A 57,391-nucleotide genomic window follows, 5' to 3' on the forward strand; every position below is an offset into this window, starting at 1 on the left:
TCCGGTCAGACACATACGAAGGAGCCGCGCCCCACCGGAGGAATAGTCCGATGTGCGCTTGCGTCCTTGCTGTGACCCCCGGCCGCTGACCAGCCGGAGGATTTTTCAAAGGAATCCCTGCGAACACTTCACCGACCCAGATAGGGCCGCTTCCGCGAACGCCGGGGATATTCTTTGGCGTTGACTTTTGGCACGCTGTTGAGTTCTCAAGGAACGGACGCTTCCTTTGAGACCCTTTCACCGGTCTCTCCGGGCGTTTCGCTTCTTCGTTTTTGCTGTGTTTCTTTGTTTCTGCGCTTCCAGCGTATCACACCGTTTCCGGCCCGATTTTCGCTTTCCGCCGGCCTTCCGAGCGGCCTTTCGGCTTTTCTTCCGGCCTTTCTTTCTGCTCTCCGAGCCTACCAGATCCGTTTTCTCGTTCTCAACTCGCCGGGCTTTCGCTCTGCGGGTCGGAACAAGCCGCGCATCCGGCGTTCTCGATGCTTCAACCTTAGCAGGTGTCCGCGGGGCTCCGAACCACTTCCCGGAATTCCCGAAAAACGGGCGGAAAGCAAATACGGACAACACAAAGATAGACGCCCGGAAATCTTTGATCGATTCCGTTCGCTGGTTCGTTGTGAGGATCGCTGCGGGACCGGCCAGGGCGCCGACGTGCACGCACCAACCAGGCGCACGAACTTGCGTGCGGCACTTGGAGAGGGTTCACGGAGGGCGCGTCTGTCCGGATCTCCCGAACGAGCGACTCGGACGACATTAGACGACCCCCCGGTACGAGTCAAGTCCCGGGGGGTCGGAAGTTCACATGGTGCTCGGCCGGCCCGCGGCAGGGGTTCCGAAGCGGGCCGGCCGACTCTCAACTCAGTTCGAGGGCACCGAGGTTGCGCTTGCCGCGGCGGAGCAGCACCCAGCGTCCGTGCAGCAGGTCGGCGGACGTAAGGAGCGCGTCCTCGGTCACGACCTTCGTGTTGTTCACGTACGCGCCGCCTTCCTTGATCGTGCGCCGGGCCGCGCCCTTGCTGGGCGCCAGCTCGGTGGCGACCAGCGCGTCGACGACCGTCGGCAGCTCCGCCACCTGCGCGGAGGGCAGCTCGGCGACCGCGGCGGCGAGCGTCGCGGCGTCCAGCGCCGCCAGGTCGCCCTGGCCGAACAGCGCCCGGCTCGCCTCGACGGCGGCGGCGCACTGGTCGGCGCCGTGCACCATCGTGGTCAGCTCTTCGGCCAGGGCGCGTTGCGCGGCGCGAGCGGCGGGGCGCTCGGCAGCCTCACGCTCCAGCTCCTCGATCTCCTCGTGCGAGCGGAAGCTGAAGGTGCGCAGGTACCGGGAGACGTCGCGGTCGTCGGCGTTCAGCCAGAACTGGTAGAAGGCGTACGGGGTGGTCAGCTCGGGGTCGAGCCAGACCGCGCCGCCTTCGGTCTTGCCGAACTTGGTGCCGTCGGCCTTGGTCAGCAGGTTGGTGGTCATCGCGTGTGCCTGGCCGTGCGGCTGGTTGCCGGTGACGCGGCGGATCAGGTCGAGGCCCGCGGTGATGTTGCCCCACTGGTCGCTGCCGCCGATCTGCAGCGTGCAGCCGTGCCGCCGGTACAGCTCGAGGTAGTCGAAGCTCTGCAGGATGACGTAGCTGAACTCGGTGTACGACATGCCTTCGCCGCCGAGCCGGGACTTCACGGTGTCGCGGGCCAGCATCTGGTTGATGCTGAAGTGCTTGCCGAGGTCGCGCAGCAGGTCGATGGCGCTGAGGTTCTCGGTCCAGTCGTAGTTGTTGGCCATCAGCGCGGCGTTGGGCGCGTCGGTGTCGTCGCCGGCCGCGAAGTCGAGGAACGCGGAGAGCTGCCCGCGGATGCGGCCGACCCACTCGCGGACCGTGGAGGCCTCGTTGAGCTGGCGTTCGGCGGACGGCTTGGGGTCGCCGATCAGACCTGTCGCGCCGCCGACCAGGGCGATCGGACGGTGGCCGGCCAGTTGGAGGCGGCGCAGCGTGAGGACCTGGGTGAGGTGGCCGACGTGGAGGCTGGCGGCGGTGGGGTCGAAGCCGCAATAGGCCGTGACGGGACCGTCCGCGAACGCCTTGCGCAGTGCGTCCTCGTCGGTGGTCTGGGCGATGAGCCCGCGCCACTTCAGGTCCTCGACGATGTCCGTCACGGTCGTTCGTCTCCTCGGTCGGTGCTGCGGGGGGTCGATACTGCGGCGGCGTGTGGGCCGCGGCCTACAGATTGCCCGACGGGCCGGTCGCGGCGCGAACCCGATTATGGCGAGTGTGGGGCACGGCGGGTGCGGGGCACGTGGGCCCGGTAGGGGCTGACGGTGGGGTCGTCGGCGATGTGGAAGCGCCAGGGGTGTCCGGCGCCGTCGCCGCCGACGCCGGTGCGCGGCCCGGTGCGGACGGTGTCGGCGGCGGCGGGGGTGCCGCGGAGGAGGCGGAAGCCGGTGCCGGCGGTGCAGGCGTCGACGCCGTCGTCGGCGCGGCCGATGCCGAGGGCGACGGTGAGGCGGGCGGGGCCTTGTGCGAGTTCGGTGTCGCGGCGGGCGTTGGGGCGGCGGTCGCGGGCGAGCGGGAGGCCTTCGACGATTTCGCCGGCGCGGACGAGGACGGCGGAGGCTTTGCCGGGCGGGCTGCAGACGACGTTGACGCAGTGGTGCATGCCGTAGGTGAAGTACACGTACAGGTGTCCCGCGGCGCCGAACATGGTGCTGTTCCGCGGGGTCTGTCCGCGGAAGGCGTGCGATCCGGGGTCGTTCGTGCCGTCGTAGGCCTCGACCTCGGTGATGCGCAGGACGGTGCGTCCGGCGTCGGTGTCGCGGACCAGGAGGCGCCCGAGCAGGTCGGGAGCGACGGTGAGGACGGGGCGGACGAAGAAGGAGCGCGGCAGAGGGCGGCGTACGTCGGCGGCCATACGCGAGACTCTACGGCGACGGGGAAGGGCGACGGCCGGGGAGGCTGCATGGTGTTCAAGAAGTTGATGGCGAGCATGGGGGCGGGCGGGGCTTCCGTGGAGACGGACCTGTTCCGGGCGGATGTGACGCCGGGCGGGGTCGCCGAGGGGCGGATCCGGATTCAGGGCGGGAAGGTCGACCAGGTCATCGAGGGGCTCTATGTGGAGCTGCGTGCGGTGGTGGAGGTCGAGACCGAGGACGGCGAGTACAAGGTCAACCAGGATTTCGCCCGTCTTCAGGTAGGCGGAACGTTCCAGCTGCGCGAGGGTGCGGTGCACGATGTGCCGTTCGCGCTGGGGATTCCGTGGGAGACGCCGGTGACGGTGTTCCGCGGGGTGCAGTTGCGCGGCACCAGCATCGGCGTGCGGACCGAGTTGGAGATCGACCGCGCGGTGGACAAGGGCGACCTGGACCCGATCCAGGTGCACCCGATCCCGGCGCAGGCGGCGATCCTCGATGCGTTCGGTGCGCTCGGGTTCCACTTCAAGGGAGCGGACCTGGAGAAGGGGCACATCCGCAATACGCGGCAGCGGCTGCCGTTCTACCAGGAGATCGAGTTCGCGCCGTCGGCGCAGTACGCGCGCGGGATCAACGAGGTGGAGCTGACGTTCGTGTCGGACGAGCACGCCACCGAGGTGATCCTGGAGATCGACAAGAAGGGCGGGATGCTGTCGGACGGCAGCGACGCCTACCGGCACTTCACGATCGACCGTGCGGCGATCGGCCAGACCGACTGGGCGGCGTACCTGCACGGGTGGCTGCACGAGGTCGGGTCGCGGCGCGGCTGGTTCTGAGCATGCCGCGGGAGCGCGCACGGTAGGACGGTGCTCCCACCCTCGTGGATGAGCCCTCCTGGGCCGCGGTCACCCGTGGTCGAGGAGGGCTCTCACGTACCGCGCCCAGTCGGCTTCGAAGGCGGCGCGGTCGAGGCCGGTGGCGTCGCGGAGTGCGCGGTCGACGGCCGCGGCGGAGGGGTCGGCGTAGACGGCGGCGGCGAAGCGGAAGACGGCCGAGGTGCCGTGGGTCTCTTCGATGCGCAGCATCGCCAGGTGGGCGAGTTGGTAGGACGCGGCGTTGCCGACGGGGTCGGCCTGGTAGAGGTCGGCGTCGGTGGGGAGGGTGCCGGTGAAGCGTCCGGTGCGGAGGTAGGTGCGGGCTTCGCCGAATTGCGCGGACAGGCGGTCGCGGTCGGAGCGGAAGGCCAGCCAGTCGGCGAAGCCTTCGACGACCCAGACGGGTTGGTTCTGTCCGGCGAGGTCGCTGCGCAGGGGGGTGACGAGGGCGTGGGCCATTTCGTGGCGGAGGAGGTCGCCGGTGCGAATGGCGTCGCCGCCGGTGAAGTAGCCGGAGGTGACGTCGAGGACGATGCGGGCGCCGCCGAACTGGGCGGTGGTGCCGGGGCGGGCGGTGGCGGCGGTGTTGCCGGTGGGTGAGCTGCGGAGGGCGTACGTGAGGCCGGATTCGTCGCCGTGCTGGTCGGCGCGGCCGCCGTACAGCTCGTAGAAGGCGGCGCGGTCGGCGACGGGGACGACGACGAAGCCGGGGGCGGTGCCGCGGGGTCCGGCGTAGGCGGCGAGGTCGGCGGCGGCGGCTTGTTCGGCGGCGTCGGCGAGGGGTTCGGCGCGGTCGGCGAGGGCTTGTTCGGCGAGGACGACGACGTGGGGGCGTCGGGCGACGGTGAGTTGGGCGCGGTCCCAGGGGGCGGGGTAGTCGCGGGCGTAGCGGTAGCCGGCGCCTCCTTCGTAGGGGGTTCCGGTGATGCTGGTGATGCGGGGGGCGGCGCCGGGCGCGGGGCGGGTGACGGTCCAGCGGTAGCCCTCGCCGACGGTGGAGGTGTCGGCGTGGGTGATGCGGTGGTCGAAGGAGACGTCCACGGTGAGCGGGTCGCCGGGTCCGGGGCCGGGTCGGGTGGCGGCGACGCGGTAGGCGGCTTCGTCGAAGGGGATGGGGCGCAGGTTGCGGAAGAGGCGGCGTTGTTCGTCGACGAGGCCGGGTGTGGCGGGGTCGAGGGCGGCGAGGAAGGCGTCTTCGTCGCCGTCGGCGAGGGCTTTGCTGCGGGTGTCGGCAAGTGCCGCGAGTTCGGTGGGGGTTACCGCGTCGGGGGCTTGGGGCGCGGCGGTGTCGGGGGCGGGTGAGCCGACGGGGGTGCCGGCCGGTATTCGGGTGGTGGTTTGGCGGCTGTGGGTGGCGCCGTAGGCCATGACGGCGGCGAGGACGGCCAGCAGGGCGACGAGGGTGACGGTCAGCCGGTTGGCGATGCGTCCGCGCGCGGGTGGGGGGCCGGTGCGGCGGCGGTGTGGCGGTTGCGCGTTTCCGGGTGCGGTGGGGGTGCCGTGCGGGGCCGATGCGGGTGTCCCGGCGTTCCGTCGCGACTGTGCCAACGCGCCCGCTCCCTTGCCGTGCCGGGGTGTGTCCCGGCGGTGTCCGGTGATCCGTCGAGTGGCTCTCCACCAGGGTGGTTCGTCTGGCTGGCGGGAGGATACGGCGTAGGGTCGGGTCGTGCGTACCGGGTGTCTTCCGGGTGGTGCCCGGACCTAGGTGGCCGACGGAGTCGGCCGGGAGATGGAGTGCCCTTCGTGAGCGAGCCGAAGATGCCGCCGATGCCGTACGAGTTCCTGCCGGAGAAGCCGTGGTTCACGGTGGAGAGCACGGATGTCGCGGACGGCGTGACGCTGAGCATGCCGCAGGTGAGCGGTGTCATGGGCGCGGGCGGCGAGGACGTGTCGCCGCAGCTGTCGTGGGCCGGGTTCCCCGCGGAGACGAAGAGCTTCGTGGTGACGTGCCTGGACCCGGACGCGCCGACGGGGAGCGGTTTCTGGCACTGGTCGGTGGTGGATGTGCCGGTGTCGGTGACGGAGTTCCCGGCGGGCGCGGGTGCCGCGGACGGGAAGGGGCTGCCGGGCGGGGCGTTCCACGTGCGGAACGACGCGGGTCTGCCGGGGTATGTCGGGGCGGCGCCGCCGCAGGGGCACTACGCGCACCGTTACGCGTTCGTGGTGCATGCGGTGGACGTCGAGAAGCTGGGCGTGGACGAGAACGCGACGCCGGCGGTGGTGGGGTTCAACTTGTTCTTCCATACGCTCGCGCGGGCGATCGTGACGCCGGTGTACGCGCACTGATCCGGCGTTCGAACAGAGATCGAACACTTGACGGTATCTCGGTCTCGTTCGCGGAAATTGCGTTGTCCGGGTGATCTGCTCGGGGCACAGTGGTCTCGGCCCGCCGCCGCTCGGCGCGGGCCGAGACCACCGATCCGGCCGCTTCGTCGGCCGAACGAGGACCGTCGAGGCGAAAGGCGCGTATGACCACCGCGGCACCACCGCTCACCTGAGGCTTCCGGCACGTTGCCGGCGGTTCCGGCGGGCGTGGGCGCCCGGTCCGGATCCGGCGCGCCCGGGGTTCCCGGCGGTCCGACCCCGAAGGGAGGGCGGACGCATGCGGGACACGTTGGTGCTGAATGCCACGTACCAGCCGCTGGCGACGGTGTCGTTCCGGCGCGCGCTGGTGCTGGTGCTGCAGGAGAAGGCCGTGGTCGAGGACGCCGATCCGGGCCGCGTGGTGCGTGCCGCGGCGCTGGAGCTGCCGGTCCCGCGTGTGATCCGGTTGCTCCGGTACGTCCGGGTGCCGTTCCGACAACGGGTGGCGTGGTCGAAGCGCGGGGTGCTGCAGCGGGATGCGCGCACGTGCGCGTACTGCGGCGGGCGGGCGACGACCGTGGACCACGTGCTGCCGAAGTCGCGCGGCGGGGCGGACTCGTGGCTCAACACGGTGGCGGCCTGCGCGGCCGACAATCAGCGCAAGGCGGACCGGACACCGGACGAGGCGGGGATGCGGCTGCTGTTCGACCCGTACGAGCCGGCCGGGACGCGGGCGCTGGTGCTGGCGTTCGGCGTGACCGCCGAGCAGCAGGCGTGGTTCGGCGCCGCGGTCGCGGCCACCGCCTGACCGGGAAGTTCCGGCGAACGCCTGCCGCCGTCCCCCTTGCGGGTGGACGGCGGCAGGCGTTTCGTCATCCGAAGGTCCGGTGCATCCAGTCGGACCAGGCGCGTTGGAAGTCGGCGAGGCTGCTGCCGGTGGCGGCGCGGACGGCTTCGTCCATGCTGCGCGAGGTGCCGCGGTAGACGTCGGTGATGAACGCGCAGGCCTTGTCGGAGCCATAGGTGTCGGCGAGGAAGCGGATCGCGAGGTGGCCGAGGACGTAGGCGTTGTCGATGACTTCTTCGTCGTCCGCGTCGAAGTCGGCGTCGGTGGGGAGCGATCCGGTGAACTTCCCGTCGCGGATGAGCTGCCGGGCGGCGCGCGCGTCGTAGGTGTCGGTGATGGTGTGGTCGGACTGGGCGAGCCAGTCGGCGAAGCCTTCGGCGGCCCACAGCGGTATGCGGTCGTAGGCGGCTTGGGTGAGCGGGTCGAGCAGGGCGTGCACGAGTTCGTGGCGCAGGATGACCCGGGCGAAGTCCGGTTCGCTGTCCATTTCGTCGAGGTCGATGACGACGCGGCTGCCGCCGACCACGTCGACGTCGCCGTCGGAGACCAGCGGGAGGGCGAAGCCGGCGGCCCAGTCGCCGGCCGATTCGCCGCTGTAGATGCGGTCGAAGTCGGCGCGTTCGCGGGTGAGGGCGACGACGAACCCGGGCGAGGTGCCGGGCATGCCGGTCCACCGGGCGAGGTCGTAGAGCGCCGCGTCTTCGGCTTCGTCGGCACGGGACGCCAGGTCGGCGGCGAGGTCGGCGGGGCCGACGACGAGGACGTGCGGGCGGCGTTCGACGGCGAGTTCCCACAGGTCCCAGGGCGCGGGGTAGCCGGCCGGGCCGGTGAGGCTGCCGTCGGGGGCGCCGTTGACGGCGGTGACGGTGCACGGGTCCGCGTCGGAGGTGCAGCGGACGGTCCACAGGTAGTGCTCGGCGACGGGGCGGACGTCGGCGTTGTCGATTTGGTGGACGAACGCCACGTCGACGTTGGCGACGATCGGCCATCCGCCGCTGCCGGCGCCTTGGGCGCGCGCGTCGGCGACCCGGCCTGCGGTCCAATCGGCTTTGTCGAGCGGCAGTTTGCGCAAGTTGTCGAACAGGCGGCTCTGGGTGTCGACGAGTTCCCTGGCGTTCTTGTCGAGGCCGCCGGTGAACGCCGCGACGTCGTTGGCGCGCAGGGCGGGGCCGCGGGTGGCGGCCAGGGCCTGGGTGCGCGCGAGCACGGCCGACTTGGCGGCGGGCGAGGCCGTGGAGCCGTTGAGCGTCGGGGGTTTGCCGGTGTCGGGGCTCGTGCTCGGCGTCGCCGGGTTTTTGGGCCCCGGCTCGTGGCCGGGCGGAGTCGCGGGCGCGGTGGGCGCCGTCCCGACGTCGGCGATCGCCCCGGCTTCGCCGGACTGCAGGGGCCGGACGAAGGCGACGATCAGCAGCACGACCGTCAGGCACGCGACGAGCGAGGAGACGACGATCGCGGGGGTCTGCCGATCACGACGCGGGTCGACGACCGCGTGCGGCCACAGCCCGAAGGTGTCGTTCGGCCGCCGGTATGGCACCGGCCCGGACACCCGCGGCCCGGGCACCCACGCGTAAGCCCCCGGCACCGGGCCCGGCGGGCTGCCGGGGGCATACGGGTAGGTCGGTGCGCCGACCCGAGGGCCGGGGATCCCGACCACTTCGTGCGCGGCGGGCCAGGCATCGGCGGGGGTACGGGGGCGGCTGTCGGCGGGGGCGCCGTCGCCGCGGGGGGAGGAAGCGGCGCCGGCGAGTCCGGGCGCGGTGGAGGCGGCGGCGGTTGCAACGCGCGCGGCCTCGGCCGCGGTCGGCTCGGGTACGCGCGGCGGGGGAGTCGGCGCGGGCCGCCCGCTCGCCGACACGACCGCCCCGGCTTCGGCGCCGCTCTCCGCTGCCTGCCGGGACATCACGTCGCGGCCGGCCGGGGGTGTCGCGGCGGCAGGCCGCCGGTCGTTTTCGTCGCTTGCGGTCGCGGCCGGATCGGGCACGTCCGCCGACGCCGTCGGTTCCGGGCCGGCGGACCCGGCCGGGTCCGCCGATCTCCCGCGGTCCTCCGGTATCCCGCCCCCCGTCACGACCTCTCCCCCGTCCACACGTCCCTGGTCCGGCGCCGCTCGGTGTGCGGGCATGGCGTCCGCGGCGCTGTCGTCCATGCCTGTGCCCCTGTGCTCGCCGATCTGCTCCACCCCCGTGGGGTGCAGGTGAGGATATCCGGCGGCTTCGGCCGCAGGGAACGGCGCCGTCTCCACCGCACCCGTCCGGTGCAGAGACGCGGCAACCGTCGCGCCGGTTCATTCCGCACGCGTTGTCGGGCCTCCGCGGCAGGCGGCCCGCGCCCGCGCGGCCCGGGGCCGGCGAGCCCCTCAGCCCGCCTTCGCCTTCACGTACTGCGCCCATTTGGCCTCGAACTGCCCGTGGTCCAGCCCGGTCGCCGTCCGCAACGCCGCACCGACCGACGCCGGGTCGCGGTACACCGCGATGACAAACGCGTAGGCCTTGGCGGCGCCGTACTTCTCGGCGATGTAGCGGATCGCGAGCATCGCGAAGTGGTACCCGGCGGAGCTGGTCCGGGGATCGTCGGCGTAGATCTGCTCGTCGGTCGGGAGCTTTCCGCCGAAGGTCCCGGAGCGGACCTGGTCGCGCGCCGCCGGCACATACCAGCGCTCCAGCGAACGGTCGCTCCACTCCAGGTAGCCCGCGAATCCCTCGGCCACCCACAGCGGCGGCCCGTTGCCCGCCACGCGCTTCTGGAACGGTGCGACCATCGCATGTCCCATTTCGTGCCGGAAGATCGCGATGGTGTCCTCGGCCTTGCCGGTCGTGATGTCCTGCGCCGTGGAGTCGACGTAGATCCGGCTGCCCGCGAAGTCCGGTGTGGCGGGGCCGCGTCCGGCCGGGTCGGCGGGCAGGGAGACGCAGACGCCGATGGCGTTCGTGGTGACCGTGTCGCCGCCGCGGACGCGTTCGAAGGCGGCGTGGTCGGGGGTCAGGAAGACCACGAACCGGCCCGGGGTCGGCTCCGGGCTCTGCCAGCTCGCGAGGTTGCGGGTGGCGGCGGCTTCCGCGCGCGTCGCCCACAGCGCGGCCTTGGCTTGGTGCTGTTTCGCGGCGAGGAGCAGGACGTGGGGTTTGTCCACGAGGACGAGTTCGGCCGCGTCCCACGGTGCCGGGTAGGTGGTGTTGCGGTGGGCAGTGTCGGGTGCACCGCCGTCGACGGCGGTGATGGCGAGCGGTTCGCCGGGGCCGGGGCGGGTGACGGTCCAGCGGTAGGTCTCGCCGATCGGGGCGACGTCGACGCCGGTGATCTGGTGGCTGAAGACCACGGTCACCGTGCTGGTGCGGCGGCGTCCGGCCGATTCGGCGGGCACGGGCTGCGCGTCCTGGTAGCGGTATTCGGCGCGGCTGAACGGGATCTTGAGCAGGTTCGCGAACAGCCGGCCGCGTTCCGCGCGCAGGTCGGGGCGGTCGGCGGCGTAGGGGACGAGGAACGCGGCCGCGTCGCGGCGGGCGAGGGCGTCGTTCTGGCCGGCGATCAGGCCGGTGAGTTCGTCCCGGGTGAGGTCGCCGGTGCCGCCCGGGAGCGGGGTTGCGCCGGTGCGGATGTCGGCGGCGTCGCCGCGGCCTTGGGCGGCGTGGTCGACGACGGCGCGGGCCGAGTCGGGGCGTAACGCGCGGTCGCCTAACGGCGTCGCATAGCCGAGGAGGACGGCAAGGCCGGCGAGCAGGGCGGCGGCGGCTGCGAGTACGGCGCGCGGGGGCCTCCAGGGCCCCGTCAGACGTGGCTCTTGACCCACTTCGCCCACCGGGATTCGAAGGTGGCCAGGTCCAGCCCGGTGGTCTCCTGCAGGGCCTTGTCCGGGTCGCGCGGGTTGCGGTAGGCGGCGACGACGAACGCGAAGGCCTTCTCGGCGCCGTACTTGTCGACGAGGTAGCGGATCGCGGTCATGCTCAGGTGGTAGCCGATGCCGTTGGCTTCGGCGTCCTCGCCGTACAGTTCGCTGTCGCCGGGGAGTTTCCCGGTGAACCCGTCGCTCGCCACGAAGTCGCGTGCGGCGGGCACGTAGTACTGGCCGAACCGGTCGACCCATTCGAGGTATTCGGCGAAGCCTTCGACGATCCACAGCGGGACGTCGGGTTGTCCGGGGGCGGAGGCCATGAAACCCGCAACGAGGGCGTGGCCCATTTCGTGGCGCAGGACGCCGGTTTGCTCTTCGGTGTTCTTGATGCCTTTGGAGCGGGTGTCCCAAGTGATGCGGCTGCCGACGATGACACGGCCGCGGGTGTCGGAACTGTCGGCGGCCATGGGCGCGCAGAACGCGACGGTGCCCTTGGGCATGGTGCCGCCGTACGCCTTGGCGAACAGCTCGGGGTCGGGGCTGGCGAACACGAGGAAGCGCGTCGGGACTCCGCTGGGGCCCTTCCACAGGTCGAGGTCGCGCTTGGCGGCGTTCTCGGCGCGGTCGGCCCAGCCGGCGATCTTGTTGGCGTCGGCGGAGCCGGCCAGCATGACGACGTGCGGGCGTTCCGCCTTGACGAGTGGGGCCAGGTCCCAGGCGAGCGGGTAGGAGCCGCTGCGGCCGGGGGTTCCGCGGACGCCGGTGATGCGCAGCGGGGCGCCCATGGCGGGGCGTTCGACGGTCCAGATGTACTGCTCGGCGACGGGTTCGGCGTCGACGCCGGTGACCTGGTGGACGAACGCGACGACGACGTCGGCGGTGAGCCGGCCGGCGTCCTTGCCGGACAGCGAGCCGGTGTAGAGGCGTTCCCAGCGGTACTGCGCCTGCGTGAAGGGGACGAGCCTGAGGTTGGCGAACAGGCGGCGGCGTTCCGCGATCAGGTCGGTCGCGGCCGGGTCGTAGGGCGCGAGGAACCCGTCGACGTCGCCGCGCTTCAGGGCGTCGGTCTGGGTGCCGGCGAGGGCCCGGAGTTCGTCGGTGGTGATCTCGGTGCGGGTCGGGGCGGGGGTGGCGGAGGGCCCGGCCGACGTGCCGGACCCGGCGCTTGCCGCGGTTCCCGGTTTGGCGAGGAGGTCGGACGCCCCGGCGTTGGCGAACAGCGCGGAGCCGGTGACGACGAGGACCAGCGCCGTGCCGATCGCCATGACGGGTATGAGCGCGGGGTGCGGGCCGCGGCGAGGAGCGGGCGGCTGCGGCGGGACGGCCGGGGAAAGCGCGTCCACGGGTGCGGAATCGGACGGTGCGGCGGTGTCGGCGGCCTCGTCGGCACGGCCGGCTTCGGCTCCGTCGGGCGAGCCCTCGGCCGCGTGTTCCGGCGAGCCCTCGGCCGTGTCTTCCGGTGCCCCGGTGTCGGACTCGTCGGCCACTGCCGCGTCCCTCCCCCCTCGTGCCGCCGCCGCTCCGCGCGGTCGGGCTGCGGGACGAGCTGCGTGATCATCGCGTGACCGCGTGCGCGGAGAGTACCCGGCGCGGGTGACGCCGCGTCAAGCGGGTTGCCGCGGGCTGCCGCGGTGTGTCAGGGGCGGCGGGAACGGGCCGGAGCGCGGCGGGTGTTGCCGGGGTGACGAGCGGTCAGCAGTCGGTTTCCGCCCAGTCGGGCCGGTGCGCCGTGAGGAGGCGTTCGGACGCGTCGCGCAGGACGTCGCGCTGGTCCTCGTCGAGGACCGCGAAGAACCCGTCTTCGGCGGCGCCGAGGAGGGTGCGGCTCTGCTCGACGGCGGCGCGGCCGGCGTCGGTGACGTGGACCAGGTGGCGGCGGCGGTCTTCCGGGTTGCGGCGGCGTTCGGCGAAGCCGCGCGCTTCGAGGTCGTCGATGAGTCCGACGAGGACGTTGGGGTCGATGCCGAGCATCCGGCTGACGTCCTGCTGGGACAGCCCGTCGTAGGCCAGCAGGGTCTCCATGACGTGGATGTGCTTCGCCTTCACGCCGAGCGGCGCGAGGGCGTCCTCGGCCAGGGTCAGCAGCATTTCGCCCAGCTTGACCAGCCGGTATCCGGTGCGGTTGCTCATCGGCGGGCGTCTCTGCATGGCGTCAACTCTACCGACCACCAACCATGGGCAGTGCATATGAATTCAGATTCCTATCGTATGCTCAACCTACGATATCCTCGACGGAAGGTCGGCGATGTTCCCTGCCCTGGCGCGGCTGACCGCCGCCCGACCACGGCTCGTCCTCATATCCGCCCTGCTGTTCCTCGCCCTCGCCGGCTTCGTGGGCCGCGGCGCGGGCGACCACCTCCTCGCCGGCGGCACCGAAGTCCCGAAGTCGTCGTCGGCCCGCGCGGCGGCGGCGCTCGACCGGGAGTTCCCCGGCAGCCGGCCCAACCTCGTCCTCCTGGTCACGCCCGCGCGCGGTGGCGTCGACTCCCCCGAAAGCGCCGGTGCGGCCAAGGCGTTGACCGACCGCCTCGCGGCGGAGGCCGGGATCGTGGGCGTGCGCTCGTACTGGAGTACCGGCTCCCCGGCCTTGCGCACCGACGACGGGCGCAGCGGTCTGGTGCTCGCCCATCTCGAAGGCAGCGAGAACGCCGTCGCGGACACGCTCGACCGGATCGCTCCGCATTACCGCGGCACGCAAGGCGGTCTGGACGTGCGGATCGGCGGCCTCGCGGCGGTGCAGCACGACATCCAGTCGACGATCCGCGACGACCTGGTCCGCGCCGAGATGATCGCCCTGCCCATCACGCTGCTGATCCTGGTGCTGGTGTTCGGCAGTGCGGTGGCCGCGCTGCTGCCGCTGGGCGTGGGGCTGTTCGCGATGTTCGGCACAAACGCGGTGCTGCGGGTCGTCGCCGGTGTCACCGACGTGTCGGTGTTCGCGCAGAACCTCACGACCGTGCTGGGCCTCGGACTCGCGGTCGACTACGGCCTGTTCATGGTCCGCCGGTACCGCGAGGAACTGGCCCGCGGCCTCTCCCCCACCGAAGCCGTGGCCACGACACTGCGCACGGCGGGCCGCACGGTGCTGATCTCGGCGCTGACCCTGGCGGTGTCGCTGGCGGCCATGCTGGCCTTCCCGCAGTACTTCCTGCGGTCGTTCGCCTACGCGGGCATCCCCGTCGTCATGCTGGCCGCCGTCGGCGCGCTGGTGGTGCTGCCCGCGGCGCTGGTGCTGCTCGGGAAGCGGATCGACGCGGGCGACCTGCGCAAGCCGTTCCGCAGGCTGCGGCGCTCGCGCGGCGCGGGCACCGACAGCACACCGGGCACCCAGAGCACACAGAGCGCCGCGAGCACCGACGGCACCGGATGGCTACGGGTCGCGCACACCGTGATGCGGCGCGCGCCGCTGGTCGCATTCGCCACGCTGGCCGGTCTGGTGGTCCTCGGACTGCCCTTCCTGGGCGTGAAGTTCGGTACTGCCGACGACCGGCAGCTGCCGGTGACCGCGGAGTCGCGGCAGGTTCAGCAGGTGATCCGCGACCACATCGACGGCCGCCCGGCCGGGTCGATCGAGATCGTGCTCGGCGACACCTCCGCGGCGGAGCGGGCCGGGTACGCGGCCCGGTTGTCCGCGCTCGACGGCGTGGCACGGGTCGTGGGCCCGGACGGCGTCTTCCGTGCCGGGCAGGCCGAGTCCCCGGCGGGACCGGCCGAGCCCGGCCGGCTCGAGGGCGGCAGCGCGTACCTGTCCGTGGTGCCCGCCGGCGAAGAGCTGTCCCCCGCCGGGCAGGAGCTGGTGCGCGAGGTCCGGGCGACCCCGGCACCCGCTCAGGCGCTGGTCGGCGGCGCCGCCGCGGTGGTCGTCGACGGCAAGGACGCCATCGCAGACCGGCTGTGGATCGCCGGGGCGGTCGTCGTGCTGGCCACCTTCGTCCTGGTGTTCCTGCTGACGGGCAGTGTGGTGATGCCGCTGCTGGCGGTCCTGTTCGCGGCGCTGAGCCTGACGGCGATGTTCGGCGCGGTCGTGTGGGTCGTCCAAGACGGCCACCTGTCCGGCCTGCTGGACTTCACGCCCACCGGGTCGATCGAGACCCAGCTGCCGGTGCTGATGTTCTGCGTCGCCTTCGGACTGTCCATGGACTACGGGGTGTTCCTGCTGTCCCGGGTCAAGGAGGAGTACGACACCACCGGCGACCACCGCCACTCCGTGGCGATCGGACTGGCCCGCACCGGCAGCATCATCACCGCGGCGGCCTGCGTGCTCGCCGTCGTGATGGCGGCGATCGGCGCATCCCGCGTGACCAACACGATGATGTTCGGCGCCGGACTCGCGCTGGCGGTGCTGGTCGACGCATTCGTGGTGCGCGGGCTGCTGGTCCCGGCGACACTCGCGCTCGTCGGCGAACGATCTTGGTGGGCCCCGGCGTTCCTGCGCCGCGTGCACGCCAGGTTCGGCATCGACGAAGGCGGCGCACCGGCCCCGGCCGAGGCCCGGCCTCAGACGGTCGCGGTGTCGAGCACCAGCCACGAGTCGGCGACCCGGTAGCCGGGCGCCTCGAACGACGCCACCGGATCGGCGGCGAGGCCTTCGACGCGGGTGGGCGCGTGCGGCTCCTCCAGCACCTGGGTGTACCGGTGGTGGAGGTGGCCGTGCGCGGCCAGCCGCGGCCGCAGCGCGTCGACGAGGCGCTGGATGCGGTCCTGGTTCGGGTGGCAGACCGGCAGGTCCTTGCGGTTGACGCCCGGGGTGGTCGCGCGCGGCTTGTCGTGGGTGAGGAGGACGTCGACCGGGCCGGCGGTGTCGATCACGGCCTGCGCGTCGGCATCGGTGGCTTCCTCCTCGGGGAACCACAGCGTGCCCGCGTGGTCGGGCACGCTGTGGGACGGACGTCCCGCCGCCAGCCGGTAGTTCTCCTTGCGGAGCGCCTTCTCGGTGCGGCGCCGCTCCGCCTCCAGCCGGTACTCGCGGTCGACGGAGCAGGCGCCGCCGAAGGCGAGGAAGCGGACGCCGTCCCAGGTCCAGGCGTGGCCGCGCGGGGCGTACCGCACGCGGCCGCGCACGCTCAGGAAGCCCTCCATGTCGCGGTGCTCGCCGTACCGTTCGAGGATGAGGCCGGATTTGTCGTGGTTCCCGTCGAGGAAGTAGACGGTGATGCCCTGCGCCCGGGCCGCGCGGTGGACTTCGTCGAGGAAGCGGACTCCGCCGGGCTCGTGCTCCCAGTAGCCGAAGTCGCCGAGCTGGAAGATCCGGTCGATGTGTTCTGCGGCGGCGGCGTCCAGCACCGTCCGCACGTGCGCGAGATTTCCGTGCACGTCCCCCGTCAGCAAAATCCGCATTGCGCAGCGTAACCCGCGGCTCGGGAACCGGATCGCGGGCTTCCCCGTCGGATCGGGCATCGGTTGTCGGAACGGGGCGAGATCAGGGGGTTTGCGGTGGTCGGCGGAGCAGTCGTGCGGCGGGGGGCCGTGGTGGCGGTGCTGGTGATGCTCGTGCAGATGGCGGCGCTGATCCGCCCGGCATGGGCCTGCGGGTGCGGGGCGATGGTGCCCGGCAACCAGACGTCCATGGCGGTCCGGGAGGAGACGTCGGCGGTGCGGTGGGACGGCCGGACCGAGGAGATCCTCATGCAGCTGACGGTGACGGGGGACGCGGCCAACGCCGCCTGGATCATGCCGGTCCCGACCCGGGCCGACCTGGCACTCGGCGACACCAAGCTGTTCTCCCGGCTCGACACCGTGGTCGCGCCGGTCGACAAGACCCGGCACTACTTCTGGCCGCGCGACGGCGACTGGCCGTTCGGCGGCGACCACAAGAAGCCGAACGGGGCGTCGTCCGCGGCGGCGCCGGGAGCCGCGGCACCGCCGGTGAGCGTGGTGGGCAGCGGTGAACTCGGCCCCTTCCAGTACGCGCAGCTCGCCGCGACCGACCCGGCCGCGCTGGAATCCTGGCTGCACACCAACGGCTTCACCATGCCGGCCGGGCTGGCGGACTCGCTGAAGCCGTACGTCGACCAGGGCTGGGAGTACGTCGCGGTCAAGCTCGCCCCGGCCGCGAACCCGGGCGGTGCGGGACGGTCGGTGCCGGGCAAGGCCGTTCCCACGCTCGGCGGCGACCTCGACCCGCTGAAGCTCACGTTCGCCTCCGACAAGCTCGTCTACCCGATGCGGCTGTCGCAGCGCGCGAAGACCGCGCAGCTGCTGCGCCTGTTCGTCTTCGCCCCGCACCGCGTCGAACCGGTCGCCGGGATCGGCGGCGGCGGTTCGCTGGAGACCCTCTACGCGGGGAAGCCCGACCCCGAGCAGGTCCGCTGGGACGGCGGCCAAGGCCCGGCGGTGTTCCTGACCGCGATGCGCAACGAACTGAGCCGGCCGGCGGCGATCACCGGCGACTACGAGTTCCGTGCCGCCCCCGCCGACGAGCGCTACCAGCGCGTCCGCTACCACGACGAGTTGCTGACCATCGGCGGCGTCCCCGCGTGGATCGCGACGGTCCTGGCGGTGCTGCTGGTGTTCGCCGCGGTGCTGATCGCCCTGCGGCGCCGGTCGAACCGGCGGCGGTGGGCGGCCTACCCGCCGCGGCCTGTGGCGCCGCCGCGGCCCGCCGTGCCGCCGCTGTAGGACCGCTCGGTTCACACGCCCGGCGGGACGAACCGCAGTCCCGCCGGGGCGCCTTGCGTAATGAGCCGGTCGACGGCCGCGTTGTCCAGGTGGTCAGCGACCAGGTCGCCGAGCGCGTCGAGCCGGGCCTGGCGGGCCGCCTCGAACGAGGTGTCGGGCGACACCGTGAAACGGCGTCCGGCGACCGCCGCGACCTCGGCGAGGAACGCGCGCCGGAACGCGTCGTTCTCCAGCGCCCCGTGCCACAGCGTGCCCCACACGGCACCGTCGCGGCAGCCGTCCAAGGGAACGCCGTCGGGATCGGTGAACAGCGGCGCACCGCCTTCGACGGTGACGATGCCATGGTGGATCTCGTACGCGGACACCGGCGCTCCGCCCGCGAACCCGGCGGGCCGGGCCAGCGTCTTGTCGGCGGCGAAGACGACCCGCACGGGCAGCAGCCCGAGCCCGGCGACGCGGCCGAGCCGGGACTCGTGCGCGTCGTCGATCTCCCGGCCGAGCATCTGGTAGCCGCCGCAAATGCCGAGTGTCGGACGGCCTGCCGCGGCCCGGCGGGCGAGCGCCGTGTCCAGACCGCGCTCGCGCAGCCACGCCAGGTCCTCCACGGTCGCGCGGGTGCCGGGCACGACCACCAGGTCGGCGTCGGCGAGTTCGGCCGGGGTCGAGGCGAACCGGACGACCACGCCCGGCTCCACGGACAGCGCGTCGATGTCGGTGAAGTTGCTGATCCGCGGCAGCCGCACGACCGCGACGCGCAGAATGTCCTCGCCGAGCGGCGGCGCCGCGACGCCCCGGTCGGCCTCCAGCGCCAACGAGTCCTCGACGTCGAGCCACAGCCCGGTCAGATACGGCAGCACGCCGAGCACCGGCCGCCCGGTCAACGCGCTGATCCGGTCCAGCCCCGGCGCCAGCAGCTTGGCGTCGCCGCGGAACTTGTTGACCACGAACCCGCAGATCAGCGCCTGGTCCTCGGGCGACAGCAGGGCCAGCGTGCCGAACAGGTGCGCGAACACGCCGCCGCGGTCGATGTCGCCGACCACCAGCACCGGCAGGTTCGCGGCCCGCGCGAGGCCCATGTTGGTGATGTCGCGGTCGCGCAGGTTGATCTCGGTCGGGCTGCCCGCGCCTTCGCACACCACGACGTCGAACCGGGCCCGCAGGTCGGCGAGCGAGTCGAGGACGGCGTCGAACAGCCGCGGCTTGAGGTCGCGGTAGTCCAGCGCGGACACCTCCGCGACGGGGCGCCCGAGCAGCACGACCTGGCTGCTCATCCGGGCGCCCGGCTTGAGCAGCACCGGGTTCATCGCGGCTTCCGGCGCGATCCCCGCGGCGGCCGCCTGCATCGCCTGGGCGCGGCCGATCTCGGCGCCGTCCGCGGTGACCATCGAGTTGAGCGACATGTTCTGCGCCTTGAACGGCGCCACCTTGACGCCTTCCCGGGCGAGCCGGCGGCAGAGTCCGGCGACGAGCACGCTCTTGCCGGCGTCGGAGGTGGTGCCGGCGACGAGCAGAGCGCCGTTCATGGGAGGTCCTTTCGAGGTGACCGAGTCTTGGCCTGGCGGCTTGGCGGCCTAGCGGTGCCGGTCTCGTGCCGCGAGCACGCCGAAAGCGAGGGCGGCGGACACCAGCCCGACCGCCGCGGACAGGCGGTTCGCGCGGGGGATGTCGCGGCCTTCGGCGGGGCGGCCGTCGCCGAGCACAGGGCGGTCCTCGGTGCGGCCCGCGTACACGTTCCGCCCACCGAGCCGCACGCCGAGCGCGCCCGCGGCGGACGCCTCGCAGCGGCCGGAATTCGGACTCGGGTGCGCGCCGCCGTCGCGCCGCAGCACCCGCCACGCCGCGGCGGGCGACCCGCCGACGACCGGCGCCGCGGCCACCGTGAGGAGGCCGGTCAGGCGCGCCGGGACGAGGTTGGCCGCGTCGTCGAGCCGCGCCGACGCCCACCCGAAGTGCAGGTGGCGCGGGGTGCGGTGGCCGACCATCGCGTCGAGGGTGTTGGCCGCGCGGTAGCCGAGCAGCCCGGGCAGGCCCGCGACGGCGCCCCAGAACAGCGGCGCGACGACGGCGTCCGAGGTGTTCTCGGCGACCGACTCGACCACCGCGCGGGCGATCCCGGACGCGTCCAGCCCGGCCGGGTCGCGGCCCACGAGGTACGGCAGCCGCGCGCGGGCGGCCTCCAGGTCGCCGGCTTCGAGCGGCGCGCCGATCGCCCGGGCCTCGCGCCGCAGCGTGGTGCCGCCGAGGACGGCCCACGTGGCGGCCGCGGTGACGGCCACCCGCGCCGCGGGGTGACGGCGCGTCAGCCGGTCCGCGGCGACGCCGAGTCCGCAGGTCGCGCCGACGACGAGCACGGTGTAGGCGGCGCCGCGGGCGCGCGAGTCGGCGTACATGCGGCGTTCCAGCGCGGACGCCGCGGTGCCGAACCCGGCGACCGGGTGCCCCCGGCGCGGATCTCCGACGAGCACGTCGGCGGCGACACCGAGCGCCAAACCGAGGGCGGGTATCCGCACCGGGGATCCTCCAGGCAGAACAAACGGAATATAAGGAACAAGCCGAACAGCCGACCCGGACGGGGCCGACCGACCGCCGATCCTCCCACCCCGCCGCACCGAGCCCGCACGGGCGCCCCCTGGGCACGGCAGCGACACAGACTGCAGGCGAGACGATGCGCACGTCTCCGCGGGGCGGTCGGCCGTGCGGCTTGGCATGCGGGGGGGCGGAGCCGAGCGTTGCGGCGAAACGTGGGGGCAGCGCAGGTGCGAGGGTGGGGCCGGCGGGGTGCGGGGGTCGTCGCGAGCACGGGGGCGTGGGCGCAAGCACGGATGGTGGGCGCGACGGGTGGAGACAGCGAGCGTGGGAGCCGCCGCAAGGCACCCGCGACGCGACCCGCATGGCACTCCCGCACGCCCCCACACCTGCTCCGTCCCTGCGCTCGCGCCGCCGGCGGCCGAGCGGCCCGCAGCCGAGGGCCGACAGCGCGAGGGCGGGCCGGCAACAGCGGCCGGCCGCAGCGGGGCAGGCGCGGCGCGACCTCCGCACTCGCTTCGCCGCCGCACGCGCGCCGCGGCCGAAGCCGCACGGCACACCACACAGTCGGCGCCCACACGTTCAGCTCATCGGAGCCGCACCACCACGATCGCGCCCGCGCGCTCAGCTCATCAGCAACCGCACCACTGCGATCGTCCCCACCACCACGATCACCCCTCGGAGTACGTTCGGTGGGAGGCGGCGGCCGACCTTGGCGCCGAGTTGGCCGCCGATGATCGAGCCGACGGCGATGAGGGCGACGACCTCCCACGCCACGTCGGCGAGGATCATGAACAGGATCGCGGAGACACCGTTCACCAGCATCGCGAGCACGTTCTTGACCGCGTTGATGCGCTGCATGTCCTCGTTGAGGAACACCCCCATCAGCCCCAGCAGCAGCACGCCTTGCGCGGCGCCGAAGTAGCCGCCGTACACGCCGGTGCCGAAGATCGCGGCGAACAGGATCGGCCCGCCGTGCGCGGGCACCTGGTCGGTGCCGCGGCGTTCCTTGATGCGCCGGGCGAGCGCGGGCTGTGCGACGACCAGGACGAGCGCGGCGATGATGAGGACCGGGACGATGGCCTTGAAGGCGTCGGCCGGGAGGACCAGCAGGAGTATCGCGCCGGTGATGCCGCCCAGGACGGACGCGGTGCCGAGTTTGATCAGCCGTTCACGCTGGCCGGACAGTTCCCGCCGGTATCCGATCGCTCCGCTGAGGGATCCGGGCACGAGTCCGATCGTGTTCGATACGTTCGCGGTCACCGGCGGGTATCCGATCGCCAGCAGGACGGGGAACGTGATCAGCGTTCCCGATCCGACGACCGTGTTGATGCCGCCGGCCGCGATGCCCGCGCCGAAGACCGCGAGCTGTTCCAGCCAGGTCATGTTGGTTGTTCCTTCGCCGTCCCGTCGGATGCGAGATCCGTACAAGCGTGCCCCCGCGGGGGAACCCTAACGGCTGGATGTGAACGCCCGGCCGCTCCCCGCACGCCCGGGACGGAACGCGAGGACCCGGGGGCACCGCGTGCTCGACGCGGTGCCCCCGGGTCCCGGAATCCGTGCGGACTCCCCCGGGCTCAGCCGAGGGGGCCGTTGTCCCGCGGCTGCCGGCGGCCGGCCGTGGCCGGGCGCTCGACGTCGGGCCGCCGGACCGCGCCGGGCGGCGGAGCCGGACGGCGGCCGACCTCGGGTCCCGGCAGGCCGGACACGTCGGGGTCGTCCTGCGGATCGGCGTGCGCCGGGACGGTGCCCTGCGGCGCGGACTGCGCGGGAATGCCCGGGGCGGCCTGGGGCACGGTCGCCGAGATGTCGGACGGCACCTCCGCCGGGTCCTTGGCCCCGCCCGGGAACGCCGCGGGCTCCGGCGGCGGCCCCGCCTGCGGCGCGACCTGCGGCGCCGGACCGGCCTGGCCGGCACCCGGGGGCAGCAGCTGCGGCGGCACGCCGGCACCGGCACCGCCGACCGGCGGCGCGCCGGTGAGGTTGCCGAAGACCCCGCCGATGCCTTCGAGGGCACGGCCGATCTCGCTCGGCACGATCCACAGCTTGTTCGCGTCGCCCTTGGCCAACTCCGGCAGCATCTGCAGGTACTGATATGCAATCAGCTTCTGGTCCGCGTCGCCGTCGTGGATCGCCCGGAACACCGTCTCGATCGCCTTGGCCTCACCTTCGGCACGCAGCGCGGCCGCGGTGCGCTCGCCTTCGGCACGCAGCACGGCGGCTTCCTTCTCGCCTTCCGCGATGAGGACCTGCGACCGCTGCGTGCCCTCCGCGGTGAGGATGGCGGCGCGGCGGTCCCGCTCGGCGCGCATCTGCTTCTCCATCGACTCCTGGATGGAGGGCGGCGGTTCGATCGCCTTCAGCTCGACGCGGTTGACGCGGATGCCCCAGCGCCCGGTGGCCTCGTCCAGCACGTTGCGCAGGCCGTCGTTGACCTCTTCACGCGACGTGAGGGTCTGCTCCAGGTCCATGCCGCCGATGATGTTGCGCAGCGTGGTGATGGTGAGCTGCTCGATCGCCTGGATGTAGTTGGCGATTTCGTACGTGGCCGCGCGCGGGTCGGTGACCTGGAAGTAGATGACCGTGTCGATCTGGACGACCAGGTTGTCCTCGGTGATCACCGGCTGCGGCGGGAACGGCACGACCTGCTCGCGCAGGTCGATCATCTGCCGCACGCGGTCGATGAACGGCACGAGGATGTTCAGGCCCGCGTGCAGCGTTCTCGTGTACCGGCCGAAGCGTTCGACGATCGCCGCGCTCGCCTGCGGGATGACCTTCACCGTCCGGACGAGGGCGACGATCACGAGCAGCACGAGCACGATCACGACGATGACGACGGTCACGGCGCCCCTCCCCGAATCCGTTGGTTGCCGAGTCGACTTTACGGGGTGCGGGGACCCGGGTGTGCGCCAACACGAGAACAGCCCTCCGCCGCGGGCCGGTTCAGATGACCACCGCCGTCGCGCCGTCGATGTCCGCGACATCGACTTTCTCGCCCGGCTCGAACACCCGTGTCGTGTCCATGGATCGGGCCGTCCACACCTCGCCGGCGAGTTTGATCCGGCCCCCGTGCTCGTCGACGCGTTCCAGCACGACGGCGCTACGGCCCTTGAGCGCCTGCACGCCGTCGCGCATGACCGGCCCACGGTTCAACTGCCGCAGGGCGATGGGCCGCACGAAGATCAGGAAGGACGCGGAGACCACCGCGAACACGATGCACTGCACGACGAGGCCGGCGCCCACGCCGGCCGCGATCGACGCGGCGAGCGCCCCGACCATGAACATGCCGAATTCGACGATGGAGGACACGACACCGACGATGCCGAGACCGCCCAGCACGATGAGCCACCACATCCATGCGTCCACACCGCCATGGTAGGCGGCCGGGGGCGGCCGGAGCAGGGGCGAAAACCGGCCAAGCTCCGGGCTGTTCGACCGGAAACCGACGGATCCGACGGTGCGTCAGTCCGCCGCGGACGGCTCCAGGGCGGCGCCGAAGGCCGCCACCAGCGCGCGGCGGCACGCGCGTTCGAGCGGGGCGAACGAGTCCGCCCGCGCCGCCATTTCGAAGGCGTTGACGGCCGCGCCGTGGTCGCCGGACGCGAGCGCGAGTATCGACGCGACCCGGCGGGCCTGTTCGACCACCCGCACCGCGCGCGCCGGATAGCCGGGGGCCAGCGGCGATTCCTCGTCGTCCCGGCCGCCGCGCAGCACCGCCGCCACCGTGTTCGCCCAGGCGCCGGTGCCCGCGACGTCGAGGCGCATCAGCGCCTGCGTCGCGTCGCGCAGCGCCCCGGCCAGCTCGCGGTCGGCCTCGGCCAGGAACGGGCCCGCGGGCGGCCGGTCGGCGGCCTCGTACACCCGCCACACCACGCGGGTCGCCTGGTCGCCCTCCGGCCCGTACACGAGCCCCTCGGGCACCAGCCCCCACTGGTGGCCGTGCGGCCCCACGGTCACCGCCGCTTCCCCGGCGTCCAGGGCGGCGTCGTTGAACGCGGGCGGGCCCGGCAGGCCCAGCGGGTCGCCGGGGACCGGAAGGGACAGCCGCAGACCGGTCACCCCGAGGGCGCGCAGCCGCCCCAGCGCCAGGCTCAGCCCGACCTCGCCGGACTCTCCGGGCAAGCCCGCCACCCGGTGGGGCTCGTCTCCGTGGGTGATCCGGGCCACCGCTTCGTCGGGGCCGACACGTCCGGAGAGCAGAGCGTTACCCCAGGCGACGAGTGCGCCGGAGCGCGGGACATCAAGCATGCGGTTGAGACTAAGGGGTCCAGGTGCCGTAGGTTTTCTCCACGAGTGGGTGAGTCGACCGCGCACCGCATGGGCAACGCGATGGGGAGCTGGCACGGGCATGAGTGACGTACTGGAGCTGGTGGACGTTTCGGTGGTCCGCGGTGGCCGCCACCTGGTCGAGCAGGTGACCTGGGCGGTCGCCGAAGGCGAACGCTGGGTGGTCGTCGGTCCCAACGGAGCGGGCAAGACCACCCTGCTGCAGATCGCCTCCACGTACCTGTTCCCGACCTCGGGCACCGCCGCGGTGCTGGGCGAGAAGCTCGGCGGCGTCGACGTGTTCGAGCTGCGGCCCCGGGTCGGCATGGCGTCGGCGGCACTCGCCGACCGGCTGCCGCGCCGCGAGAAGGTCGTCGACATCGTGCTGACCGCCGCGTACGGCATGACCGCGACGTGGCGCGAGCAGTACGACGAGTCCGACGAGGACCGCGCGCTGTTCCTCCTCGACCAGCTCGGCATGGCGTCCTACGCGGAGCGCCGCTTCGGCACGCTGTCCGAAGGCGAGCGCAAGCGCGTGCAGATCGCCCGCTCGCTCATGACCGACCCGGAGCTCCTGCTGCTCGACGAGCCCGCCGCGGGCCTCGACCTCGGCGGCCGGGAGGACCTGGTGCGCCGTCTCGGGCGCCTGGCGTCCGACCCGCTCGCCCCGGCGATGGTGATGGTCAGCCACCACGTCGAGGAGATCCCGGTCGGGTTCACCCACGTGCTGATGCTGCGGCAGGGCCAGGTTCTCGCGGCCGGGCCGATCGAGGACACGCTGACCTCGCGCAACCTGTCGCTGTGCTTCGGGCTGCCGCTGCTGGTCAAGTACAAGGACGAGCGGTGGACGGCCCGGGGCTTGCCGCTGCAGCAGGGCTGAGCGGATCGGACGGCGACGAGGGCGGGCGGCGCAGAGGATGCGCCGCCCGCCCTCGTTCTTGCCGTGTGCCGTGTGTCGTGTGCCGTGTGTCGTGTGCCGTGTGTGTGTCGTGTGTTGTGTGCCGGGCGGCTACTTGCTCTTGCGGCCGACCTTCGGGTCGAGGCGGCGCAGCATGGCCATGGCGAGGCCGGCGTAGACGACGATCTGGACGCCGAGTATCGCGATGTTCGTGTACCAGACCGACGCTTCGTGCTTCCAGCGCGGATCGGGGCCCTTGGAGCCGTTCTTCATCGGCGCCTGGAAGATCGCGTCGACGGTGCCCGCGGCCGCGGAGAAGGCCCAGCGGGCCGGGGCGAGCCAGGAGACCTGCTCGATGACGGGGGCGCCGTTGAGCGGGAAGAGCGCGCCGCACAGCACGACCTGGATGATCGCCACGACGACGAGCAGCGGCATGGTGAGTTCGGGGGTCGATACGAGTGCCGAGATGACCAGGCCGAGTGCCATGGCGGCGACCGCGGACAGGATGACGGCGATGCCGATCTCCACCATGGGCGGCATGACGACGCCCTTGTCGGGGAGTTTCTTGCCCGCGAGGGCGACCGCGGTGAGGGCGGCGCCTTGCAGGGCGGCGATCGCTCCGAGTACCAGCAGCTTGGAGCACAGATACGCCGATACCGACAGGCCGGCGCTTCTCTCCCGCAGATAGATGGCGCGTTCTTTGATGAGTTCGTTGACGGCGGTCGCCGAGCCCATGAGTCCGCTGATGACGAAGAGGACGAGGAGCTTGGTGAGGACGTCGGGGTTGCTGCCCGGTTCGTCGGTGACCAGCTCGCCGGGGATGAACCGGCAGAGCGCGCCGAGGAAGATCGGGGCGGCCATCAGCAGCGCGAGGTACTTGCGGTCGGAGGCGATGACCGACAGGTAGCGGCGCGACAGCGTGAAGAGTTGCGAGCCCCAGCTTTGCGGCTTGGGCGGTTTGACCTGCGGGCGGTCGGCTTGCGGCTGCGGCGCGGTGCCGCCGGCCGGGTTGAGCCCGGATTCGACGTAGCGCGCGTGCGGTTCGGAGGCGCGGAAGCGTTCGGCGAGGATCTCGCCGCGCTCGTTGTTGAGCATCTGGAAGGCCGCGCGCCAGTTTTCCTTGCCGAAGTAGGCGAGGGCTTCGCCGGGCGGGCCGTAGTAGGCGACGTAGCCGCCGGTGACCAGGACGAGGAGCCGGTCGCAGACTTCGGCACTGTCCAGATCGTGCAGAACCGTGATGACGGTGCGGCCGTCGTCGGCCAGATTGCGCAGGTTGTCCATGAGGTCGCCGGCCGAGCCGACGTCCAGGCCGGACGTGGGCTCGTCCAAGTACAGCAGCGACGGCTTGGTGAGCAGCTCGACGGCCACGCTGACGCGTTTGCGCTGGCCGCCGGAGAGCTTGTGGATCGGGAGTTCGGCGCGTTCGGTGAGGCCGAGGTCGGCGATGACCTCGTCGACGCGGCGGTCGCGCTCGACCCGTTCGGTGTCCTCGGGGAAGCGCAGCCGGGCGGCGTAGCGCAGGGCCTGACGCACCGTCAGTTGCTTGTGCAGGATGTCGTCCTGCGGCACGAGGCCGATGCGCTGCCGGAGTTCGGCGAACTGCTGGAACATGTCGCGGCCGTCGTACAGGACGTTGCCGCTGCTCACCGGGATCGAGCCGGTGAGGGCCTTGAGCAGCGTCGACTTGCCCGCGCCGGACGTGCCGACGACCGCGAGGAGGGTGCGTTCGCCGACCGGCAACGACACCTTGTGGAGCAGGGTCTTGTCGCCGGCTTTGACTTCCAGGCCCTGGATCTGGAGGGAGACCTCGCCGGTGTCGATGAACTCGCGGAGTTCGTTGCCGTCGAGGCGGAAGGTGGCGTGGCCGATGCCGACGATGTCGTTCGGGCCGAGGATCTGCTGTTCGACGGGCACACCGTTGACGAACGTGCCGTTGTGGCTGCCGAGGTCGGCGATCTCGTGGCGGCCGCCGGGCGTGGTGCGGAGTTCGGCGTGGTGCCGGGAGACCATGAGGTCGGTGAGCACCAGGTCGTTGTCGAGCGCGCGGCCGATGCGCAGCGTCTTGACGGGGATCCGCATGACGACGCTGGGCCGCCGGTCGACGCTGGGGCGCTGGTCGGCGAACGGCCCGGGCGCCATGTTCTCCCACGGCGCGGGTCCGGCGGGCGGGGTGCTTCCGCCGCCGACCGGGGTGCTCGGGCCGCCGGCGGGCGGCATGCCGCTCGGGGCGTCGGGGATACGGGGTGTGACGGGCGCCTGCGCGCCGTCGCGGCCGTGCGGGGGCTGCGGGTCCCGCGGCGTCGCGGGCTCCTCGGGCTGCGGCCGCGGGCTCGGCGATTCGCGGCGCGAGGGCACGAGTTCGGTCGCTTCGACGACCGGGCTCAGCCGGAGCCGGCCGCCGTCGTCGGGGTCGCCGAGGAGGACTTCGACACCGCCGGCCACCACGACCCGGTTGACGCGCTGGGCACGCACATAGGTGCCGTTGACGCTGCCGGTGTCGACGAGTTCCCAGCCGTCGGCGGCGACGCGCAGGACGGCGTGCCGGCGCGACACGCGCCGGTCGTCGACCACGACGTCGCACGACTGCGGGTCACGGCCCACGATGTAGTCGCGCCCGGGTTCGAGCACGACGGGCTGCCCGGCATCGGTGCTCGCGTTCAGTCGCGGCACGGCCGGGTCTTCGGATGCATACCTGCCCCCCATGTCCAGCGAGTTTAGGGACCTCGGGGGCTGCTCGGCACCTCTTCGCCGAGGCTTCCACCCGGATCGGTGTACTCGGCGGGAGCCTCCAACCGGTCGCCGTAAGTGACGGGACGGACAAATGCCGGACATTTGCTGTCCGTCCGCGGTCCGAGGCGGCGGGAAAAGCGCGGAGGAATGGTGGCGACCGGAACTTGCCGCCCGATCCGGGCAACCGTTCGGACGCGTACGGAGATTCCCGCGCACCGCGGTTCTTGCGCTGGTGAGCCGGGTGCGTAACAGCCCGTCACCCGTCTCGGCGATTCCGTTGACGTCCCTTGCACACGGGTCCGATAGTCGTTCCTGTCCGATGGGGGCGGGGTGCTGCTGCTGTTCCCTCGTCAATTCGTGCGCAGGGAGCGGGCGTGTCCTGGACCAATCCTCCGCAGCGGCCCGGGAATCGGCCGCCCGGCCCGCCTCCGCATCAGCCGCCCGGCGGCGGGCAGCCGCCGCCTCCGGGACCGCCTCCGGGGCGCCTCGGACCGGGCTCGTCGGGTCCTCCGCCGTCCTCCGCGGCCCGGTTGTTCGGCGGGGCGGAGGCGTGGCTGCACGCGCTGGTCGCAGTGGTCGCCTCGTTCACCGCGATGGCGTTCACCGCATGGCTGGCGCTGTGGCTGCTGGGCGCGGGCGACTTGGGCGGCGGCACGATGCCGTCGCTGGTCGCCGCGACGATCTCGCTCGGCGTCGGCGGACGCGTCGACTTGAAGGGCGCGGAGAACGCCGACGGCGGCGGCGGGATCCTCGGCGGCCTGCTGCCGGACGACCTGGCGCTCGCGCAGGGCACCGGCCACGTGGACGTGCTGCTGTACGGCGTCGGCCTCGTCGGCGCGGTGGTCCTCGGCTGGCTGTTCCTGCGCCCGCTGCGCTACCGGCTGGTCATCGGATTCGACGAACTCCTCGCGCACATGGCGCGGATCGCGGTGTTCACCGCGGCGGCCCTGGGCGTCTGCGCGTCGCTGGGCAGCCACACGCTGCCGATCGGCGACCTGGTGCCGAACGTGGACGCGTCCGAGCTGATGGGCATCTTCAATCTGGGCGCGGCGGCCGAGTTCACCACGGACGTGCCTTCGACGCTCGGCTTCGGCCTCGTGTGGATGCTCCTCGCGATGGTGGTGGCGCTCGGGGTGAGCGAGCGGGGCCCGCTGCCGCGGGTGTGGCTGCGCTACCGAGCGGTCCTGCGGCCGCCGGTCGCGGGCGTCATGGCCGTGTTCTTCGGCGCCGTGGTGCTCGGCCTGCTGGGCACGCCGTTCGTGGCGGCGGCCGCCCCGGGACCGAAGCGCATGATCGGCGGCATGCTGCTGGCGCTGCCCAACGTGATGTGGCTGCTGGTGACGCTCGGCATGGGCGTGGAGTGGAAGTCCAGCGGCGGCGGCGACTTCAGCTTCGGCTTGCCGGGTCCGCTCGGGAAGCTGCTGAACGAGTCGGGCAGCCAGGGCATGCCGATCACGGTGAGCAGGCTCGCGGAACTCGACAGCCGCGCGTGGTGGGTGCCGGTGGTGTCCGGTCTCCTGCTGCTGTTCGGCGGCACGGTCATGGCGCTGCGGGCGCCCGCGACGGTGAAGCTCCACCAGCACGCGTGGCGGTTCGCGGTGACGTTCGCGGTGACCGCCGTGGTCGCCGCGCTCATCGCGCAGATCCGCCTCAAGGTCGCCGTCGAGATCCTCGGCGGCGCGGCCGCGCCGGGCGGCGAGGTGAGCCTGCACGCCGACTACCTGATGACGGCGGGGCTGGGCGCGCTGTGGGGCGCCTGCGCGGGCTTCCTCGGCGGGGCGCTGGCGGCGTGGATCCGCGCGGTGCGGGGGGACCGCAAGGCGATGGCGGGGCCGGTGCGGCACATCGTGCGGCAGGGGCCGACGGCGGCGGGGGCGCCCGCGGGATATCCGGCGGGCGGCGGGTCGTACCCGTCGGGGCCGGGCGGAGGCCGTCCGCCGGGCGCCGGGCCCGGGTCGCCGTACGGTTCGGGGCCGCCGCCCGGGGGCGGAACGGCCGGGCCGGGGTCGCCGTACGGCCCGTACAGCCCCTACGGACCCGGCGGCGGACCACCGCCCGCGGGACCGTATCCGGGGCCGCCCAACCGCGGCACTCCCCCGAAAGGACCAGCGCGGGGGCCCGGCGGCCCGTACGACCCGGGCGGCCCGCGCCGCTGAGGGACGACGGCACGGCGCTGTCCACGCCGTTGTCCACACCTCGGGACCGCGCGGCGACCCGCCCGGGCAGGCAGGTACCGTGATCAATCATGGACGCCGCGCCCCGCACCCTCCTGGTCAAGATCTTCGGCAAGGACCACCCCGGCATCACGTCGTCGTTGTTCGACGTGCTCGGGGAGTACGGACTCGACGTCATAGACATCGAGCAGACCGTGACCCGCGGGCGCCTCACGCTGTGCGTGCTGGTCCCGGCGCCGCGCGAGGACGGCGGTCTGCGGGCGCGGCTGCACCGGTGGGCCGACGGCGAGCGGCTCGACATAGAGATCATCAGCGGCAGCGGCGACAACCGGCCGCGCGGCGAAGGCCGCTCGCACGTGACGGTGCTGGGGCATCCGCTGGCGGCGTCGGCGATCTCGGCCATAGCGGGCCGCATCGCGGCGACCGGCGCCAACATCGACCGGATCTTCCGGCTCGCGAAGTACCCGGTGACGGCGATCGAGCTGCAGGTGTCCGGCGTGGAGACCGACAAGCTGCGCGGCGAGCTGGCGGGCGAGGCGGCGGCGCAGCGCGTCGACATCGCGGTCCAGCCGGCCGGGCTGCTGCGCCGGTCGAAGCGTCTCGTGGTGATGGACGTCGACTCGACGCTGATCCAGGGCGAGGTCATCGAGCTGCTCGCGGAGCATGCGGGCTGTCTGGACGAGGTCGCGGACGTGACGGCCGCGGCGATGCGCGGTGAGCTGGACTTCGCGGAGTCGCTGCGGGCGCGGGTGGCGCTGCTGGCCGGGCTGGACGCGGCGGCCATCGACGCGGTCCGGGAGAAGGTCGAGCTGACGCCGGGGGCGCGGACGCTCGTGCGCACGCTGAAGCGCCTGGGCTACCAGGTCGGGATCGTGTCCGGCGGGTTCACGCAGGTGACCGACGTGCTGGTGGAGCGCCTCGGGCTGGACTACTCGGCCGCGAACACCCTCGAGGTGGTGGACGGCAAGCTGACCGGCAAGGTCGTCGGCGAGATCGTCGACCGGCCGGGCAAGGCGCGCATGCTGGAGCGCTTCGCGGCGGAGGCGGGCGTCCCGCTGTCCGCGACGGTCGCGATCGGCGACGGGGCGAACGACCTCGACATGCTCAACACCGCGGGCCTGGGCGTCGCGTTCAACGCGAAGCCGGTGGTACGCGAGGCCGCGGACACCGCGGTGAACGTGCCGTTCCTCGACACCGTGCTGTTCCTGCTGGGCCTGACCCGCGAGGAAGTCGAAGCGGCGGACGCGGCGGACCCGAAGGCCGCGAAGCAGGGCTGACGTCGGCACGGGCTCGCATGGGGCAAGAGCCTCCCGTAGGCCGCCGACTCGCCCACAGCCCACACCAGTCGACACCGCAACAACCCTGCGTATGCGCTAAACCGGTCCCATAAGGGGGCCTCCCCCCGCCGTTCATCACACCGGCAATTGCGCCTCACACCTCGCGCACCGCGTAGTCCCCCAGCGCGGGCTCCAGCACCGCGAACGCTTCCTCCGTCGATACCGCGAGCGCCGCGGCGATCTCCGGGTTCGTCCGGCCGTCGAGTGTGCGCCGCAGCGTCTCCTCGAACAGCGTCCGGTGCACCGCGGCCAGCAGCGCCGCGGCCACCCGGGCGCGCACCACGTCGCCGGTCTCCCTGGCCAGTTCCCCCGCCAGCGCCTGCTCGCGCAGGTCGTGGAAGTCGCGCAGCCGCGCGGTGAGCGCGGGACTGTCGGCGATCATCCGGGCGAACGTCGGCCCGGAGAACCCGAGCACCGGATCCTGCCGCGCGATCGCGCCCCGGTAGGCGGCGCGCAGCGCGCCGAACGCCGACTCCCCCGCCGGCCGCGCGGCGACCGTCCGCGCCAGGCTCGCGACGAACTCGTCCTGGTGGTCGAGCGCGAGGTCTTCCTTGCGCGGGAAGTAGTTCGTGACCGTCATCTTGGCGACCTGCGCCGCGGCGGCGACGTCGGCGATCGTCACCTTGTCGAAGCCCCGCTCGATGAACAGCCTCGTGGCGTGGTCGGAGATCGCCTGGCGGGTCTGCTGCTTCTTCAGCTCGCGGAGGCCGCCCGTCACCGCCTGTGTCGTCGTCATACATCGATCATGTCATACCCGGACCCAAGTTTGTGCTTGACATATTTTTATGACCAACCTAAGTTTGTCATTGCCGCCGCGGCACGTCCCGGCGGCAGCAGCCCTGACCATCACGTCGAGGAGACGTTCTGAACCTGCGCATCACACCCGGCCTCACCGTTCCGGCCACCGCGGCTCTGCCGGTCACCACCGCCGCCGCAGTCAAGGCCACCACCAAGGCGGCGCGTCCGGTGCTCGCGTACCGGTCCGCCGCCATCCCGCCCGCAGCGGTTCGGCACACCGCGCCCCGTCCGCAATTCCTCGGACGCGGCCGCCGCGGCTGACCGGGCAACCGCCCGCCGTCGGACCGCACCCGCCCCCACCCCACCGCACGACGACATCCCCGGGAGGCCACGCATGACCAGCACGCAGACTCGGACCAAGCCCCAGACCCGCCCTGAGACGCAGCCGGAGACGCGGCCGGTGACGCGGCCCGAGGCGCAGCCCTTCGACGCTGCGGCCGAATTCGACCGTCAGGCCGGCACCCTGACCGCGCTCGGCTACCCCGCGCTCGCGGGTCTGTCCGACGACGCGTTCGCCGCCCTCGTCGCCCCGCTCCGCAAGGCCGCGGTGGCGCACGGGGGCGCGGCGCCCGCGGAAGGCCGGCTGCCGTTCCTGCTCGTGGTCACCCGCGCGCTCGTCCCGATCGAGGAGACGATGCCGCTCACCACGCTGGAGGGCAAGAAGAAGCCCGGGTTCGTCGACCACAGCTACGAACCCGGGGCGCTGGAGCGCTTCGTCACCGTCGAGGACGTGGAAATCCCCGGCGAGAAGGTCTACTTGCTCGTGGACGTGGACCGCGGCGAAGAGTTCTGCGGGGCGATCCCCAACGACGCGATGGCCGCCATCGCCGACCGGGGGCGCACGCTCCTGACCATCGAGGAAGGCATCGCCTTCGTGACGCAGCAGCCGGCCGCGCTCGCGAAGAACAAGTGCTTCTCCCTCGGCGCCTCGCGCTCCGGCGACCGGCGTTTGCCGGCCGTGTGGCGCAGCGACAACACGCCCAAGCTGGGCTGGTGCTGGGTCGGAAACCCGCACACCTGGCTGGGCGTGGCCTCGGCGGGCGGCCGCGCGGGCGCCTGACGGTTCGCCCGGGGTCACCCCATCGCGGCCGGTCGGCCCAGCCCGCCGGGCCGACCGGCCGCGGCGCGGACGCCGCCCGCGGCGGTCGCCTGGACGCGCCGCGAGCCCCGCGCCACGGCCCGGAAACCGTGCGCCCCGCGTCGGGCACCCCGACAAAGCACCACGGCCAGGCACCGCAACCCGGGCACCCCCGTCCCACCCCCACCCATGTGCACAAGGCCGTCCGCCGCACTCCGCGGACGGCCTTGTGCACGCCCAGGTCGTGTCTGGTGGATATGCGCGCCTCACGATGGCCGGGCCTGGCGGCCCTCCTTCGTGCCGTGCCTCGGAAGGCGCAGGCCCGGAGGCCGTGCCACCACGCGCGCGCCGCAATCGCCGCCGGCGGGTCCGCCGAGTCCGGCGCCCGCCCTACACCGCGCCCGGGTGCCGCGACCTGCCCCCCAGCACCACACCCCCACCCACGTACAAGGCCGCCCGCGGCACTCCGCGGGCGGCCTTGTGTACGCCTGTCTCAGGCCGATGTCACGCCCGAGGCGTCGCGAACGCCGCCAAGTGCGCGCTCTTCTCGTTCAGTTCCGACCAGGGGCCTTCGAAGCGCAGGATCGCCGTGCCCGACGTCGCGTACTTCTCCCGGGCCCGCTCCAGCGCGTCGCCGTCCGCCGTGCCGGCGAGCAGCGCGACCAGCGCCGCGACGCCCGGGTTGTGGGCGACCATCACCAGGGTGTCGACGTCGTCCGGGGTCTCCTGGGCGACGTACAGCAGGGCTTGCGTGGTCGCTTCGTAGAGGCGGTCGTCGTACGAGGTATGCGGGCGGGGGTCGAACACCTTCCCCATGAGCTTCCACGTCTCCCGGGTGCGTGCCGCGGTGGAGCACACGACGCGGTCGGGGTGGATGCGGTTGCCGACCAGCCAATTGCCGATTTCGGGGGCGTCGGCGCGGCCGCGGTCGGCGAGGGGGCGGTCATGGTCGGGTCCGTCGGGCCAATCCGCCTTCGCGTGCCTGATGACGACGAGTGTGCGCTGTCGCTGCGATGCCATGGGGTCAGCCTCTCAGAATTCGGCACGGATGCACCTCGGGTCCCGGCCGTCGTCGGCCGGGACCCGAGGTGTTGTGACGTGCGCTTGGCGTTGTGTTCGACAGCCCCTACCGGGTGCTCAGAAGGCGGTCAGCCGACCGGCGGGCGCGGGATCCACTGGTTGGTGGAGACGTCTTCCGGCTCGTACGGTGCCGCGTGGCGCCCGGCCAGGACCGGCTCGCGCCGCGGCTGCTCCGGGGCGTCGTCGTCGGAGCCGGCGCCGTGGTCCATCGTCGGCAGCCAGCCGAGCCACTTGGGCAGGTACCAGTTGCGCTCGCCCAGCATGCCCATGACCGCGGGGAGCAAGATGGCGCGGATGATCGTGGCGTCCAGGAGGACGGCGACCGCAAGGCCGACGCCCATCTGCTTCATCTGCTGCATCGACAGGGTGCCGAAGACCCCGAACACCGCAACCATGATGACCGCCGCGCTGGTGACGACGCCCGCGGTGCTGCGCACGCCGTAGGCGACGGCGTCATTGGTGTTCATGCCGCGGTCGTAGGCCTCGCGGATCCGGGACACGACGAACACGTGGTAGTCCATCGAGAGGCCGAACAGCACCACGAAGAGGAACAGCGGCAGCCACGAAGTGATCGCGCCCGGTGCGTCGGTGCCGACGAGGAAGTCGCCGTAGCCGTGCTGGAAGACCAGCGTGAGCACGCCGTAGGCGGCGCCGACCGAGAGCAGGTTGAGCACGATCGCGGTGAGGGCGATCGTCAGCGACCGGAAGGAGGTCAGCATCAGCAGGAAGGCGAACAGGAGCACGAACCCGAAGGCGATGGGCGTGGTCTTGCCGAGCTGGTGGTTGAAGTCCTCGGTTCGCGCGGTCTCGCCGGTGACGGGGGCGTCGAGGCCCTTGACCTTGCCGAACGTCTCGGGGATGACGGAGTCGCGGAGCTTCTTGAGCGACTCGACCTCCTTGGAGGTGTCGGCGAACGGCACCGAGATGCTCATGACGTCGGTCTTGCCGGGGTAGGTGCGGACCTCGATCTTCTCGGTCGAGACGCCGTCGGCGACGGCCTTCTTCTTGAAGGCGTCGAGGGCGCCCTGCACGTCGGCGGCGTTGATGTCCTTGGCCTTGACCACGACTTCGGCCGGGGCGGGGCCGCCGGGGAACTTCTCGTTGACGTGCTTGTAGGTCTGGACGATCGAGACGTCCTTGGGCAGTTCCTTGTCCAGCGGCAGCATCGACAGCTTCATGTCGGCGGCCGGGATGGCGAGGGCGATCAGGACACCGCCCGCGGCGACCGTCCACACGAGCGGGCGGCGCAGCACGGTGCGCAGGATGGCGCCCCAGAAGCGGCCGCCGTCGGCGGAGGGGCGGCGCATGCGGGCGAGGCCGGGGATCTTGCCCCCGTCGACCTTGTCGCCGAGCATCGACAGCAGGGCCGGCAGGACGGTGACGGAGCCGATCATGGCGGTCAGGACGACCAGGATGGTGCCGAGGGCCATGGACTGGAACTGGCCGAGGCCGGTGAACATCATGCCCGCCATCGCGACCATGACGGTGACGCCGGAGATGAGGACCGAGCGGCCGGAGGTGGCGGCGGCGATCTCCAGGGCGCGCTCGGGGTCGCGGCCCTTGGCGCGCTCTTCGCGTTCGCGGCGGATGTAGAAGAGGCAGTAGTCGACGCCCACCGCGAGGCCGATGAGCAGCATCACGGACATCGTGGTGTCGCTGGTCGGGACGATGCGGGTGGCGAGGGCGAGCAGGCCGCCGGCGGCGATGAACGCGGTGAGGGCGAGGGCGACGGGCAGGAGGGCCGCGACGACGGCGCCGAAGGCGATCAGGAGGATGCCGAGGGCGAGCGGGACGGCGGTCCACTCGGCGGTCTTGAAGTCGTTGCCGATGGTGTCGTCGAACCACTTCTCCGAGCTGGCGTCGCCGAGCTGCTCGACGGTCAGGTCGGGGTGCGCGGCCTTGGCGGCCTTCACCGCGTCGAGGACGGGGTCGAGGTGGTCGACCGCGTCGTCGTTCTTGCCCTTGAAGTCGAACTGGACGAGCACGGAGTGCCCGTCGGACGACTTGGCGCCCTGCACGCCGGCGTCGTAGGGCGTGCGGACGTTCTCGACGACGTCGGTGGCGGCGACCTTGGCCGCGATGTCCTGGACCGCGGAGCGGAAGGCCGGGTCGTCGGCGTTCGCCTGCGCGGAGGTCACGAGCAGCATCTCGCTCGCGGGGTCTTCGACTCCGGCGTCTTCGATGATCTTCTGCGCGCGGCCGGCTTCACCGGGGGTCATGTCCCCGTCGGACAGCTGCTTCGAGCCGGCCATGCTGCTGACGGCCACGGAGAGGACCACGAACAACAGCCAGGCGAAAACTGCCGTCTTGCGGTGCCGTGCGCTCCAACCGCCCATCGAGGCGGCGAGGTTGCGCCTGCGTGCCATGGGTTCCCACTCCTTGTCGCGTGTGCGTACGCGGTGGAACCGCCCCGAGTCGGGGGTTCCCGTGATGTCGCTACGACGCTATGAGGGAGAGGTACTTCGGCCCCATCCGGCGGACTGCCGTCTTGCGGGGGGTGCGGGCGCCCGGTACGGGGGTGGGGTTACCCCCACCCTTTCTCGACCGGTTGGTTGTCACGGGTTCAGCTGAGCACGGTCGCGACGACCGCGATGATCCCGAACACCACGAGCATGGCGCCGAGGATCGCGAGCATGGCGCGGCTCGCCGGCTTGTCGGGGTCCGGCGGGGCGAGGACCGGCGTGAAGCCTTCTTCTTCGCCGCGGGCGGCGTAGGCGGCGGCCTGGACGGCGGCGCGGGCGCGCGCGGCTTCGCGGTCGGCGGCGCGGGCCTGGTCCTCGCGGGCCTTGCGGGCGGCGACGGCGCGGGCGTACCGGTCCTTGGAGGACTCCTGGGGCGGTTCGCCGCCGGGCGTGGAAGGTGTAGCAGGCATGGATCGAGTCTCGCACGCAGCCGGACCCGGAATGCGTCGGGGCCGGACCGCGCGCTGCGGTCCGGCCCCGGGGATGGTGCGGGGTTCTGCGGTGGATCAGGCGCCCATGGCGTGCAGGCCGCCGTCGACGTGCACGATCTCGCCGGTGGTCTTGGGGAACCAGTCGGAGAGCAGCCCGACGACGCCGCGCGCGGCCGGCTCGGGGTCGTTGAGGTCCCAGCCGAGCGGCGCCTTCTCGTTCCACACGCCTTCGAAGGCGTCGAAGCCGGGGATCGAGCGGGCGGCCATGGTCTTGACCGGGCCGGCCGAGACCAGGTTGACGCGCACGTTCTGGTCGCCGAGGTACTTGGCGAGGTAGCGCGAGGTGGACTCGAGGGCGGCCTTGGCGACGCCCATCCAGTCGTAGCCCGGCCAGGCGACCTGCGCGTCGAAGTCCAGGCCGACGACGGACAGCGAGCCGTCCTTCGGCTTGAGCGGCAGGGTCGCCATGGTGAGCGCCTTGAGCGAGTAGGCGGACACCTGCACGGCGGTGGAGACGTCCTCGTAGTTCGTGTTGAGGAAGTTCCCGCCGAGCGCGTCCTGCGGGCCGAACGCGATCGAGTGCACGACGCCGTCGATGCCGTCGACGTGCTGGCGCACGTTCTCGGCCAGCGCGTCGAGGTGCTCGGTGTTGGTCACGTCGAGTTCGATGACCGGGGCGGGCTTGGGAAGCCGCCCCGCGATGCGGTTGACCAGCGAGAGCCGGCCGAAGCCGGTGAGGACGACCTCGGCGCCTTCCTCCTGCGCGAGCCGCGCCACGTGGAAGGCGATCGAGGCGTCGGTCAGGACGCCGGTGACGAGAATGCGCTTGCCGACCAGAAGGTCACCCATGCGTCAGTGCCCCATTCCAAGTCCGCCGTCCACGGGAATGACGGCGCCGGTGATGTACGACGCGGCGTCCGAGGCGAGGAAGCGGACCACGGCCGCGACCTCCTCGGTGCTCGCGTAACGGCCCAGCGGAACCTCGGCCAGAATCTGCGCCTTGCGTTCCTCGCCGAGCACGTCGGTCATGGCGGTGTCCACGAAGCCGGGCGCCACGACGTTGGTGGTGATGTTGCGCGACCCCAGCTCGCGGGCGAGCGACCGGGCGAACCCGACGAGCCCGGCCTTGGACGCGGCGTAGTTGGCCTGCCCGGGCGAGCCGAGGAGTCCGACGACCGACGAGATCAGCACGATGCGGCCCTTGCGGGCGCGCAGCATGCCCTTGCTGGCGCGTTTGACGACCCGGAACGTGCCGGTCAGGTTCGTGTCGACGACGCTGGTGAAGTCGTCCTCGCTCATGCGCAGCAGGAGCGTGTCCTTGGTGATGCCGGCGTTGGCGACGAGCACCTCGACGGCACCCTGGTGCGCCTCGACCTCTTTGAACGCCTGCTCGACCTGCTCGGGGTCGGTGACGTCGCAGCGGACGCCGAACAGCCCCTCGGGTGCCTCTCCCGAGCGGGAGGTGACCGCGACCTTGTCGCCTTCGGCGGCGAACGCCTGCGCGATGGCGAGGCCGATGCCCCGGTTGCCTCCGGTGACCAGTACGGACCGGCTCAACGGCTCACTCCTTATGTATGGACAGGACCTGCTTGGGAGAGGTTGCGACGACCGTATCGGTCTACCGCGCGGTACGCGGAATCGCCCCGCGACAAGGTCGGGTGCCGCGGAGCTGTGGGATTTCGCCAACCGCAGCGCCGTTCGGGGGCAGCTTCCGACCGCCGCCGATCGAATGCGCGTGCGATCGGCGGCGACCCGCCGGGAAACTCCCCCGTCGGGCGGCCATCCGCGTGATTGACTGCCGACTGCGCGTTCCGCGCGTGCCCGGCACGCCGGCGACAGACACGACGACAGACAGGTGGGTGGAGCCGTGCCGCACCCGATCGATCCGGCCTTCCAGGCGTATCCCTTGCGCCTGCTGGCGGACGCCGCCCTCGGGCGGGCCCGCGAACTGGGGGTGTCCCACGCGGACTTCCGCTTCGAGCGGGTCCGCGACTCGTTCCTGCGGCTGCGCGACGGCCGCACGGAGGCGTCGATCGACCGGACCGACGTCGGTTTCGCGGTCCGCGTCGTGCACGACGGCGCCTGGGGGTTCGCCGCGGGCGTCGACCTCACGGTGGACGCGGCGGTGCGGGTCGCGGAGGAAGCGGTCGCGGTGGCGCGGGTGTCCCGGTCGATCGCGGAGGCGTCCGGGGTCGGGGACCGCGTCGAGATGGCGCCGGAGCCGGTCTACCCGGACGCCGCGTGGGTGTCGGCTTACGACGTGAACCCGTTCGACGTGCCGGAGGCGGACCGGGTCGGGCTGCTCGCGCAGTGGAGCCGCGACCTGCTGGCCGCGGACGGCGTGGACCACGTCGACGCGATGCTGCTGGCCGTCCAGGAGAACAAGTTCTATACGGACACCGCGGGCACCACGACGACGCAGCAGCGGGTGCGGGTCAATCCGGACATCACCGTGATCGCGGTCGGCGAGGGCGGCTACGAGTCGATGCGGACGCTCGCGCCGCCGGCCGGCCGCGGCTGGGAGTACCTGACCGGCACCGGCTGGGACTGGGAGAGCGAGCTCGCCGAGCTGCCTTCGCTGCTGGCCGAGCGGGTCGCCGCGCCGTCGGTGGAAGCCGGGTCGTACGACCTGGTGGTCGACCCGAGCAACCTGTGGCTGACCATCCACGAGTCGATCGGGCACGCGACCGAGCTGGACCGCGCGCTCGGCTACGAGGCGGCCTACGCGGGCACCTCGTTCGCGACCTTCGACAAGCTGGGCACGCTGCAGTACGGCTCGCCGATCATGCACGTCACCGGCGACCGCACCGCCGAGCACGGCCTGGCCACCATCGGCTACGACGACGAGGGCGTGGCCACCCAGTCGTGGGACCTGGTCAAGGACGGCGTCCTGGCCGGCTACCAGCTCGACCGGAACATGGCCCGCATGCAGGGCTTCGGGCGATCCAACGGCTGCGCGTTCGCCGACTCCTCCGCGCACGTGCCGGTGCAGCGGATGGCCAACGTGTCGCTGCAGCCCGCCGCCGAGGAGCGGTCGACGGCCGAGCTGATCGGCGGGGTCGAGCGCGGCCTGTACGTGGTCGGCGACAAGTCGTGGTCGATCGACATGCAGCGCTACAACTTCCAGTTCACCGGGCAGCGCGCCTACCGGATCGAGAACGGGCGCTTGGCGGGCCAGGTGAAGGACTTCGCGTACCAGGCGACGACCACCGACTTCTGGGGGTCGATGGAGGCCGTCGGCGGGCCGTCGACGTACGTCCTGGGCGGCGCGTTCAACTGCGGCAAGGCGCAGCCCGGCCAGGTCGCGGCGGTGAGCCACGGCTGCCCGTCGGCGCTGTTCCGCGGGGTGCGGATCCTCAACACGGTGCAGGAGGCGGGGCGATGAGCGAATCGACGACGGTGGCCAAGCCCGGCGAGCTGGTGGAGCGTGCGCTCGAACTGTCCCGCGCGGACGGCTGCGTGGTGATCGCCGAGGAGACGTCGACGGCGAACCTGCGCTGGGCGGGCAACGCGCTGACCACGAACGGGCTGTCGCAGGGCCGCAGTGTGTCGGTCGTCGCCACGGTCGACGGTGCCGAGGGCGTCGCGTCGGGTGTCGTGTCCCGCAGCGGCGTGACCGCCGGGCAGTTGGAGGAACTGGTGCGGGCCGCCGAGCAGGCGGCGCGCGACGCGGGGCCCGCGGAGGACGCGAACCCGCTGCTGTCCGGGAGCGCGTTCGCGGCGGGGTTCGACGAGGCACCGGCGCGTACCTCGATCGAGGTGTTCCGCGACTTCGCCCCGGCGCTGGGAGAGGCGTTCGCCCGTGCCGCGGCCGGCGACCGCAAGCTGTACGGCTTCGCCCAGCACGAGGTCACCTCCACCTACGTGGGCACGAGCGCGGGCCTGCGGGCCCGGCACGACCAGCCGACCGGCACGTTCGAGCTGAACGCGAAGTCCGCCGACATGGCCCGGTCCGCATGGTCGGGTGCGGCCACGCGGGACTTCGCGGACGTCGACGTGGCGGCCGCGGAAGCCGATCTGGAGCAGCGCATCGCGTGGGCGGCGCGGCGCGTCGACCTGCCCGCCGGGCGGTACGAGACCGTCCTGCCGCCGAGTGCGGTCGCCGACCTGATGATCTACCTGTACTGGTCGTCGGGTGCCCGCGACGCGTTCGAGGGCCGCAGCGTCTTCAGCCGGGCGGGCGGCGGCACGCGGGTGGGCGACAAGCTCGCGGCGCTGCCGCTGTCGCTGCGCAGCGACCCGGCCTACCCGGGCCTGGAGTGCGCGCCGTTCTCCACCACGGTGGCGTCCGGCGACGGCACGTCGGTCTTCGACAACGGCCTGGGGCTGGGGTCGACGGCGTGGCTGAACGACGGCGTGCTGGCCGCGCTGCCCGCGAACCGGTACACGGCGAAGCTGGCCGGGCTGCCGGTGGCGCCCGAGATCGACAACCTGGTGCTGGAAAATCCGGGCGCGGACCGGTCGCTCGCGGATATGGTCGCGTCGACCAAGCGCGGTCTGCTGCTGACGTGCCTGTGGTACATCCGCGAGGTGGATCCGCAGACGCTGCTGCTGACCGGCCTGACGCGCGACGGTGTGTACCTCGTGGAGGACGGCGAGGTCGTGGGCGCGGTGAACAACTACCGCTTCAACGAATCACCGGTGGACCTGCTGGGCCGGGTGACCGAGGCGGGCGCCACGGAGCGCACCATGCCGCGCGAGCAGGGGGACTACTTCTCGCGGGCGGCCATGCCGCCGCTGCGGGTGCCGGACTTCAACATGAGTTCGGTGAGCCAGGCGTCCTAGCCGCTCCCCCGCGCGTCTTATAAGACAGACATCCCCACATCAGAGACGTACGCCGAGGAGGCGAATGGAGACGAACATCGACCCGAGGGATCCCGCGATGGATCCGAAGCGGATGGTGAAGGTGTCGAAGTACCTGTCACGGGCACTGCGCCATCAGCCGGAGCGCATCGGGATCACCTTGGACGCGTCGGGCTGGGTGCCCGTCGACGACCTGCTGGCGGCATGCCGGTCCCGCGGTTTCGCGGTGACGCGGGTCGAGCTGGACCTGGTCGTGGCGCAGAATGACAAGAAGCGGTTCGCGTTCTCCGAGGACGGGATGCGGATCCGGGCGAGTCAGGGGCACACCGTGGACATCGACCTGGGCCTTGCGCCTGCCGAACCCCCGTCGGAGCTGTACCACGGCACGGTGGGCCGGGTCATCGACGCCATCCTCACCGAGGGCCTGCGGCCGATGAACCGCAACGACGTGCACCTGTCGCCGGACGTGGAGACGGCACGCCGGGTCGGCGCCCGCCGCGGCCGCCCGGTGGTGCTGGTGGTGGACGCGGCCCGCATGCACGCCGACGGGCACGTGTTCCGCGTGTCGGACAACGGTGTGTGGCTGGTCACCGCCGTCCCGGCGGAGTACCTGCGCCGCCAGGGCTGACCCGGGCCCGCGCGGACTCGCCCGGGCCGGTCCTCGGTCCGTGCGGCGCCGGTGCGGCGCGGAATCGATTCGTCCCGACATGCCCGCGACATCGCACGCGCCCCGGTCTCGTTCGCGGGGGATACGCGGCGTACCGTGGAGGCGGCGGCCACGACGGGTCGGGCCGCCCCGGGAGGCGGCAGGTGGGCAGGGTGCAGGTCAATCGGGCGCACATGAATCACGAGCGGGGCGGCAAAGCCTCCGTCTACCGCATCAGCGGCGCCCGCAAGGGCCTGACCGAGGACGTGCGGACCCGCCAGCGCCGCTACGTCATCTCGATGTCCGTGCGCACCGTGTGCTTCCTGCTGGCGGTGGTGTTCACCGGGCCGCTGCGCTGGGCGATGCTGGCGGGCGCGCTGTTGCTGCCGTACGTCGCCGTGGTGATCGCGAACGCCGGCCGGGAGCCGAACTCGGATCCGCCGCCCGCCCTCAGCGTGCCGCCGCAGCCGCACAAGGCGATCGAGGCGCCGCCGGAGGCGGTGTTGACGAGCGCGGAACGACACGACATCCGCGTGGTGCCCGACGACGCGTGGATCGTGTCGGACGACCCGGCCTACACCTCGCACGAGGCCCCTCCGGCGACCTCGTCCGAGGCCGGTGCGGCCGCGGGGCCGCCGGCCGACGTGCCGCTCGGCGGGCAGGCCTGGCGGCGCCCCGGCGAGGGGGTGTTCGCGGCCTCGGCGGACGGCCGGGTGGCCGCGCCGGGCGAGGCCCCGGAGACCGCCCCCGCCGCACCTGACGGACCGTCAGAAAGTAACCGTGAGTAAGTTGTTCGAGTAAACCGCCGACCGTCCTCCGGGGGTCGGGAACGGGTGCCGAATTCGCCCGACACGCGTTCGCGTATGGGGCTTCACGTCGGCCGTGGACGTGCCATACTTCAAAACGTGCTCCGTATCCCCCGTCGGAGCGACCGACGCGATGCCGGGCGGCTCCCCCCGTGGCTGCCCGGCATCGCCCGTTTTCGGAGCCGGTGACCGCCCCGCTTCCCGCACCGCCCGAGCCCCGCGATCATCACCCTGCGCAGCGGAACCGGGACTTCACCCCGGCGCCGGGCACGGCCCGCCCGATTGCGATACTGGGGTCATGCTTCCCTTCGGGCCCGCGGACGACGGGCCGACCCGGCCGATCTGCTCGGCGAAGGCGTGCCGTGCGGACGCCCGCTGGGTGCTGGTGTGGAACAACCCCAAGGTGCACACGCCGGACCGCCGCAAGACGTGGCTGGCCTGCGACGAACACCGCGAGTCGCTAGGACAGTTCCTGGCGGTGCGCGGGTTCCTCAAGGACACCGTGGACTTCGCCGAGTGGACGGCCGCGGAGGCCGGCGACCCGGACGAGGGTCGCTCGTCCGGGTGATTCCGGCGCTGCTCGCCGGGCGCGGGCGCCCCGGTCTGCATCGCCCTTTCGGGTGAGGCCTGTTCGAACAGCTGCCGGGGCTCCCCGGCGCGCCGGATCGTCGCCGGGTCCGGTTATCCGCCGATCGCCGACATCGGCCGGGCCGGCTGGAGGAACGTCGGGTCGTCGATGCCCGCTCCCGCCTTCTTGGTCGCCATCGCGGCGCGCCACCGGTCGGCGATCTCGTCGTCGGACGCGCCGCCGCGCAGCGCGGTGCGCAGGTCCGATTCCTCGCGGGCGAAGAGGCAGTTGCGGATCTGGCCGTCGGCGGTGAGCCGGGTGCGGTCGCAGGCGCCGCAGAACGGCCGGGTGACGGTGCCGATGACGCCGAAACTGCCGGGGCCGCCGTCGACGAGCCAGCGTTCGGCGGGGGCGCTGCCGCGTGCCTCGTCGCCTTCCGGGGTGAGCCGGAAGGCCGCGGACAGCGCGGCCAGGATCTCGTCGGCGGTGACCATCAGCGAGCGGTCCCAGCCGTGTTGCGCGTCGAGCGGCATCTGCTCGATGAACCGGAGTTCGTAGCCGCGCTCCAGGCACCAGGACAGGAGTGCGGGCGCTTCGTCGTCGTTGACGCCGCGCATCAGGACGGCGTTGACCTTGACCGGGGTGAGCCCGGCGTCCGCGGCGGCCGCCATGCCGTCCAGCACGTCCCGGAGCCGGTCGCGGCGGGTGAGCTCCTTGAACCGCGCGGGGTCGAGGGTGTCCAGGGAGACGTTGACGCGGTCGAGGCCGGCGGCCTTGAGCGGCGCGGCGAGCTTGGTGAGCGCCAGGCCGTTGGTGGTCACGGACATCTTGGGGCGCGGTTCGAGTGCCGCGACGCGTTCCACGATGCCGACGAATCCGCGGCGCAGCAGCGGCTCGCCGCCGGTGAACCGGACTTCGGTGACGCCGAGCTGCCGCACGGCGATGCGGACGAGCCGGACGATCTCGTCGTCGGTGAGCAGCTCCGGCTTGGGCAGCCAGTCGAGGCCTTCCGCGGGCATGCAGTACGTGCAGCGCAGGTTGCACCGGTCGGTGAGCGACACGCGCAGGTCGGTGGCCGTGCGCCCGTACGCGTCGACGAGCCCGCCCCCGGTCTGGGCCTGGACACTCATCGCGGCGCCTCCTCACCTCCCGGCGCGACGTGCGCGGACCGGGGCCTCCCGTTTTCGGCCCCCAGGGTACGCAGGTGCCACCCCGCCCTGGCCAGCACCACCGCTTTGTCGACATGTGCGGGTACGTCATGCGCGCCTGCCGCGTTGCACGAGTTCCGCGTGGGAAATGCCATACGCCCGCGAACCGGATTCCGGCCGCGCGCGTCCAGGTCATACGACATGATCCGGCGGGGAGGAATTCGACGGTGAATCAGATACCAGAGGACCGCCGCGGGGCGGACGACCCGGCGGGCGCGGGGGTGCCGCGCCATCGCGTGGACTCGCGTGCGCCCGGTTATCCGCAGGCGGCGTACTCGGATGCCGCGCAGTACCTGGACAACGCGTGGCGGGAGAGCAGCGGTCAGGGGCCGGCGGTAAACCCGCACGAGATCCCGACGCAGGTGGTCCCGGTGCAGTCGGTGCCGGTGCAGTCCGCGCCGGTGCCGCCGGCCGCGGCGCAGCCGAGCCCTGCGCCCGCCGCTTCCGGCCCCGGGGCAGCTGCCGGTGCGGGTGCCGAGACCGTCGCGCAGCCTTTCCCGCCCGCGGATCCGCGGTCCGCCCGCGCGGCGCACCCGGCGGCTGCGGGCGTGCCCGGGCCGCGCGGTGCGGCCGACGCGAACCCGGTCGACCTGGGCGCGTACGCGATGTCTCCGGCGGCCGCGGCCGGCGGGGGCGCCCCGTCCGGGCCCGGTGCCTTCCCCGCGGCGCCCGAGGCGGATCGGCCGCGGGGCCGACGCAAGATGATCGCGGTGTGGAGCGTGGTGAGCGCCGTGGCGCTCGTGGGCGCGGGCCTGGTGGCCGTGAAGTCCATGAAGAGCGACAAGGACCACAACTCGGCGTCGTCGGCATCGCCGACCGCGACGATCCAGGCGGCGCCGCCTTCGGCGCCCGCGACCAGCGCCGGTCCGACGTCCGCGCCGCCGTCCACCTCCCCGACGGCGAGCACGACCGGCAAGTCCTCCAAGTCGCCGACGGCCACGTCCACGACCAAGAAGCCGAAGACCGGCACGGACGACGACGGGGACGGCATCACCGACGACCCGGGCGCGACCGACCCGAACCAGCTGTCCGGTGCCGCGCGCACCGCGTACCAGCAGGCGAAGACGGCCATGGCGGCGAACGGCATCACCCTGACGCTCACGTCCGGGAAGCGGTCGTTCCAGCACCAGCAGGACCTGTGGGACCAGGAAGTCCGCGACACCGGCTCGACGGCCGCGGCCCGCAACCGGGTCCTGCCGCCCGGGGAGTCGTCGCATGTGCAGGGCATCGCGATCGACATCAACATCGCGGCGCAGGCGTGGATGAAGAGCAAGGGCTCGCAGTACGGCTGGTGCCAGATCTACGCGAACGAAGCCTGGCACTTCGAGTACCGCGCGTCGTACAAGACGAGCGGCTGCCCGACGCTCAAGCCGCACCCGTAGGGGGCGCGGTTCAGGGCTTGTAAGGCAGGGACGGCACGACGAAGCAGTTCGCGTCCATATCCGGCACCTGGTCGACCCAGCCGCCCTGCCCGCCGTTGGCACTGTCCTGCCAGCGCACGACGTTGAGGCAGGCCTTGGCGGGTGCCGCGGCTTGCTCGGCGGTCTGCGGGTTGAAGTTGACCGGGATCAGCAGCCCGTGGGCGTCGTAGCCTTCGGGCCTGTTGACGAACTGCTCGACGCACTTGCGGGTGACGTCGGCGCCGCACGAGCCGATCGCGTCGGTGAGCCACTGTGCGGACGCCCAGCCTTCCAGCGCCCACTGCGACATCTGGCCGGCCCGGTCGGGGAAGTACTTGGCCATCGCGTTGCGGAAGTCGGCGACCGCCGGGTTCTGCACGTCCTCGTAGTTGCGGCTGCCGCCGGTCACCTGGATGGAGTTGCGGCAGGTCGGCGAGTCCTTGAAGTCGGTGCCGATGGTCGCGTTCTGGTTCTGCACGGTCGACACCTTGGCCTGCACCTTGAGCCCGGCGCCGTCCATCGATTTGCACAGCTGCGCGTTTCCGCGCGTGTCGATCGCGTCGAAGACGATGTCAACGCCGCGGTTGCGCATGTCGATGACGGCCGCGTCGAAGTTGGGCAGCGCGAAGTCGAGCTGTTTGTCGACGATGGTGTAGCCCTCGGCCTTGAGGCCGTCCTTGATGGTCTGGGCGAAGCGCGCCGAGTCGGCCTGGTTGTACGACACCACGGCGGCGGTGCGGGCGCCCAGGCGTTCCTTGAAGTACCGGTAGACCGACGTGTTCTGGTACAGCGTGCCGTCCCAGCCGACGCTGCCGTTCCGCGGGGCGCTGGACCCGTACAGGCTGTACAGGTGCTGGTAGGTGTCGTAGGCGTTGCCGATCGGGATGCCGCCGACGTCGGGGACGCCCTTGGAGCTGACGAAGGGCGCGCCGTCGTACTTGTAGATGCTGTTGCCGGCGAACGCGAACACCTTCTCGTCGTCGATCAGCTTGCGCGCGCACTTCTGGTTCTCGAACCCGACGCCCGCGTCGTCGCACGGCACGACGGTGACCTTGCGGCCGTTGATGCCGCCCTTGTCGTTGAGGGCCTGGAAGAACGCCTGCGCGCCGTACATCGGCCCGGAGAAGGTGTCCTTGCCGAGCAGCCCGGACGACGTGTCGATCATCCCGATCTTGATCTCGGTCGGAGTAACGCCGACGTCCGAGGCCTTGTTGGCCGTTCCCCCGGCCGGCGCCCCGCCGCCCGCGGGGGCATTGCTCGGCACGAAGTCCCGTTCCGGCACGCGTGATCCGCAGCCGGCGGCGAGCAGCACGGCGCAGAGGACCGCGACGGGGGCGGCAGTACGGCGTGTGCGGCGCATCGGAGTTCCTTCCGGCGGGGCTGGGCGTCGGGTGGTGCGGATGTACCCAGCAAAACGCACGAAGGCCGCGGCTGCACATGCGGAGGATGTGCAGCCGCGGCCGATTCACTTCGTGACGCTCCGGCGGAGCGGGGTGCCTCAGTAGCCGGAGCACTCCGCGGCCGGGGGGACCTGGGCGTATCCGGCCAGCGTGCAAACGGTCTTGCCGCCGACCTTCCACGTACCGTCCTGCTTCACGACGTTGCCGTCGATCGGCGGCACGGCGCCGGCGGCGCCGCCGAGCAGGATGTCGAAGTTGACCGTGCCCTTGTCGCCGTCGATCTTGACATCGTTCGTCTTGATGCTGACCGAGCTGACCAGCTGGCTCGACAGCATGGCGTCGAGCATCGTGTTCAGCTTGTCGGCGTCCTGGATGAGGGCCTTGCGCTCGGCGACGGTCGCCTTCGGGTCGAGCACCTTCTGGTAGGCCGCGGCTGCCGCCTTCTGGTCGGCGGTGAACGTCGCCGAGTTGACCGCGGCCGGCGCCGAAGCGGGGGCGGAGGTCGGCGCGGCCGGGGCGCCCGTGGTGGCCGCGGGGGTCTGGGCAGCCGGCGAGTTGCTCGCCTTGCTGTCGTCCTTCTTGTCGTCGCTGCAGCCCGCGAGCGCGAGGACACCGGCGACGGGAAGAACCGCCCACGCCATACGGCGAGCACCTATGTTGCGCATGGTTCACACCATCCGTTCCCGCCGGGGAATCCGGCGTAGATCACAGAAGTCGACTCGGAGCGTACGGCACCCTACCGGCTGGTCACATGCGAACCGGGCCCGCAGGGGGCAACCCGTGACCGAACCTGTATCCGCGGGCTGCTTCCGGCATGCCTGCCGCGTCGACCGGATATCGGATCCCGGGGGCGCCGTTCCCCGGCGGCGACTTCCCGGCCGATGGGGGCCGGGAAACGCGGGTGTTCCGTTTCGACCGCAACTAACCTGGACGAGACCCCGGCCGACCGCATCCGAAGCCTTGCGGAACGCGGGGCGCCCGTACGGGTGACGGCGGCGGACGGCAGCGACGGCGGACAGGTGAGGCGGCCGGTGGAGCGATCGGAAAGACCGCGCTGGGACGGCGATGTACGTGCGGCCGTCCGGGTGTACGGCGGCTGGTTCGTCGCGCTCGTCGGCGGACTCCTGTGCGCCATCGGCTGGTACGGCGTCTCGGGCGAGAAGTACGAGGCCCGGCAGATCCCGTACCTGGCGTCGGCGTCGATCCCCGGAGCGGCGCTGATCATCGCGGGTGCGGTGCTGATCGCCGCACGGTCGCGGGCCTCGGACGCGGAACTGCGGCAACGGGTGGCGGAACTGCACGGGCTGCTGGTCGAGGTCCCGGAGGGCGGCGCGACAACCGGTGGCGCGGCGGCCCCGACGGACGGCACGGCCGCCGAAGACCCCGCCAAGCCCGGTACGGCGGCCGCAGCGGCCGGTGCGACCAGTGCGGTCGGCGCGGTCGGCGCGGCCACGGCAGACGGCCCGGCGCGGCCCGCCACGGAATCGCCCGCCACGGAAGCCCCCTGGCTCGCCGTCCCCGACGGCGCCCGCTACCACCGTCCCGACTGCACCTTGGTCGTCGGCAAACCGACCGCCTACCCGGTCACCCGCGTCGAAGCCGCCGAACAGGGCCTCCGTCCCTGCCCGTTGTGCGACCCGGGCGACCTCGGCCCCGCCGAACCGACGCCGGACGCCCCGGACGGAGCGCCCTCCTCGGCCCCGAAGCAGTCACCTCGCACCACCCCGAAGCCCCCGACCGACCCGGCGCCGACGACGCCGGACGAGCCCGGCACTTCCCCCGCTCCCGGCCCCACCGCGCACGCATCCGTTGCCTCGGGCGCCACCCCGGCCGCCCCCGACACGCCCAAGCCGGTCCGGCAGCCGACAAACCACCCGTCCGGCCGCACGCGAATGGACGCACCACGGTGGACGCCCGAGGACCGCGGGGCCCTCCCGGCCGTGCCCCGACCGTGCCTCGCCCCCGGCCGCAGAGCCGTCCACCCCCAGCGCACCCACACCCACGCACACGTGCCGCAGGGTTCGTGTCGCCACGGGGTGGCTGCCGCATTCGCCGTTCCTCGATCCGGCGAAGAGACGCTCGCGACGGCGCACGACGACAACATCCGGTGCCACGCCGTCGAATCGGCGCCCCCAGGCAGCGCCCGGGAATCCGTTGCCCGGCACATCGCCGACTCGCGTCGAACGGCCCCGCGCCCACCCCATGCACCGCGGGCCGTGGCGAGCTGCCCCTTCGCCGCCGCAACCCCCCTCCGGCTCCGGCACGCGCCGCGCCGGACGGTCTCCGCGGCCGTCCCCCCGATCCGGAGCCGCGAGATGGGCGACTCGCCGCCGGCCTCCCCCGTCTCCGTCAGCCTCTCCCCCACCCCGGCCCCCTGACCGATGCTCACCATCGACCTCGCGCTGGCCGGTCTCGGTGTCGGTGCCATTGCCGCGCTCGCCGCCGTCGGGCTGATCACGTCGTACCGGGCGACCGGGGTGTTCAACCTCGGGTTCGGGGCGTTGGCGATGCTCATCGCGTATCTGCTGTGGCAGCAGGTGCGGGTGTGGTCGTGGCCGGTGGTGCCCGCGGCGTTGTTCGACGTGTTCGTGGTGGCGCCGGTGTTCGGGCTGCTGCTGGACCGGTTCGTGTTCCGCGGGCTGCAGCGGCGCGGGGCCGGGCCGGCCGAGATGCTGGCGGCGTCGCTGGGCGTCCTCGTCATGCTGCTCGGCATTGCGATCCTCACCTGGGGCACCGAATCGCGCCTCGACCCGCCCACGCTGTTCCCCGCCGGCACCGTCGAGCTGTGGGACGGTGCCACCGTCTCCGAGTCAGCGCTCGCCGAACTCGGCGTGGTGGTCGGCATCGCCCTGGTCGTCGCCGTCGTCACCCGGTACACCCGCTTCGGTGCCGACCTGCGGGCCGTCGTCGACCGCCGCGAGCTGGCCGAGCTGACCGGCGTGGCCGCGGACCGGGTGTCGGCGGTCGGGTGGGCGTTCGGGTCGATGCTCGCCGGGCTGACCGGCATCCTGCTGGCGCCGCATCTGCGCCTCGACCCGTTCGGCCTGACGCTGCTGGTGCTGGAGACGATCGGTGTCGCGGTCGCCGCGCGGCTGGCGAGTCTGCCGGTGGCGATCCTGGTCGCGGTGGCGATCGGCGTGGGGCAGAGCGAACTGACCCGGGTCCAGCTCGAAGGCCGCGCGCAGAACATGCTCCAGGCGTTGCAGTCGAACCTGTTCGTGGTGGTGCTGCTCCTCGCGCTGCTGCTGCTTCCGCGCATGGTGGAGGTCGGCGAGCGCGGGACGTACACGCGGATCCCGGCGGGCAACGGGGCGCGGCTGCCCGCCTTGTGGTGGCTGCCCTATCCGGTGCTGCTCGCGGCCCCGCTGGTGCTGAGCACCGAGCACCTGCAGTCGGCGCAGCAGGTACCCGCCTTGGCGATCGTCTTCGTGTCGCTCGTCATCGTGACCGGATTCGCCGGGCAAGTGTCGCTCGGCCAGGCCGGGTATGCCGGGCTGGGTGCGCTGATCGCGGCGTCCCTCATGAGCGGGAAGTTCTTCGGGTTCGGCGCGGTGCCGGGGCTGCTCGCGCTGCTGCTGGGGGCGCTGCTGGTGATCCCGGTCGGGCTGGTGACGGGGTGGCCGGCGATCCGGCGGCGCGGGCTGGCGTTGGCGTTGAGCACGTTCGCGGTGGCGGCGGTGGTGAGCCGGTTCGTGTTCGCGCAGCCGATCTTCACCACTGGGCTGCGGCTGGACCATCCGTGGCCGTTCGAGGGCGAACATGCTTTCTACATACTGGAGTTGATCTGCCTCGGCCTGACGCTGCTGCTGGTCCGGCGGCTGCACGCGGGGCGGCTGGGCCGCATGCTCATCGCGATGCGGGACAGCGAAGGCGGTGCCGCGGCCTCCGGGATCGACGTGCCGGGGCTGAAGGTGTTCGTGTTCGCGGTGAGTGCGGGCGTGGCGGCCCTCGGCGGGGCGCTGCTCGGCATGTCCGGACGTTCGTTCGACGCGCAGACGTTCGACCCGATCCAAGGCCTCATCTGGTTCGCCGCCGTCGTGGTGTTCGGCGTGGACAGCGCGGCGGGTGCGGTGCTGGCCGCCGCGCTCATCGTCGGCTTGGACAGCGGGACGCAACCGGGCGTGTCGGTGATCGTCGTCGGCGCGGGTGCGATCCTGCTGTCCCGTATGCCGGGCGGTGCCCTGGCGACCGCGCGGCGCGTGCTGATGCCCGCCCTCGCCCCGCCGGAACCGGCGGCCGACACCGCCCGGTCCACCGCCCGCCTCACCCCGGCCGGCCGCGCCGTGCGTGCCCGCGTCCACGCGGACCGCGAAGCCCGTCCCGGAGCCCTCCGATGAGCCCCCGCCACGTCGTCCCGGCCGCCACCGAGACGCCGCCCGGCCCCGATGTGCTCACCGCGCACGGCCTCGTGCGGCACTTCGGCGGACTGCGTGCCGTCGACGGGGTCGACCTGACCGTGCCGCCGCGGCAGGTGACCGCGGTGATCGGGCCGAACGGTGCGGGCAAGAGCACCCTGTTCCATTGCCTGGCGGGCGCGCAGCGGCCGGACGAGGGCCGGATCCGGTTCCGCGGCCGGGACATCACCCGGCTGCCGGACCACCGGCGGGCGCGGCTCGGCATCGCGCGGACGTTCCAGGTCGTCTCGGTGTTCCCGAGCCTGACCGTCGCGGACAACCTGCGGGTCGGCGCGGAGAACCGTGCGGGCGCGAGCGCCGCGGCCCGGCTGCTGGGCTTGCCGGACGCGGCCGGCGGGCGTACCCGCCAGGCCGTCGAACGGGCCTTGGAGCTGGCCGAGTTGACGGACGTCGCGGACGTCCCGGCCGGGCGCCTGCCGACCGGCACGCTACGCCTGGTCGAGTTGGGCCGCGCGTTGGCCGCCGACCCGTCGGTGCTGCTCCTCGACGAGCCCGCCAGCGGCCTGGACGACGCCGAGACGGCCCGGATGCGGGCGCTGCTGCGCCGCCTCGCGGGCGAAGGCCTCGCGGTCCTGCTGGTCGAACACGACATGGAACTCGTCTTCGGGGTCGCGGACACGGTGTACGTGATGGCGGCCGGCCGCGTCGTCGCGTCCGGCACCCCCGACGCGGTCCGCGACGACCCGGCGGCCCGCGCCGCGTACCTCGACCCGCTGGCGGGCGACGGCGAGCCCGCGCCCGGCCCCGGGGGGTCCTGATGCCGGCCGCGCTCACGGTCCGCGGGCTGCGGGTCCGCTACGGCCCCGTCGAGGCCCTGCACGGTGTCGACATGGCGTTCCCGGACGGCGCCGTCACCGCCCTCCTCGGCCGCAACGGCGCGGGCCGCTCCACGCTGCTCCGCACCATCGCCGGACTGCTCCCCGCCGCGGCCGGGCACCTCGACTGGCGCGGCCGCGACATCACGGGCTGGACCGCGTCCGAACGGGCCCGCGCGGGGCTGGCGTTGATCCCGGACGGGCACGGCGTGTTCGGCGGGCTGCCGGTACGCGACAACCTGCGCGTCTTCGCCGGGACCGGCCCGATCGACCCGGCGCTCGACGCCTTCCCGGTGCTGCGGCAGCGGTTGGGGCAGCGCGCGGGCACGCTGTCCGGCGGCGAGCAGCAGATGCTGGCGGGCGCCCGCGCGATCCTGCGCCCGTCCCGGCTGCTGCTCTTGGACGAGCTGAGCCAGGGCCTCGCCCCGCGCGTGGTCGCGCAGTTGTACGAGGTCGTCACCGCACTCGCCGCCGAGCACCGCACGGTGGTCCTGGTCGAGCAGTACGCGGGCGAGGCGCTCCGGCGCGCGGACGTGGCGTACGTCCTGCGCCGCGGCCGGGTCGCGTTCGCCGGCGAACCGGCCGAACTCCTCGCCGCGGGCCACCCCTCGGTATTCGACTGATGCCGCTGATCCGCTAGCGGCGGACTCCCCGCAGCACCACCGCGTGTGGTGCCAGCAGCGCGGCGACGTCCTCGCGCGGGTCGCTGTCGTACACGACGAAGTCGGCCTCGGCGCCTTCGGTGAGGCCGTCGCGGCCCAGCCAGGCGCGGGCCGACCAGGCGGCGGCGGACAGTGCGGCGGTGACGGGCAGCCCGGCGCGGACGAGTTCGGCGACCTCTTGGCCGACCAGGCCGTGCGGCAGCGAGCCGCCCGCGTCGGTGCCGACGTACACCGGGATCCCCGCGTCGTAGGCGGCGCGGACGGTCTCGTAGCGGCGGGCGTGCAGGTCCCGCATGTGCGCCGCGTAGCCGGGGAACTTCGCCGCGGCGCCGTCCGCGATCGACGGGAAGGTGGCGATGTTGACCAGCGTCGGCACGATGGCCACGCCGCGGGCGGCGAACTCGGGGATCAGGTCCTCGGTCAGCCCGGTCGCGTGTTCGATGCAGTCGATGCCCGCATGGATCAGGTCGGGCAGCGATTCCTCGGAGAAGCAGTGCGCGGTGACCCGGGCCCCGGCCGCGTGGGCGGCGTCGATGGCTTCCTTGAGGGCGTCGTACGGCCAGCACGGTGCGAGGTCGCCGCGTTCGCGGTCGATCCAGTCGCCGACCAGCTTGACCCAGCCGTCGCCGCGCCGGGCTTCCTGCACCACGTAGGCCGTCAGGTCGCCCGGTTCGATCTCGTGCGCGTAGTTGCGGATGTAGCGGCGCGGGCGGGCGAGGTGCCGGCCGGCCCGGATGAGGCGCGGCAGGTCCTCGCGGCCGTCGACCCAGCGGGTGTCGCTCGGGGATCCGGCGTCGCGGAGCAGCAGCGCACCCGCGTCGCGGTCGGTGACGGCCTGCGCTTCGGCGGTGTCGTGGTCGACCGCGCCGTGCGCGTCGAGGCCGACGTGGCAGTGCGCGTCGACGAGGCCGGGGAGCACCCAGCCGCGCAGGGTCTCCGCGCGGTCGGCGCTGTAGCGGGGCCGGTCGAAGGTGATGCGGCCGTCGAGGACCCACAGTTCGTCGCGGACGTCGTCGGGGCCGACGAGGATGCGGCCTTCGACGTGCAGGATCTCGCTCACACCCGTACCTCGGCTTTCCCGTGCGACCGAACGCCGCGGGTATCGCGGCCGTCCGGCCCGGATCGTACTGGCGTACCCGGAAGCACGCCCGGACAGTCCCGGGGGGCCTCCGGCGTTTTCACCCGGCTGTGTCTGCCGGGATCACCGGCCACTCGCCCGCGATGTGTTCGCCGTGCCCGGGGCGGGTGCGGTCCAGGTAGGCCCGGAACGACGCGGCCTGCTCGGCGGCCCACGCGCGCTGGTCGTTGTGCAGGGTGTGGATGTCGGTGGCGGCCAACTTCGGATAGCGCGCGCCGAGTTCCTGGGCGAGCCGGAGGCATGCGGCGGCGTCGCCGGTCGCGGTGTGCGCGTCGGCGAGGGCTACCCCGTAGAACGCGCTGGTCGCCTCCAGAGTGCGCTTGCCGCGCCGGAAGCGGTCGAGCTGCTTGTCGATGATCAGCGGGTCGACGACCGGCCCGAGCGCCGGAACGCGCTCGGCGAGCGCGCGCAGGCCGTGGCGGCGCAGTTCGGCTTCCAGCAGGGTGAGGTCGAAGACCGCGTTGTAGACGGCGACCGGCGTGCCCGCCGCGAGGTAGCCGGCCAGCACCTGGGCGATCTCCTCGGCGCATTCCTTGGCAGGACGCCCGTGAGCTCGCGCGTGCTCGGTGGAGATCCCGTGCACCTGGGTCGCCCCCTCCGGGATCTCCCGGTCGCCGGGGTGCACCAGCCACGTGTGGCCGACGCCTTCGGCATCGCAGATGGCCGCGGTCACGATGAAGTCGGTGGCCGGGTCGACGCCGGAGGTCTCCAGGTCGAACGCGGCCAACGGGCCGCGGTGCCAGCCCGCGTGCGCGCCGGCGACGGGCGCGGCGGGCTTGGGTTCGCAGTCGCGGCAGTACGTGGTCCACGCGCCGTCGAGACGCGTCAGCACACCCTCGCCGGGCGCGACGTACGTCGAGCAGGTGGCACAAGCTGCGCCGTATCGGTTGGTGGCCACAGGCGGGAGCACCTCGTTCTTACGTCTTGACCCACGTCGAATAATCCCTGGACACGGTGTGTCAGGTGGAATCCACGCTACGCGCCCGCTACGACGCACAACATCAACTACGCCTCTTCAGTCCCATAAGACCCACTCGGCACAGCGCCGATTCCGGTGGCCCGGGTGCGCGATCTCCCGCGGGTGGAGGGGGACTCCTCGCGGTGGGGCATGCCGCGGTGCCAGGATGTGCGCGTGCGCGTACTGCTCAGCGACGGTTCCGGTGTGACGTCACGTCAAGTCGCCTTGCTGCTCGGCCATGCCGGGCACGAGGTCGAGGTGTTCGGTGCGGTGGGCGGCCCCGCCCAAGTGCGGCCTGCCCCGAACGTCGCCCGCGCGCACCCCGCGCCCGCGTTCGCGGCCGACCCGTGGGGGTGGCTGGACGCGCTGGAGACGACGGTGCGGGCCGAAGGCCACGACGTGGTGGTGCCGTTCGGCGCCCACGCCGCGGTCGTCTCGCGCAGCGGCGGGGACACGGGCGCGCTCAAGGGCCGCATAGCCGTACCGCGTTATCGCGCCCTCGAACGCGTCCTCGACAAGGTCTCCGCGGCCGCCACCCTCACCGAGATCGGCCTACCGCAGCCCGAAGCGCTGGTCGTCCGCTCCGCCGAGGCACTGCGCCAGGCAGCCGACCCTCCGCTGTACGTCAAACGCCCGGTCGGCGCCCCCGCGCCCCGGATCCGCCTCCGCGAAGAACTCCTGCGCTTGGCCGACGAACTCGACGCCGAAGGCGCGTTCGCCGACCGCGGCCGGGTCCTGCTCCAACACCCGGCCCAAGGTCCGATGGTGACGGCCCAGTCCGTCTTCGACAACGGCCGCCTCGTCGCCGTGCACGCCTACCGGCACCTCACCCCCGGCGGAACCGCCAGACAGGGCTTGGCGCTTCCCCTCATCAACGAACACATCACCCTGCTCGGCGCCCACATAGGCTGGCACGGCGCACTGTCGATGGACGGGATCCTGACGGCCGACGGCCCCGTGTGGATCGGCGTCGACCCGTACCTCACCGACCCGACGAACGCCGCCCGCTCCGGCGTCGACCTGGTCGGCGCCCTCCTCGGGGTGGCCCGCGGCGACGCCCCCGCCGCCCAGAAGCCCGGCGAACCCGACGTCCACACCCACCAGTTCGCGGGCGCCCTCCGCGAAGCCGCGGCCTCCGGCCGCCTCGCCGTCCTCCGCGAGCTCTGGAACGTCACCTTCCGCCGCGGCGCCTACCACCACAGCACCGAGGAACTCCTCAGCCCCCTGGCCGAACCCCGCGCGATCCCCGCCTTCCTCGCCCTGTGCACCACCCTCCTGGCCGCCCCCGCGTGGTCCCTCGCCCGCGCCCGGCGGACACCGCCCGCGCACACCCTCACCCCCAGCACCTGGCACCAAATCCGCGCGGGCGCACCGCCGAAGAGCCTCCCGACCCCGTCGGCCACCTGAACACTCGCGCACCAGGGGTGAC

At 72.6% G+C, this 57,391-nt stretch carries 45 protein-coding genes and 1 pseudogene; 20 read left to right on the forward strand and 26 right to left on the reverse strand.

Translation table 11 applies throughout. The features are described 5' to 3' along the window. Positions 1-853: 853 nt before the first annotated feature. The gene (tyrS, locus tag ABEA93_RS06335; protein WP_345674301.1) at positions 854-2,140 is read right to left on the reverse strand and encodes a tyrosine--tRNA ligase; all 1,287 of its coding nucleotides are present in this window, start codon (positions 2,138-2,140) and stop codon (positions 854-856) included. A gap of 104 nt (positions 2,141-2,244) precedes the next feature. Beyond that, on the reverse strand, positions 2,245-2,892 hold the full coding sequence (locus ABEA93_RS06340) for a DNA-3-methyladenine glycosylase (RefSeq protein WP_345674302.1): 648 nt from the start codon (positions 2,890-2,892) through the stop codon (positions 2,245-2,247). A 48-nt stretch (positions 2,893-2,940) separates the two neighbouring features. Here ABEA93_RS06340 and ABEA93_RS06345 point away from each other — a divergent pair, with 48 nt between their 5' ends. Then, positions 2,941-3,726 (forward strand): sporulation protein, encoded by a 786-nt coding sequence (locus ABEA93_RS06345; protein ID WP_345674303.1) that lies wholly within the window; start codon positions 2,941-2,943, stop codon positions 3,724-3,726. A 69-nt stretch (positions 3,727-3,795) separates the two neighbouring features. On the opposite strand, the gene ABEA93_RS06350 is transcribed toward ABEA93_RS06345, so the two are convergent. Then, the gene (locus ABEA93_RS06350; RefSeq protein ID WP_345674304.1) at positions 3,796-5,313 is read right to left on the reverse strand and encodes a hypothetical protein; all 1,518 of its coding nucleotides are present in this window, start codon (positions 5,311-5,313) and stop codon (positions 3,796-3,798) included. A 195-nt stretch (positions 5,314-5,508) separates the two neighbouring features. Here ABEA93_RS06350 and ABEA93_RS06355 point away from each other — a divergent pair, with 195 nt between their 5' ends. Together ABEA93_RS06355 and ABEA93_RS06360 are read left to right on the forward strand one after the other, a co-directional pair. Next, a complete protein-coding gene (locus tag ABEA93_RS06355) occupies positions 5,509-6,051 on the forward strand; it encodes a YbhB/YbcL family Raf kinase inhibitor-like protein (RefSeq protein WP_345674305.1) in 543 nt (180 codons plus the stop codon). Positions 6,052-6,367: 316 nt separating this feature from the next. Continuing rightward, positions 6,368-6,877: an HNH endonuclease gene (locus ABEA93_RS06360; RefSeq protein ID WP_345674306.1), complete on the forward strand. Its 510-nt coding sequence runs from the start codon at positions 6,368-6,370 to the stop codon at positions 6,875-6,877. 64 nt (positions 6,878-6,941) lie between these two features. Here the strand turns inward: ABEA93_RS06360 and ABEA93_RS06365 are convergent, their stop codons facing one another. From ABEA93_RS06365 to ABEA93_RS06380, 4 genes are all read right to left on the reverse strand, one after another. Then, positions 6,942-9,062, reverse strand: a complete 2,121-nt coding sequence (locus ABEA93_RS06365; protein ID WP_345674307.1) for a peptidase MA family metallohydrolase — start codon at positions 9,060-9,062, stop codon at positions 6,942-6,944. A gap of 210 nt (positions 9,063-9,272) precedes the next feature. Further along, on the reverse strand, positions 9,273-10,703 hold the full coding sequence (locus ABEA93_RS06370) for a hypothetical protein (protein WP_345674308.1): 1,431 nt from the start codon (positions 10,701-10,703) through the stop codon (positions 9,273-9,275). Then, entirely contained in the window at positions 10,682-12,232 is a 1,551-nt protein-coding gene (locus ABEA93_RS06375; protein WP_345674309.1) for a peptidase MA family metallohydrolase, read from the reverse strand. Before ABEA93_RS06375 ends, ABEA93_RS06370 begins: the two co-directional genes overlap by 22 nt. 205 nt (positions 12,233-12,437) lie before the next feature. Beyond that, entirely contained in the window at positions 12,438-12,893 is a 456-nt protein-coding gene (locus ABEA93_RS06380) for a MarR family winged helix-turn-helix transcriptional regulator (protein WP_345674310.1), read from the reverse strand. 97 nt (positions 12,894-12,990) lie between these two features. Between ABEA93_RS06380 and ABEA93_RS06385 the strand changes: the two genes are divergently transcribed. After that, a complete protein-coding gene (locus ABEA93_RS06385; RefSeq protein WP_345674311.1) occupies positions 12,991-15,291 on the forward strand; it encodes an MMPL family transporter in 2,301 nt (766 codons plus the stop codon). Here the strand turns inward: ABEA93_RS06385 and ABEA93_RS06390 are convergent. After that, complete coding sequence (locus tag ABEA93_RS06390) at positions 15,243-16,082, reverse strand: metallophosphoesterase family protein (protein WP_345674312.1); 840 nt, start codon at positions 16,080-16,082, stop codon at positions 15,243-15,245. The two genes, ABEA93_RS06385 and ABEA93_RS06390, sit on opposite strands and share 49 nt — an antisense overlap. Positions 16,083-16,196: 114 nt before the next feature. On the opposite strand from ABEA93_RS06390, the gene ABEA93_RS06395 reads away from it, so the two are divergent. After that, positions 16,197-17,363: a DUF2330 domain-containing protein gene (locus tag ABEA93_RS06395; protein ID WP_345674313.1), complete on the forward strand. Its 1,167-nt coding sequence runs from the start codon at positions 16,197-16,199 to the stop codon at positions 17,361-17,363. An 11-nt stretch (positions 17,364-17,374) separates the two neighbouring features. On the opposite strand, the gene ABEA93_RS06400 is transcribed toward ABEA93_RS06395, so the two are convergent. The 6 genes and pseudogenes from ABEA93_RS06400 to ABEA93_RS06425 form a co-directional block, all read right to left on the reverse strand. Beyond that, positions 17,375-18,886, reverse strand: coding sequence for a cobyric acid synthase (locus tag ABEA93_RS06400; RefSeq protein WP_345674314.1), 1,512 nt, complete (start codon positions 18,884-18,886; stop codon positions 17,375-17,377). A gap of 48 nt (positions 18,887-18,934) precedes the next feature. Then, on the reverse strand, positions 18,935-19,873 hold the full coding sequence (locus tag ABEA93_RS06405; RefSeq protein ID WP_345674315.1) for a cobalamin biosynthesis protein: 939 nt from the start codon (positions 19,871-19,873) through the stop codon (positions 18,935-18,937). Positions 19,874-20,513: 640 nt separating this feature from the next. Beyond that, the gene (locus ABEA93_RS06410; protein WP_345674316.1) at positions 20,514-21,275 is read right to left on the reverse strand and encodes a sulfite exporter TauE/SafE family protein; all 762 of its coding nucleotides are present in this window, start codon (positions 21,273-21,275) and stop codon (positions 20,514-20,516) included. Between the two features lie 479 nt (positions 21,276-21,754). Beyond that, positions 21,755-22,732, reverse strand: a pseudogene (locus ABEA93_RS06415) (SPFH domain-containing protein); the annotation flags it as partial. Between the two features lie 100 nt (positions 22,733-22,832). Beyond that, complete coding sequence (locus ABEA93_RS06420) at positions 22,833-23,243, reverse strand: NfeD family protein (RefSeq protein ID WP_345674610.1); 411 nt, start codon at positions 23,241-23,243, stop codon at positions 22,833-22,835. A 108-nt stretch (positions 23,244-23,351) separates the two neighbouring features. After that, positions 23,352-24,137 (reverse strand): hypothetical protein, encoded by a 786-nt coding sequence (locus ABEA93_RS06425; protein ID WP_345674317.1) that lies wholly within the window; start codon positions 24,135-24,137, stop codon positions 23,352-23,354. Between the two features lie 100 nt (positions 24,138-24,237). Between ABEA93_RS06425 and ABEA93_RS06430 the strand changes: the two genes are divergently transcribed. Next, entirely contained in the window at positions 24,238-25,035 is a 798-nt protein-coding gene (locus tag ABEA93_RS06430; protein WP_345674318.1) for an ABC transporter ATP-binding protein, read from the forward strand. Positions 25,036-25,164: 129 nt separating this feature from the next. Here ABEA93_RS06430 and ABEA93_RS06435 read toward each other — a convergent pair whose 3' ends face one another. Then, entirely contained in the window at positions 25,165-27,756 is a 2,592-nt protein-coding gene (locus ABEA93_RS06435) for an FHA domain-containing protein (protein ID WP_345674319.1), read from the reverse strand. 401 nt (positions 27,757-28,157) lie between these two features. Between ABEA93_RS06435 and ABEA93_RS06440 the strand changes: the two genes are divergently transcribed. Beyond that, positions 28,158-29,939, forward strand: coding sequence for a streptophobe family protein (locus ABEA93_RS06440; RefSeq protein WP_345674320.1), 1,782 nt, complete (start codon positions 28,158-28,160; stop codon positions 29,937-29,939). Positions 29,940-30,028: 89 nt separating this feature from the next. Then, complete coding sequence (gene serB, locus ABEA93_RS06445) at positions 30,029-31,234, forward strand: phosphoserine phosphatase SerB (protein WP_345674321.1); 1,206 nt, start codon at positions 30,029-30,031, stop codon at positions 31,232-31,234. 154 nt (positions 31,235-31,388) lie between these two features. On the opposite strand, the gene ABEA93_RS06450 is transcribed toward serB, so the two are convergent. Next, positions 31,389-32,030, reverse strand: a complete 642-nt coding sequence (locus ABEA93_RS06450; protein ID WP_345674322.1) for a TetR/AcrR family transcriptional regulator — start codon at positions 32,028-32,030, stop codon at positions 31,389-31,391. Positions 32,031-32,426: 396 nt separating this feature from the next. On the opposite strand from ABEA93_RS06450, the gene ABEA93_RS06455 reads away from it, so the two are divergent. Then, positions 32,427-33,152 carry a DUF5701 family protein gene (locus tag ABEA93_RS06455; protein WP_345674323.1) on the forward strand — a complete coding sequence of 242 codons (726 nt, stop codon included), beginning with the start codon at positions 32,427-32,429 and terminating at the stop codon, positions 33,150-33,152. 522 nt (positions 33,153-33,674) lie between these two features. On the opposite strand, the gene ABEA93_RS06460 is transcribed toward ABEA93_RS06455, so the two are convergent. The 5 genes from ABEA93_RS06460 to fabG all read right to left on the reverse strand — a co-directional run bounded on the left by ABEA93_RS06460 (position 33,675) and on the right by fabG (position 38,700). Then, the gene (locus ABEA93_RS06460; RefSeq protein WP_345674324.1) at positions 33,675-34,190 is read right to left on the reverse strand and encodes a SixA phosphatase family protein; all 516 of its coding nucleotides are present in this window, start codon (positions 34,188-34,190) and stop codon (positions 33,675-33,677) included. A gap of 128 nt (positions 34,191-34,318) precedes the next feature. Then, positions 34,319-36,616, reverse strand: a complete 2,298-nt coding sequence (locus tag ABEA93_RS06465; RefSeq protein WP_345674325.1) for an MMPL family transporter — start codon at positions 36,614-36,616, stop codon at positions 34,319-34,321. A 197-nt stretch (positions 36,617-36,813) separates the two neighbouring features. After that, positions 36,814-37,122, reverse strand: a complete 309-nt coding sequence (locus ABEA93_RS06470) for a hypothetical protein (protein WP_345674326.1) — start codon at positions 37,120-37,122, stop codon at positions 36,814-36,816. Between the two features lie 96 nt (positions 37,123-37,218). After that, a complete protein-coding gene (gene fabI, locus ABEA93_RS06475) occupies positions 37,219-37,992 on the reverse strand; it encodes an enoyl-ACP reductase FabI (protein ID WP_345674327.1) in 774 nt (257 codons plus the stop codon). 3 nt (positions 37,993-37,995) lie between these two features. After that, the gene (gene fabG, locus ABEA93_RS06480; protein WP_345674329.1) at positions 37,996-38,700 is read right to left on the reverse strand and encodes a 3-oxoacyl-[acyl-carrier-protein] reductase; all 705 of its coding nucleotides are present in this window, start codon (positions 38,698-38,700) and stop codon (positions 37,996-37,998) included. Positions 38,701-39,010: 310 nt separating this feature from the next. Between fabG and ABEA93_RS06485 the strand changes: the two genes are divergently transcribed. From ABEA93_RS06485 to ABEA93_RS06505, 5 genes are all read left to right on the forward strand, one after another. After that, on the forward strand, positions 39,011-40,528 hold the full coding sequence (locus ABEA93_RS06485) for a TldD/PmbA family protein (RefSeq protein WP_345674330.1): 1,518 nt from the start codon (positions 39,011-39,013) through the stop codon (positions 40,526-40,528). Further along, positions 40,525-41,928, forward strand: a complete 1,404-nt coding sequence (locus ABEA93_RS06490; RefSeq protein ID WP_345674331.1) for a metallopeptidase TldD-related protein — start codon at positions 40,525-40,527, stop codon at positions 41,926-41,928. Before ABEA93_RS06485 ends, ABEA93_RS06490 begins: the two co-directional genes overlap by 4 nt. A gap of 97 nt (positions 41,929-42,025) precedes the next feature. Then, positions 42,026-42,574, forward strand: coding sequence for an RNA 2'-phosphotransferase (locus ABEA93_RS06495; RefSeq protein WP_345674611.1), 549 nt, complete (start codon positions 42,026-42,028; stop codon positions 42,572-42,574). Positions 42,575-42,786: 212 nt separating this feature from the next. Further along, positions 42,787-43,380: a DUF3099 domain-containing protein gene (locus ABEA93_RS42090; protein WP_425584847.1), complete on the forward strand. Its 594-nt coding sequence runs from the start codon at positions 42,787-42,789 to the stop codon at positions 43,378-43,380. 316 nt (positions 43,381-43,696) lie between these two features. After that, positions 43,697-43,966 (forward strand): hypothetical protein, encoded by a 270-nt coding sequence (locus tag ABEA93_RS06505; RefSeq protein ID WP_345674332.1) that lies wholly within the window; start codon positions 43,697-43,699, stop codon positions 43,964-43,966. A 113-nt stretch (positions 43,967-44,079) separates the two neighbouring features. Here the strand turns inward: ABEA93_RS06505 and moaA are convergent, their stop codons facing one another. After that, positions 44,080-45,096, reverse strand: coding sequence for a GTP 3',8-cyclase MoaA (moaA, locus tag ABEA93_RS06510; RefSeq protein WP_345674333.1), 1,017 nt, complete (start codon positions 45,094-45,096; stop codon positions 44,080-44,082). A gap of 245 nt (positions 45,097-45,341) precedes the next feature. Here moaA and ABEA93_RS06515 point away from each other — a divergent pair, with 245 nt between their 5' ends. Further along, the gene (locus tag ABEA93_RS06515; protein WP_345674334.1) at positions 45,342-46,556 is read left to right on the forward strand and encodes a D-alanyl-D-alanine carboxypeptidase family protein; all 1,215 of its coding nucleotides are present in this window, start codon (positions 45,342-45,344) and stop codon (positions 46,554-46,556) included. Positions 46,557-46,566: 10 nt separating this feature from the next. On the opposite strand, the gene ABEA93_RS06520 is transcribed toward ABEA93_RS06515, so the two are convergent. Both ABEA93_RS06520 and ABEA93_RS06525 read right to left on the reverse strand, forming a co-directional pair. After that, positions 46,567-47,934 carry an ABC transporter substrate-binding protein gene (locus ABEA93_RS06520; protein WP_345674335.1) on the reverse strand — a complete coding sequence of 456 codons (1,368 nt, stop codon included), beginning with the start codon at positions 47,932-47,934 and terminating at the stop codon, positions 46,567-46,569. 138 nt (positions 47,935-48,072) lie between these two features. Continuing rightward, positions 48,073-48,639 (reverse strand): MTB12 C-terminal domain-containing protein, encoded by a 567-nt coding sequence (locus ABEA93_RS06525; protein ID WP_345674336.1) that lies wholly within the window; start codon positions 48,637-48,639, stop codon positions 48,073-48,075. 366 nt (positions 48,640-49,005) lie between these two features. Here ABEA93_RS06525 and ABEA93_RS06530 point away from each other — a divergent pair, with 366 nt between their 5' ends. From ABEA93_RS06530 to ABEA93_RS06545, 4 genes are read left to right on the forward strand one after another with little or no spacing between them, the layout of a single operon-like run. Continuing rightward, positions 49,006-50,352: a hypothetical protein gene (locus ABEA93_RS06530; RefSeq protein ID WP_345674337.1), complete on the forward strand. Its 1,347-nt coding sequence runs from the start codon at positions 49,006-49,008 to the stop codon at positions 50,350-50,352. Positions 50,353-50,355: 3 nt separating this feature from the next. Then, positions 50,356-52,311: a branched-chain amino acid ABC transporter permease gene (locus tag ABEA93_RS06535; RefSeq protein ID WP_345674338.1), complete on the forward strand. Its 1,956-nt coding sequence runs from the start codon at positions 50,356-50,358 to the stop codon at positions 52,309-52,311. Beyond that, the gene (locus ABEA93_RS06540) at positions 52,308-53,147 is read left to right on the forward strand and encodes an ABC transporter ATP-binding protein (RefSeq protein ID WP_345674339.1); all 840 of its coding nucleotides are present in this window, start codon (positions 52,308-52,310) and stop codon (positions 53,145-53,147) included. Before ABEA93_RS06535 ends, ABEA93_RS06540 begins: the two co-directional genes overlap by 4 nt. Further along, positions 53,147-53,827 carry an ABC transporter ATP-binding protein gene (locus ABEA93_RS06545; protein ID WP_345674340.1) on the forward strand — a complete coding sequence of 227 codons (681 nt, stop codon included), beginning with the start codon at positions 53,147-53,149 and terminating at the stop codon, positions 53,825-53,827. Before ABEA93_RS06540 ends, ABEA93_RS06545 begins: the two co-directional genes overlap by 1 nt. Positions 53,828-53,840: 13 nt before the next feature. Here the strand turns inward: ABEA93_RS06545 and ABEA93_RS06550 are convergent, their stop codons facing one another. Further along, the gene (locus ABEA93_RS06550) at positions 53,841-54,926 is read right to left on the reverse strand and encodes an amidohydrolase family protein (protein WP_345674341.1); all 1,086 of its coding nucleotides are present in this window, start codon (positions 54,924-54,926) and stop codon (positions 53,841-53,843) included. Positions 54,927-55,044: 118 nt separating this feature from the next. After that, positions 55,045-55,902, reverse strand: coding sequence for an exonuclease domain-containing protein (locus ABEA93_RS06555; RefSeq protein ID WP_345674342.1), 858 nt, complete (start codon positions 55,900-55,902; stop codon positions 55,045-55,047). A 264-nt stretch (positions 55,903-56,166) separates the two neighbouring features. Between ABEA93_RS06555 and ABEA93_RS06560 the strand changes: the two genes are divergently transcribed. Continuing rightward, a complete protein-coding gene (locus tag ABEA93_RS06560) occupies positions 56,167-57,369 on the forward strand; it encodes a hypothetical protein (protein WP_345674343.1) in 1,203 nt (400 codons plus the stop codon). The last annotated feature ends 22 nt before the right edge of the window (positions 57,370-57,391 follow it).

Origin of the sequence: Yinghuangia aomiensis, from assembly GCF_039542225.1 — a bacterium.
Classification (GTDB): Bacteria; Actinomycetota; Actinomycetes; order Streptomycetales; family Streptomycetaceae; genus Yinghuangia; species Yinghuangia aomiensis.

Excerpts from the sequence above, each read along its gene's own strand:
- ABEA93_RS06385 (WP_345674311.1), top strand. The coding sequence starts at position 12,991 with ATGTTCCCTGCCCTGGCGCGGCTGACCGCCGCCCGACCACGGCTCGTC.
- ABEA93_RS42090 (WP_425584847.1), top strand. The coding sequence starts at position 42,787 with ATGAATCACGAGCGGGGCGGCAAAGCCTCCGTCTACCGCATCAGCGGC.
- ABEA93_RS06430 (WP_345674318.1), top strand. The coding sequence starts at position 24,238 with ATGAGTGACGTACTGGAGCTGGTGGACGTTTCGGTGGTCCGCGGTGGC.
- ABEA93_RS06345 (WP_345674303.1), top strand. The coding sequence starts at position 2,941 with ATGGTGTTCAAGAAGTTGATGGCGAGCATGGGGGCGGGCGGGGCTTCC.
- ABEA93_RS06470 (WP_345674326.1), bottom strand. The coding sequence starts at position 37,122 with ATGCCTGCTACACCTTCCACGCCCGGCGGCGAACCGCCCCAGGAGTCC.
- ABEA93_RS06380 (WP_345674310.1), bottom strand. The coding sequence starts at position 12,893 with ATGCAGAGACGCCCGCCGATGAGCAACCGCACCGGATACCGGCTGGTC.
- moaA (WP_345674333.1), bottom strand. The coding sequence starts at position 45,096 with ATGAGTGTCCAGGCCCAGACCGGGGGCGGGCTCGTCGACGCGTACGGG.
- ABEA93_RS06490 (WP_345674331.1), top strand. The coding sequence starts at position 40,525 with ATGAGCGAATCGACGACGGTGGCCAAGCCCGGCGAGCTGGTGGAGCGT.
- ABEA93_RS06495 (WP_345674611.1), top strand. The coding sequence starts at position 42,026 with ATGGATCCGAAGCGGATGGTGAAGGTGTCGAAGTACCTGTCACGGGCA.
- serB (WP_345674321.1), top strand. The coding sequence starts at position 30,029 with ATGGACGCCGCGCCCCGCACCCTCCTGGTCAAGATCTTCGGCAAGGAC.
- ABEA93_RS06340 (WP_345674302.1), bottom strand. The coding sequence starts at position 2,892 with ATGGCCGCCGACGTACGCCGCCCTCTGCCGCGCTCCTTCTTCGTCCGC.
- ABEA93_RS06460 (WP_345674324.1), bottom strand. The coding sequence starts at position 34,190 with ATGGCATCGCAGCGACAGCGCACACTCGTCGTCATCAGGCACGCGAAG.
- ABEA93_RS06545 (WP_345674340.1), top strand. The coding sequence starts at position 53,147 with ATGCCGGCCGCGCTCACGGTCCGCGGGCTGCGGGTCCGCTACGGCCCC.
- ABEA93_RS06365 (WP_345674307.1), bottom strand. The coding sequence starts at position 9,062 with ATGGACGACAGCGCCGCGGACGCCATGCCCGCACACCGAGCGGCGCCG.
- ABEA93_RS06465 (WP_345674325.1), bottom strand. The coding sequence starts at position 36,616 with ATGGCACGCAGGCGCAACCTCGCCGCCTCGATGGGCGGTTGGAGCGCA.
- ABEA93_RS06435 (WP_345674319.1), bottom strand. The coding sequence starts at position 27,756 with ATGGGGGGCAGGTATGCATCCGAAGACCCGGCCGTGCCGCGACTGAAC.
- ABEA93_RS06540 (WP_345674339.1), top strand. The coding sequence starts at position 52,308 with ATGAGCCCCCGCCACGTCGTCCCGGCCGCCACCGAGACGCCGCCCGGC.
- ABEA93_RS06450 (WP_345674322.1), bottom strand. The coding sequence starts at position 32,030 with ATGACGACGACACAGGCGGTGACGGGCGGCCTCCGCGAGCTGAAGAAG.
- fabI (WP_345674327.1), bottom strand. The coding sequence starts at position 37,992 with ATGGGTGACCTTCTGGTCGGCAAGCGCATTCTCGTCACCGGCGTCCTG.
- ABEA93_RS06360 (WP_345674306.1), top strand. The coding sequence starts at position 6,368 with ATGCGGGACACGTTGGTGCTGAATGCCACGTACCAGCCGCTGGCGACG.
- ABEA93_RS06455 (WP_345674323.1), top strand. The coding sequence starts at position 32,427 with ATGACCAGCACGCAGACTCGGACCAAGCCCCAGACCCGCCCTGAGACG.
- ABEA93_RS06425 (WP_345674317.1), bottom strand. The coding sequence starts at position 24,137 with ATGCTTGATGTCCCGCGCTCCGGCGCACTCGTCGCCTGGGGTAACGCT.
- ABEA93_RS06520 (WP_345674335.1), bottom strand. The coding sequence starts at position 47,934 with ATGCGCCGCACACGCCGTACTGCCGCCCCCGTCGCGGTCCTCTGCGCC.
- ABEA93_RS06390 (WP_345674312.1), bottom strand. The coding sequence starts at position 16,082 with ATGCGGATTTTGCTGACGGGGGACGTGCACGGAAATCTCGCGCACGTG.
- ABEA93_RS06420 (WP_345674610.1), bottom strand. The coding sequence starts at position 23,243 with ATGTGGTGGCTCATCGTGCTGGGCGGTCTCGGCATCGTCGGTGTCGTG.
- ABEA93_RS06400 (WP_345674314.1), bottom strand. The coding sequence starts at position 18,886 with ATGAACGGCGCTCTGCTCGTCGCCGGCACCACCTCCGACGCCGGCAAG.
- ABEA93_RS06505 (WP_345674332.1), top strand. The coding sequence starts at position 43,697 with ATGCTTCCCTTCGGGCCCGCGGACGACGGGCCGACCCGGCCGATCTGC.
- ABEA93_RS06410 (WP_345674316.1), bottom strand. The coding sequence starts at position 21,275 with ATGACCTGGCTGGAACAGCTCGCGGTCTTCGGCGCGGGCATCGCGGCC.
- ABEA93_RS06525 (WP_345674336.1), bottom strand. The coding sequence starts at position 48,639 with ATGCGCAACATAGGTGCTCGCCGTATGGCGTGGGCGGTTCTTCCCGTC.
- ABEA93_RS06535 (WP_345674338.1), top strand. The coding sequence starts at position 50,356 with ATGCTCACCATCGACCTCGCGCTGGCCGGTCTCGGTGTCGGTGCCATT.